Annotated in this window: 46 protein-coding genes, 1 rRNA gene and 2 pseudogenes; 28 read left to right on the forward strand and 21 right to left on the reverse strand. The window is 57.2% G+C overall.

Going from position 1 to position 57,311, the window contains the following annotated elements; translation table 11 throughout:
- From rrf to yfiB, 7 genes are all read left to right on the forward strand, one after another.
- Nucleotides 1–93 (forward strand): 5S ribosomal RNA (gene rrf / locus AC1DIS_RS18330); the annotation flags it as partial.
- Nucleotides 94–249: 156 nt separating this feature from the next.
- A complete protein-coding gene (recC, locus tag AC1DIS_RS18335) occupies nucleotides 250–3,702 on the forward strand; it encodes an exodeoxyribonuclease V subunit gamma (protein WP_477744069.1) in 3,453 nt (1,150 codons plus the stop codon).
- On the forward strand, nucleotides 3,699–7,388 hold the full coding sequence (gene recB / locus AC1DIS_RS18340; RefSeq protein ID WP_192351645.1) for an exodeoxyribonuclease V subunit beta: 3,690 nt from the start codon (nucleotides 3,699–3,701) through the stop codon (nucleotides 7,386–7,388). Before recC ends, recB begins: the two co-directional genes overlap by 4 nt.
- Nucleotides 7,385–9,493: an exodeoxyribonuclease V subunit alpha gene (recD, locus tag AC1DIS_RS18345; protein WP_477744068.1), complete on the forward strand. Its 2,109-nt coding sequence runs from the start codon at nucleotides 7,385–7,387 to the stop codon at nucleotides 9,491–9,493. The genes recB and recD overlap by 4 nt, the downstream gene beginning before the upstream one ends.
- 117 nt (nucleotides 9,494–9,610) lie before the next feature.
- Entirely contained in the window at nucleotides 9,611–10,186 is a 576-nt protein-coding gene (gene yfiR, locus AC1DIS_RS18350; RefSeq protein WP_018929415.1) for a regulatory sequestration protein YfiR, read from the forward strand.
- Nucleotides 10,183–11,451: a diguanylate cyclase DgcN/YfiN gene (gene dgcN / locus AC1DIS_RS18355; protein WP_477781011.1), complete on the forward strand. Its 1,269-nt coding sequence runs from the start codon at nucleotides 10,183–10,185 to the stop codon at nucleotides 11,449–11,451. The genes yfiR and dgcN overlap by 4 nt, the downstream gene beginning before the upstream one ends.
- 5 nt (nucleotides 11,452–11,456) lie before the next feature.
- On the forward strand, nucleotides 11,457–11,960 hold the full coding sequence (gene yfiB, locus AC1DIS_RS18360) for an outer membrane lipoprotein YfiB (protein ID WP_028939937.1): 504 nt from the start codon (nucleotides 11,457–11,459) through the stop codon (nucleotides 11,958–11,960).
- Here the strand turns inward: yfiB and AC1DIS_RS18365 are convergent.
- The gene (locus tag AC1DIS_RS18365) at nucleotides 11,957–12,904 is read right to left on the reverse strand and encodes a LysR family transcriptional regulator (protein WP_086946402.1); all 948 of its coding nucleotides are present in this window, start codon (nucleotides 12,902–12,904) and stop codon (nucleotides 11,957–11,959) included. The genes yfiB and AC1DIS_RS18365 overlap by 4 nt on opposite strands.
- Nucleotides 12,905–13,067: 163 nt before the next feature.
- On the opposite strand from AC1DIS_RS18365, the gene AC1DIS_RS18370 reads away from it, so the two are divergent.
- Nucleotides 13,068–14,585, forward strand: coding sequence for a CoA-acylating methylmalonate-semialdehyde dehydrogenase (locus AC1DIS_RS18370; protein ID WP_086946401.1), 1,518 nt, complete (start codon nucleotides 13,068–13,070; stop codon nucleotides 14,583–14,585).
- 10 nt (nucleotides 14,586–14,595) lie between these two features.
- Nucleotides 14,596–15,483 (forward strand): 3-hydroxyisobutyrate dehydrogenase, encoded by an 888-nt coding sequence (gene mmsB, locus AC1DIS_RS18375; RefSeq protein ID WP_477781012.1) that lies wholly within the window; start codon nucleotides 14,596–14,598, stop codon nucleotides 15,481–15,483.
- Nucleotides 15,484–15,578: 95 nt separating this feature from the next.
- On the opposite strand, the gene AC1DIS_RS18380 is transcribed toward mmsB, so the two are convergent.
- A complete protein-coding gene (locus AC1DIS_RS18380) occupies nucleotides 15,579–15,923 on the reverse strand; it encodes a cupin domain-containing protein (protein ID WP_007900627.1) in 345 nt (114 codons plus the stop codon).
- A 155-nt stretch (nucleotides 15,924–16,078) separates the two neighbouring features.
- Entirely contained in the window at nucleotides 16,079–16,963 is an 885-nt protein-coding gene (locus AC1DIS_RS18385; protein ID WP_086946400.1) for a LysR substrate-binding domain-containing protein, read from the reverse strand.
- Nucleotides 16,964–17,057: 94 nt separating this feature from the next.
- Between AC1DIS_RS18385 and AC1DIS_RS18390 the strand changes: the two genes are divergently transcribed.
- Nucleotides 17,058–17,822, forward strand: a complete 765-nt coding sequence (locus AC1DIS_RS18390; protein ID WP_019651020.1) for a sulfite exporter TauE/SafE family protein — start codon at nucleotides 17,058–17,060, stop codon at nucleotides 17,820–17,822.
- On the opposite strand, the gene AC1DIS_RS18395 is transcribed toward AC1DIS_RS18390, so the two are convergent.
- Entirely contained in the window at nucleotides 17,812–18,126 is a 315-nt protein-coding gene (locus AC1DIS_RS18395) for a putative quinol monooxygenase (RefSeq protein WP_018929423.1), read from the reverse strand. The genes AC1DIS_RS18390 and AC1DIS_RS18395 overlap by 11 nt on opposite strands.
- Before the next feature lie 159 nt (nucleotides 18,127–18,285).
- Between AC1DIS_RS18395 and mdaB the strand changes: the two genes are divergently transcribed.
- The 8 genes from mdaB to AC1DIS_RS18435 all read left to right on the forward strand — a co-directional run bounded on the left by mdaB (nucleotide 18,286) and on the right by AC1DIS_RS18435 (nucleotide 26,743).
- A complete protein-coding gene (gene mdaB, locus AC1DIS_RS18400; RefSeq protein WP_477744066.1) occupies nucleotides 18,286–18,876 on the forward strand; it encodes an NADPH:quinone oxidoreductase MdaB in 591 nt (196 codons plus the stop codon).
- A 55-nt stretch (nucleotides 18,877–18,931) separates the two neighbouring features.
- Nucleotides 18,932–19,843 carry a LysR family transcriptional regulator gene (locus AC1DIS_RS18405; protein WP_018929425.1) on the forward strand — a complete coding sequence of 304 codons (912 nt, stop codon included), beginning with the start codon at nucleotides 18,932–18,934 and terminating at the stop codon, nucleotides 19,841–19,843.
- A 114-nt stretch (nucleotides 19,844–19,957) separates the two neighbouring features.
- On the forward strand, nucleotides 19,958–21,403 hold the full coding sequence (locus tag AC1DIS_RS18410; protein WP_477748828.1) for a SulP family inorganic anion transporter: 1,446 nt from the start codon (nucleotides 19,958–19,960) through the stop codon (nucleotides 21,401–21,403).
- A 139-nt stretch (nucleotides 21,404–21,542) separates the two neighbouring features.
- Nucleotides 21,543–22,277 carry a hypothetical protein gene (locus AC1DIS_RS18415; RefSeq protein WP_018929427.1) on the forward strand — a complete coding sequence of 245 codons (735 nt, stop codon included), beginning with the start codon at nucleotides 21,543–21,545 and terminating at the stop codon, nucleotides 22,275–22,277.
- Between the two features lie 251 nt (nucleotides 22,278–22,528).
- Nucleotides 22,529–23,878, forward strand: coding sequence for a GntT/GntP/DsdX family permease (locus tag AC1DIS_RS18420; protein ID WP_064616102.1), 1,350 nt, complete (start codon nucleotides 22,529–22,531; stop codon nucleotides 23,876–23,878).
- 15 nt (nucleotides 23,879–23,893) lie between these two features.
- A complete protein-coding gene (locus AC1DIS_RS18425; protein ID WP_477744065.1) occupies nucleotides 23,894–24,754 on the forward strand; it encodes a MurR/RpiR family transcriptional regulator in 861 nt (286 codons plus the stop codon).
- 1 nt (nucleotide 24,755) lies between these two features.
- On the forward strand, nucleotides 24,756–26,213 hold the full coding sequence (locus AC1DIS_RS18430) for an N-acyl-D-amino-acid deacylase family protein (protein WP_477744064.1): 1,458 nt from the start codon (nucleotides 24,756–24,758) through the stop codon (nucleotides 26,211–26,213).
- 161 nt (nucleotides 26,214–26,374) lie between these two features.
- A complete protein-coding gene (locus tag AC1DIS_RS18435; RefSeq protein WP_018929431.1) occupies nucleotides 26,375–26,743 on the forward strand; it encodes a glyoxalase superfamily protein in 369 nt (122 codons plus the stop codon).
- Between the two features lie 112 nt (nucleotides 26,744–26,855).
- Here the strand turns inward: AC1DIS_RS18435 and AC1DIS_RS18440 are convergent, their stop codons facing one another.
- Complete coding sequence (locus tag AC1DIS_RS18440) at nucleotides 26,856–27,719, reverse strand: methyl-accepting chemotaxis protein (RefSeq protein ID WP_477781017.1); 864 nt, start codon at nucleotides 27,717–27,719, stop codon at nucleotides 26,856–26,858.
- A pseudogene (locus tag AC1DIS_RS18445) lies at nucleotides 27,714–28,775 on the reverse strand (methyl-accepting chemotaxis protein); the annotation flags it as partial. The gene AC1DIS_RS18440 and the pseudogene AC1DIS_RS18445, both read right to left, overlap by 6 nt.
- 260 nt (nucleotides 28,776–29,035) lie before the next feature.
- Between AC1DIS_RS18445 and pmrG the strand changes: the two are divergent.
- Both pmrG and AC1DIS_RS18455 read left to right on the forward strand, forming a co-directional pair.
- Nucleotides 29,036–29,707: a lipopolysaccharide core heptose(II)-phosphate phosphatase PmrG gene (gene pmrG / locus AC1DIS_RS18450; protein WP_026286668.1), complete on the forward strand. Its 672-nt coding sequence runs from the start codon at nucleotides 29,036–29,038 to the stop codon at nucleotides 29,705–29,707.
- Nucleotides 29,708–29,741: 34 nt separating this feature from the next.
- Entirely contained in the window at nucleotides 29,742–30,605 is an 864-nt protein-coding gene (locus AC1DIS_RS18455) for a phosphatase PAP2 family protein (RefSeq protein WP_064616104.1), read from the forward strand.
- Here AC1DIS_RS18455 and AC1DIS_RS18460 read toward each other — a convergent pair.
- A complete protein-coding gene (locus tag AC1DIS_RS18460; RefSeq protein WP_477781013.1) occupies nucleotides 30,556–31,995 on the reverse strand; it encodes an ArnT family glycosyltransferase in 1,440 nt (479 codons plus the stop codon). The two genes, AC1DIS_RS18455 and AC1DIS_RS18460, sit on opposite strands and share 50 nt — an antisense overlap.
- 193 nt (nucleotides 31,996–32,188) lie before the next feature.
- Between AC1DIS_RS18460 and AC1DIS_RS18465 the strand changes: the two genes are divergently transcribed.
- The gene (locus tag AC1DIS_RS18465; protein ID WP_477744063.1) at nucleotides 32,189–32,713 is read left to right on the forward strand and encodes a GNAT family N-acetyltransferase; all 525 of its coding nucleotides are present in this window, start codon (nucleotides 32,189–32,191) and stop codon (nucleotides 32,711–32,713) included.
- A 223-nt stretch (nucleotides 32,714–32,936) separates the two neighbouring features.
- Here AC1DIS_RS18465 and AC1DIS_RS18470 read toward each other — a convergent pair whose 3' ends face one another.
- From AC1DIS_RS18470 to AC1DIS_RS18495, 6 genes are all read right to left on the reverse strand, one after another.
- On the reverse strand, nucleotides 32,937–33,344 hold the full coding sequence (locus tag AC1DIS_RS18470) for a PIN-like domain-containing protein (protein ID WP_018929437.1): 408 nt from the start codon (nucleotides 33,342–33,344) through the stop codon (nucleotides 32,937–32,939).
- Nucleotides 33,341–34,033 carry a DUF433 domain-containing protein gene (locus AC1DIS_RS18475; protein WP_477744062.1) on the reverse strand — a complete coding sequence of 231 codons (693 nt, stop codon included), beginning with the start codon at nucleotides 34,031–34,033 and terminating at the stop codon, nucleotides 33,341–33,343. Before AC1DIS_RS18475 ends, AC1DIS_RS18470 begins: the two co-directional genes overlap by 4 nt.
- A gap of 430 nt (nucleotides 34,034–34,463) precedes the next feature.
- Nucleotides 34,464–34,832, reverse strand: a complete 369-nt coding sequence (locus AC1DIS_RS18480; protein WP_477748827.1) for a DUF6124 family protein — start codon at nucleotides 34,830–34,832, stop codon at nucleotides 34,464–34,466.
- A gap of 227 nt (nucleotides 34,833–35,059) precedes the next feature.
- Nucleotides 35,060–36,100 (reverse strand): DMT family transporter, encoded by a 1,041-nt coding sequence (locus AC1DIS_RS18485; RefSeq protein WP_477744061.1) that lies wholly within the window; start codon nucleotides 36,098–36,100, stop codon nucleotides 35,060–35,062.
- Nucleotides 36,101–36,244: 144 nt separating this feature from the next.
- A complete protein-coding gene (locus tag AC1DIS_RS18490; RefSeq protein WP_028939924.1) occupies nucleotides 36,245–36,502 on the reverse strand; it encodes a hypothetical protein in 258 nt (85 codons plus the stop codon).
- Between the two features lie 35 nt (nucleotides 36,503–36,537).
- On the reverse strand, nucleotides 36,538–36,912 hold the full coding sequence (locus tag AC1DIS_RS18495) for a DUF6124 family protein (protein WP_477781014.1): 375 nt from the start codon (nucleotides 36,910–36,912) through the stop codon (nucleotides 36,538–36,540).
- Between the two features lie 888 nt (nucleotides 36,913–37,800).
- Here AC1DIS_RS18495 and AC1DIS_RS18500 point away from each other — a divergent pair.
- The 6 genes from AC1DIS_RS18500 to AC1DIS_RS18525 all read left to right on the forward strand — a co-directional run bounded on the left by AC1DIS_RS18500 (nucleotide 37,801) and on the right by AC1DIS_RS18525 (nucleotide 49,890).
- On the forward strand, nucleotides 37,801–38,010 hold the full coding sequence (locus tag AC1DIS_RS18500) for a hypothetical protein (protein ID WP_477748826.1): 210 nt from the start codon (nucleotides 37,801–37,803) through the stop codon (nucleotides 38,008–38,010).
- Nucleotides 37,997–41,296, forward strand: a complete 3,300-nt coding sequence (locus AC1DIS_RS18505) for a helicase-related protein (RefSeq protein ID WP_477748825.1) — start codon at nucleotides 37,997–37,999, stop codon at nucleotides 41,294–41,296. Before AC1DIS_RS18500 ends, AC1DIS_RS18505 begins: the two co-directional genes overlap by 14 nt.
- Nucleotides 41,293–41,994, forward strand: a complete 702-nt coding sequence (locus tag AC1DIS_RS18510) for a DUF4391 domain-containing protein (RefSeq protein ID WP_477748824.1) — start codon at nucleotides 41,293–41,295, stop codon at nucleotides 41,992–41,994. Before AC1DIS_RS18505 ends, AC1DIS_RS18510 begins: the two co-directional genes overlap by 4 nt.
- Entirely contained in the window at nucleotides 41,991–44,684 is a 2,694-nt protein-coding gene (locus tag AC1DIS_RS18515) for an ATP-binding domain-containing protein (RefSeq protein WP_477781015.1), read from the forward strand. The genes AC1DIS_RS18510 and AC1DIS_RS18515 overlap by 4 nt, the downstream gene beginning before the upstream one ends.
- An 84-nt stretch (nucleotides 44,685–44,768) precedes the next feature.
- Nucleotides 44,769–46,766, forward strand: a complete 1,998-nt coding sequence (locus tag AC1DIS_RS18520) for a site-specific DNA-methyltransferase (protein ID WP_477748822.1) — start codon at nucleotides 44,769–44,771, stop codon at nucleotides 46,764–46,766.
- 10 nt (nucleotides 46,767–46,776) lie between these two features.
- On the forward strand, nucleotides 46,777–49,890 hold the full coding sequence (locus AC1DIS_RS18525) for a type III restriction-modification system endonuclease (RefSeq protein WP_477781016.1): 3,114 nt from the start codon (nucleotides 46,777–46,779) through the stop codon (nucleotides 49,888–49,890).
- 181 nt (nucleotides 49,891–50,071) lie between these two features.
- On the opposite strand, the pseudogene AC1DIS_RS18530 reads toward AC1DIS_RS18525, so the two are convergent.
- The 5 genes and pseudogenes from AC1DIS_RS18530 to AC1DIS_RS18550 all read right to left on the reverse strand — a co-directional run.
- Nucleotides 50,072–50,251, reverse strand: a pseudogene (locus AC1DIS_RS18530) (JAB domain-containing protein); the annotation flags it as partial.
- A 192-nt stretch (nucleotides 50,252–50,443) separates the two neighbouring features.
- Complete coding sequence (locus tag AC1DIS_RS18535) at nucleotides 50,444–50,719, reverse strand: hypothetical protein (RefSeq protein ID WP_477748820.1); 276 nt, start codon at nucleotides 50,717–50,719, stop codon at nucleotides 50,444–50,446.
- On the reverse strand, nucleotides 50,716–51,696 hold the full coding sequence (locus AC1DIS_RS18540; RefSeq protein ID WP_477748830.1) for an integrase domain-containing protein: 981 nt from the start codon (nucleotides 51,694–51,696) through the stop codon (nucleotides 50,716–50,718). Before AC1DIS_RS18540 ends, AC1DIS_RS18535 begins: the two co-directional genes overlap by 4 nt.
- On the reverse strand, nucleotides 51,674–52,033 hold the full coding sequence (locus AC1DIS_RS18545) for a hypothetical protein (protein WP_477748819.1): 360 nt from the start codon (nucleotides 52,031–52,033) through the stop codon (nucleotides 51,674–51,676). Before AC1DIS_RS18545 ends, AC1DIS_RS18540 begins: the two co-directional genes overlap by 23 nt.
- Nucleotides 52,017–53,417: a YfjI family protein gene (locus AC1DIS_RS18550; protein WP_477748818.1), complete on the reverse strand. Its 1,401-nt coding sequence runs from the start codon at nucleotides 53,415–53,417 to the stop codon at nucleotides 52,017–52,019. The genes AC1DIS_RS18545 and AC1DIS_RS18550 overlap by 17 nt, the downstream gene beginning before the upstream one ends.
- A gap of 1,070 nt (nucleotides 53,418–54,487) precedes the next feature.
- Here AC1DIS_RS18550 and AC1DIS_RS18555 point away from each other — a divergent pair.
- Nucleotides 54,488–55,288 (forward strand): hypothetical protein, encoded by an 801-nt coding sequence (locus AC1DIS_RS18555; protein WP_477748817.1) that lies wholly within the window; start codon nucleotides 54,488–54,490, stop codon nucleotides 55,286–55,288.
- A gap of 192 nt (nucleotides 55,289–55,480) precedes the next feature.
- On the opposite strand, the gene AC1DIS_RS18560 is transcribed toward AC1DIS_RS18555, so the two are convergent.
- The 3 genes from AC1DIS_RS18560 to AC1DIS_RS18570 form a co-directional block, all read right to left on the reverse strand.
- The gene (locus tag AC1DIS_RS18560; protein ID WP_122552627.1) at nucleotides 55,481–55,921 is read right to left on the reverse strand and encodes a hypothetical protein; all 441 of its coding nucleotides are present in this window, start codon (nucleotides 55,919–55,921) and stop codon (nucleotides 55,481–55,483) included.
- An 88-nt stretch (nucleotides 55,922–56,009) separates the two neighbouring features.
- Complete coding sequence (gene csx15 / locus AC1DIS_RS18565; RefSeq protein ID WP_299833885.1) at nucleotides 56,010–56,399, reverse strand: CRISPR-associated protein Csx15; 390 nt, start codon at nucleotides 56,397–56,399, stop codon at nucleotides 56,010–56,012.
- Nucleotides 56,396–57,091 (reverse strand): hypothetical protein, encoded by a 696-nt coding sequence (locus AC1DIS_RS18570; protein WP_477748816.1) that lies wholly within the window; start codon nucleotides 57,089–57,091, stop codon nucleotides 56,396–56,398. The genes csx15 and AC1DIS_RS18570 overlap by 4 nt, the downstream gene beginning before the upstream one ends.
- Between the last annotated feature and the right edge of the window lie 220 nt (nucleotides 57,092–57,311).

Below are 57,311 nucleotides of genomic sequence, written 5' to 3' on the forward strand. Positions count from 1 at the left end.
ACCACCTGATCCCATCCCGAACTCAGAAGTGAAACGATGCATCGCCGATGGTAGTGTGGGGTTTCCCCATGTGAGAGTAGGTCATCGTCAAGATTAAATTCCGAAACCCCTATCTGCGTATGCAGGTAGGGGTTTTGTTTTGYCCGCAGGAAAGTTCGTACAGCAACATCGGAACGGTCCCGGCTGTCACGGTCTGCCGACAGTGCTAAGGTTCGGCCCTAGCTTTTGTATTTTCCCAAGGAAGCCTTTATGCCGGACGCTACGTCCCTCAGTGCTGGTTTTATGGTGGTTCACGGCAACCGCCTGGACGAGCTGCGCAGCCTGGTGGTCAGTTGGATGCGGCGCTACCCGCTGGCTCCCTTGGAAAATGAAATTGCCCTGGTGCAGAGCAACGGCATCGCCCAATGGCTGAAGCTGGCACTGGCCGAGGACCCAGAAGATGACGACATGGGCGGCTGCGGAATCGCTGCCGCCATCGATGTGCAGTTGCCAGGCAGCTTCATGTGGCAGCTCTATCGCATGGTGCTGGGACGTGACGAAATCCCGGCCAAGTCCCTGCTCGATAAAGCCCCGCTGACTTGGCGCCTGATGCGTCTGCTGCCACAGTTGATCAACCAACCGCACTTCGAACCCCTGCAGCGCTTCCTTACGAATGACACCGACTTACGCAAACGCTATCAATTGGCGGAGCGGCTGGCCGATCTATTCGACCAATATCAGGTGTACAGGGCGGACTGGCTCGAAGACTGGGCAGAAGGCCGTCACCAATTACGAAATGGCAGAGGCGAAGCCAAAGCCCTGACTCCGGCCAACTGCTGGCAAGCAGAGCTGTGGCGTGCGCTGTTGCTGGATGTCGGTGCACAAGGCATGGCGCAAAGCCGTGCGGGTGTCCACCAACGCTTTATCGAGCGTATCAATAGTCTCGACAGCGCGCCCAGTGGATTGCCTTCCAGGGTGATTGTTTTCGGGATTTCTTCACTGCCAGCTCAAGCCTTGGAAGCACTTGCCGGGCTGGCTCGATTCAGTCAGGTCTTGCTGTGCGTACACAACCCATGTCGCCACCATTGGGCGGACATCGTCGCCGATAAAGACCTGTTGCGGCATCAATACAAACGCCAGGCTCGCAAGCGTGGCATGCCGGTTGTGCTTGATCCGCAAACGCTCCATCAACATGCCCACCCGCTATTGGCGGCGTGGGGCAAGCAGGGGCGGGACTACATCAATCTGCTCGACAGTTACGACGATCCCAACAGCTATCGCTCGGCATTTCGCGATGGGCGCATCGACCTTTTCAGCGATAACCAGCCTCAGAGCATGCTCAATCAGTTGCAGGACGACATCCTGGAATTGCGCCCCCTGAACGAAACTCGCGAGAGTTGGCCTGCAGTCGATCTGACAAAGGACGAATCGATCCGTTTTCACATCGCCCATAGCGCTCAACGCGAAGTGGAGATTCTCCACGATCAGCTGCTCGCACGATTCAGTGCTGATCCAGACTTAAGGCCTCGCGACGTGATCGTGATGGTTCCAGACATCGACAGTTACGCCCCCCACATCCGCGCTGTCTTTGGTCAGCTTGATCGGCACGACCCACGCTTCATTCCCTTCACGCTCGCGGACCAAGGCCAGCGCGGCAGGGACCCGCTACTGATCGCTGTCGAGCATCTGCTCAAGCTGCCCGACAGTCGTTTCCCCGTCAGCGAAATTCTCGATCTGCTGGACGTTCCGGCATTACGCGCTCGCTTTGGCGTAGAGGAACGTGACCTGCCGACTTTGCACCGCTGGATCGAAGGCGCAGGTATCCGTTGGGGGATGAATGCCGAGCAGCGTGCGGGTCTGGGCCTGCCAGAAGAACTGGAGCAAAACAGTTGGCGTTTCGGCTTGCGACGGATGTTGCTTGGTTATGCCGTGGGCAGTGCCAGTGCCTGCGAGGGTATTGAACCCTACGACGAGATCGGTGGCCTGGATGCTGCGCTCATAGGTCCTTTGGTCGCACTGCTGGATGCACTGGAGATTGCCCAGCAGGAGCTCACCCAACCTGCGTCGCCCAAACTCTGGGGCATCCGCTTGCAAGCACTGGTGCAGTTGTTCTTCCAGGCCAGTAACGAACATGACGACTATTTATTGGCTCAACTCGAAGAGTTGCGCGAGACCTGGCTTGAGACCTGCGAGTCAGTAGGCTTGCAGGACGAGTTACCACTGACCGTAGTCCGAGAAGCCTGGCTGGCTGGCCTCGACCAAGGTCGCTTGTCTCAGCGCTTTCTCGCCGGTGCCGTCAACTTCTGTACCCTGATGCCCATGCGAGCGATCCCGTTCAAACTGGTCTGCCTGCTGGGTATGAATGACGGCGATTACCCTCGCGCGCAGCCGCCACTGGACTTCGACCTGATGGGCAGCGACTACCGGCCCGGCGATCGTTCCCGGCGTGAAGATGACCGCTATCTGTTGCTGGAAGCCTTGTTGTCGGCGCGGGACCAACTCTATATCAGCTGGGTCGGCCGCAGTATTCGGGACAACAGTGAGCGCCCGGCTTCGGTATTGATAGGACAACTACGTGATCATCTCGCCAGCGGTTGGCGATTGCACGATGACAAGGCTGATCTGCTTGAGTCCATGACTCAGGAACATCCGCTGCAACCCTTCAGTGCACGCTACTTCCATGAAGGCGATGATTTGTTCAGCTACGCCAGCGAGTGGCAGGTACTTCATCAGTCCAGCGGTTTGACGCCTGCCATCGAGGTTCTTGAGCCCTATATTCAGGACGAGCCGCTGAGCCTGGGTCAGTTGCAGGATTTTCTGCGCAATCCGGTACGGCATTTCTTCAGTCAGCGACTCAAAGTGTTCTTCGAGGCTGCCGAAGCGCCTTTGGCGGATGAAGAGCCATTTGTACTCGACGCGCTGCAACGCTATAGCCTCAGCGACAGCTTGCTCGAAGCAGCGCTCGGGCAATTGGACCAAATCGATCAGGTACTGGAAGCACAGGCGAAACGTCTGCAGAACAGCGGGCTCTTGCCCATGGCCGGTTTCGGCGAATGTCTGCAGCGAGAGTTGATCGAGCCGTTGCCGGATCTGTTGCAGCGCTATCAACAGCTTCTGGCGTTATGGCCTTCCCCACTTGCCAGCGCGTTGCCCGTGAGTCTGGAACTGCATGGGCTGCGTCTGGAGGGCTGGCTCAGTGGCCTGCATCAACGTGCGGACGGTGGTTTGCTATCGGTCACCACGATTCCCAACAGCATCGGCTCGCTCAAGACACGCAAATGGCATCGTCTGACACGACCATGGATCAATCACCTGGTTGCCTGTGCCAGCGGGATGTCGATGACCACCGCGTTGGTGGCCAGCGACGACAGTCTGTTACTGGCTCCGTTGGCGAAGGATGCAGCACTTGATGCCTTGGGTAATCTGTTGCTGGCCTGGCAAACGGGCATGCGCCAGCCGTTGCCGATTGCCGTAAAAACAGCCTTCGCCTGGCTGGCTCAAACCGATCCGGTCAAGGCTGACGCCGCTGCCCGCAAGGCCTATGAAGGCGATGGCCAGACCACTGATGGTGAGCGCCGCGAAAGCCCGGCACTCGCTCGGCAATACGCCGACTACGATGTTTTGATTGCCGACGAGACCTTCCCCGATTGGTGCGACGCTTTGTATCGGCCGCTGCTTGAGGCTCCCTGGCGTTCATTGACCAGCGAGGAGGCGCGCTCATGACCACGAAAACACCGCTGGCCCTGGCATTCCCCCTGCGTGGAAGCCAACTGATCGAAGCCAGCGCCGGGACGGGCAAGACCTTCACCATTTCTGCGCTGTACTTGCGTCTGGTCCTTGGTCATGGCGACGAGTCGAGTGGTTTTGGTCGTGAATTGCTGCCGCCGCAAATCCTCGTGGTGACCTTCACCGATGCCGCGACCAAAGAACTGCGCGAACGTATTCGTACGCGACTGGCTGAAGCTGCGCGTTTTTTCCGCGATGAGACACCGGCACCGGATGGCCTGATTGCCGAGTTGCGCGAGCAATACCTCCCCGAACAGTGGCCAGGCTGTGCAAACCGTCTGGACATCGCCGCCCAGTGGATGGATGAAGCCGCGGTATCGACCATCCACAGTTGGTGCCAGCGCATGCTGCGCGAACATGCATTCGACAGTGGCAGCCTGTTCACCCAGACCCTGGAAACCGATCACAGTGATTTGCTTGGCGAAGTCCTGCGCGACTACTGGCGACTGTTCTGCTATCCGATGCAAGGCGATGCGCTGAATTGGGTTCGCGGCAACTGGGGGGGGCCGGCAGCGTTGTTGCCGCGAGTGCGTGGGTTGTTCGCCAGCGAGCGTGACAGCGTTGAAGGTAAAGAACCTGCCGAGTTGATCGCCGAGTGCCTGGAGGAACGACGGGCCGCGTTGCTCGAGCTCAAGATGCCCTGGCGCCAATGGGCCGATGAGCTGCTTGCCATCTGTCATCAGGGCGTCGCGAGCAAAAGCGTCGATGGTCGCAAGATGCAGGCGCGCTACTTCGAACCCTGGTTCGAAAAGCTCCGGGCCTGGGCCGAAGACGAATCTCTGGAGCAACTGGACATTGGCACCGGCTTCACTCGCCTGACTCCCGATGGCATGGCTGAAGCCTGGAAAGGTGAAGCTCCCCGTCATCCCGGTCTCGATGCGATGCCCGGCCTCAAGGCCAGTCTCGATGGCTTGCCGACCCCCGATGCCGCCGTGCTGCAACATGCCGCCCACTGGGTCGGTGCTAGGTTCGAGGAAGAAAAGCGTCGTCGCGCGGAAATGGGTTTCGATGACATGCTGCTGCGTCTCGATGCAGCGTTGCAGTCCGATGGCGGTGAGCGTCTGGCGACCTTGATCCGCGAACAGTTCCCGGTTGCGCTGATCGACGAGTTTCAGGACACCGACCCGGTGCAGTACCGAATCTTCGAGAGCATTTATCGCATCGAAGACAACAACCCTGAATCCGGCCTGTTCCTGATCGGCGACCCGAAGCAGGCGATTTATGCCTTTCGCGGTGCCGATATCTATACCTATCTGCGCGCCCGGCAAGCCACCACTGGCCGCCTGCATACCCTGGGCACAAATTTCCGTTCCAGTCATGGCATGGTCAACGCGGTGAACCATGTGTTCCAGCGCGCAGAATCTCGCGAGCAGGGGCGCGGCGCGTTCCTGTTCCGGGAGAAGAGTGGCGAGAACCCGGTACCGTTTCTGCCCGTGGAGTCCCAAGGGCGCAAAGAAGTCCTGCACATTGAGGGGCAGGTTGTGCCTGCCCTGAACATCTGGCATTTGTCCTCTGACCAGCCACTGTCTGGCGTGGTGTATCGACAACAATTGGCCGCCGCCTGCGCCAGTGAGATCACTGCGTTGCTCAATGGCGGTCAGCAGGGGCGTGCGGGCTTCATACAGGATGGTAAGGGTCTCAGAGGCCTGCTGCCGGCGGATATCGCGATTCTGGTGCGCGACGGCAAAGAGGCCCAGGCCGTGCGCGGCGAACTTTCCGCTCGCGGTGTGCGCAGTGTTTACCTGTCAGACAAGGACTCGGTATTCGCCGCGCAGGAGGCCCATGATCTGCTGACGTGGCTCAAGGCCTGTGCCGAGCCGGATGTCGAACGTCCCCTGCGTGCCGCGCTGGCCTGCATCACGCTGAACCTTTCACTGGCTGAACTGGAGCGACTGAATCAGGACGAACTGGCCTGGGAAGCACGGGTCATGCAGTTCCGCGGTTACCGCGAGCTCTGGCGCAAACAGGGCGTTCTGCCCATGTTGCGGCGATTGCTACATGATTTTCAGCTGCCCCAGGCGTTGATCGCGCGCAGCGATGGTGAGCGGATATTGACCAACCTGCTGCACTTGTCCGAGTTGCTGCAGCAGGCCGCCGCTGAACTCGATGGCGAGCAAGCTCTGATCCGTCATTTGTCCGAGCATCTGGCGTTGTCTGGTCAGGCTGGCGAAGAACAGATCCTGCGCCTGGAAAGCGACGAGCAACTGGTCAAGGTCGTGACCATCCACAAATCCAAAGGGCTTGAATATCCGTTGGTGTTTCTGCCGTTCATCTGCTCGGCAAAACCGGTGGATGGCAGTCGTCTGCCRTTGTATTACCACGATGCCACGGGTAAGGCACAGGTGAGCTTGAAGCCGACAGCCGAGTTGATCGCCCAAGCCGACGATGAACGTTTGGCTGAAGACCTTCGTTTGCTCTATGTGGCCCTGACCCGGGCACAACATGCGTGCTGGCTGGGTGTGACTGATCTCAAACGCGGTAATAACAATGGCTCGGTCCTGCACCTTTCGGCGTTGGGCTATCTGCTGGGCGGTGGTGCGCCATTGGCTGAGTCGGCAGGGCTGCGTCGTTGGCTGGAAGACCTGCAGCAAGACTGCGCGGCGCTGAGCTACGGTGAAATGCCTGACGCGACCGCCGAGCATTATCATCCGCCACGCAATGAAGCGACCTTGCTTGCCCCGCTGATACCCAGGCGCAAGGCCAGCGAAAACTGGTGGATCGCCTCTTACAGTGCCTTACGCATTGGTGACAGTTTGAGCGTGGGCAGTGACGAGGCACCGGAGAGCGCGCAAGCACAAAAGCTCTTTGATGACGAACGCCTTGATCCCGAAGCGCCACGAGAAGTCGCCGCCGGCGGCGCTGATATCCATCGATTCCCTCGTGGGCCGAACCCCGGCACTTTTCTTCATGGATTGCTCGAATGGGCCGGTGACGAAGGTTTTGCCGCTGCACCGCAAACCGTGGAAGACGCGATCGCCCGTCGCTGCAACCGCCGTGGCTGGGAAGGCTGGATCACCACATTGAGCGGCTGGCTGCAGCACTTGCTCAAATCCCCGTTGCACATCGGTGGCGGGCAGGCGCCGGTGGTGTTCGAGCAACTGTCTCAATACCGGGTCGAGATGGAGTTCTGGTTCGCCAGTCATAAAGTCGATGTGCTCAAGCTCGATGAGCTGGTGCGCCAATACACCCATCACGGCGTGGCCCGGGTGGCTGCCGAACCGGTGCTGCTCAATGGCATGTTCAAAGGCTTCATCGACCTGACGTTCGAGCATGAAGGCCGTTACTACGTCGCTGACTACAAATCCAACTGGCTGGGCGTCGATGACGCGGCCTATACCGAGCAGGCCATGGAGCAGTCGATTCTCGATAACCGTTACGACCTGCAATACGTACTGTACCTGCTCGCCCTGCATCGCCAGCTTAAGGCTCGGCTGGTCGATTACGATTACGACCGACATGTCGGTGGAGCGTTGTATCTGTTTCTTCGCGGTACTCGAGCGGCCAGCCAAGGTGTGTATTTTGCCCGTCCGCCACGGGAGCTGATCGAGCGCCTGGACCGGTTGTTCCAGGGCAAGCCAGAGCCCAAGGCCGAACCCGCCTGGGAACAGGGAGTATTGCTATGAGTCGCACTTTCGCCGATTTGCTGCCTACGCCGTTGGCGGCCGAAAGTCTGGCGGACCTGGCCCCGTTGAGCCGCGCAGATGACTTGTTGCTGCTGCTCACGCGCTGGGTCGAACGCGGCTGGCTGCGGGCGCTGGACAAGGCCTTCGTCGCGTTTCTCCACGAGCTCGCTCCCGACGATGATCCGCTGGTGCTGCTGGCCGCCGCGTTGATCAGTCACCAACTGGGTCACGGTCATGTCTGCCTGGATCTGTTCGAAACACTGAAAGAGCCGGATTTTGCCTTGTCGCTGCCGCCGGAAGGTGATGTGCAAAGCGGGGCGATGTTGCTGCCGTCGCAATTGCTTGAGGCGCTGGACGGTGCCCATTGGTGCAAGGTCCTGGCGTCCAGTCGTCTGGTGGCTCTGGCCGTCGATGGGCGTGAGGCTGCGCAACACCGGCCGTTGGTGCTGTCGGGCAAGCGCCTGTACCTGCGCCGCTACTGGGCTTACGAACGGCGCATCGACCTCGCGCTGCGCCAGCGCCTGGCGGCACACGAAGCAACGCCGGGTGATTTGCCCCAACGCCTGACCGCTCTGTTCGGTCCAGCCAGGTCTGATGAAGTGATCGACTGGCAGAGGCTCGCGTGTGCCCTGGCTACTCGAAGTGCATTCAGCATCGTCACCGGCGGCCCGGGAACCGGCAAGACCACCACGGTTGTGCGCTTGCTTGCGTTGCTCCAGGCACCCGCAGCGGAGGCCGGTAAGCCGCTGCGTATTCGTCTCGCGGCACCCACCGGCAAAGCTGCCGCACGATTGACCGAGTCCATCAGCCAGCAGGTTCAAACCCTGAAAGTGCCTGAAACGGTGCGCGAGAAGATCCCGTCGGATGTGACCACCGTGCACCGTTTGCTCGGCAGTCGTCCCGGTACCCGGCATTTCCGTCACCACGCGGGTAATCGCTTGCCGCTGGATGTATTGGTGGTGGACGAAGCCTCGATGATCGACCTGGAAATGATGGCCAACCTGCTCGATGCGTTGCCGCCCCATGCCCGTCTGGTGCTGCTCGGTGACAAGGACCAACTGGCGTCGGTAGAGGCCGGTGCCGTACTGGGCGATCTGTGTCGTGATGCCGAAGCCGGTTGGTACAGCCCGCAGACCCGCCAGTGGCTGGAGGCGGTCAGCGGTGAGCGCCTCGATGCCAGCGGTTTGCGGGAAGACACCCAGGGCGCGCATCCACTGGCCCAGCAAGTCGTGATGCTGCGCCACTCACGGCGCTTCGGCGAGGGTAGCGGCATTGGTCAGTTGGCCCGTTGGGTTAACCAACAGCATCCCGAGGACGCGCGCAAGTTATTGGCCGCTGCAAGTCATGACGACGTATTTTCCCTGCCTCTAAAGGGTGAGCAGGACCGGGCGCTGGAGCGCTTGTTGCTCGAAGGCCATGGCGGGGGACCGCAAGGTTATCGGCATTACCTGAGTCTTTTGCGCAGCCAGCGACCACCGCTCGACCGCCCGCTCGACGATCCATGCTGGGCTGATTGGGCTCGCGTGGTGCTACAAGCCTTCGACGCTTTCCAGCTGTTGTGTGCTGTACGCAAAGGGCCTTGGGGCGTGGAAGGTTTGAATCAGCGCGTGACCGACGCGCTGCTCAAGGCACGGCTGATCGACAGCGACCATCAGTGGTACGAAGGTCGGCCCGTGCTGATGACCCGCAACGACTATGGCCTGGGTTTGATGAACGGTGACATTGGCATTGCCCTCAAGCTGCCGGAGCGTGAAGGCCCGGAGGCCGGGCGGCACGTGCTGCGTGTGGCCTTCCCGCGTAATGACGGGCAGGGCGGTGTGCGCTTTGTCCTGCCAAGCCGACTCAACGATGTCGACACGGTGTATGCCATGACCGTGCACAAATCCCAAGGCTCGGAATTTGCCCATACGGCGTTGATTCTGCCGGATGCTTTGAATCCTGTGCTTACCAAGGAACTGATCTATACCGGGATAACCCGGGCCAAAGACTGGTTCACCCTGATTGAGCCTCGAGCCGGCGTATTCGAAGAGGCCGTGCGGCGCAAGGTCAAGCGCTTGAGCGGGTTAATGCTGGAGCTGGAAGAGGGTGCCTGGCCGAGCCATTGAGGGGCGGTGCCAGCCGCAGGAGTCTGTCCGATGTGCCATGGTGCGTCGCCTCGCTGGTGTTTCGGTGCTGTGCTATCGTTGCGGCATCATTTTGTTGCGATCGTAGAGAATTCCTGCATGAAGTTGGCTGTCTGGGCGACAGGGCGCGTCGTTGGCTGCAAACAAGTGCTGCTTGCCGGCCTCCTCTGTTTGTTGACGGGCGTTGCCTGTGCTGAGTCGGAAACTATCGTGAGCAAAGCCGACCAACGTGCCAGGTCGGTCACTCAGGTAGTACTCGGGATCCTCAGTTATGCCCGATGGCCTGTTGAGCCCCAACAACTGCGCCTGTGCGTGGTCGGCCCCACTGAATACACCGACGACCTGGTCAAAGGCACCACACAAGCCACGGGTCGACCGGTTACTGTACGACGGTTGCTGGCCGATAATCCGGTCATCGCCAGTGAATGCGATGCGGTGTACATCGGCAAGCTGACCGGCGATGAACGCAGTCGGCTATTCGCCTCGTTGACGGGACGCCCGGTGGTGAGCATCAGCGAAGGCGGCGATCAATGCACTGTCGGCAGTCTGTTCTGTCTGCGGGTCGGTGATGAGCAGGTGTCCTTCGAGGTCAACCTCGACTCGGTCGCCCGCAGCGGTGTACGCATTCACCCCAGTGTGCTGCAACTGTCGCGCCGCAAGCCGGCGGCGCCATGAGTCTATTCAAACCTCGCATACGCCCGACCCTGGGGTCGGTTATCGGCCGTGGACATTTGATCGTCGCCCTGGTGGGTGTGGCCATGGCCAGTGTTTCACTGACCCTGCTGGGTGTTCTGGCTTTGCGGGTCTATGCCGATCACAACCTGCATCTGATTGCCCGTTCGATCAACTACACCGTGGAAGCCGCGGTGGTGTTCAACGACAAGGCCGCCGCCACCGAAGCGCTGGCATTGATCGCCTCCACTGAAGAAGTGGCTGATGCACAAGTGATGGACGAGCAAGGCGAGTTGCTCGCACGTTGGCAACGACCGGAAACGGGGTGGCTCTCCGATCTTGAAATGCAGATCGCCCGAACGATTCTGGAAAAACCCATCAGCATGCCGATTACTCATCAAGGTCGGGRAATCGGCAGCATCTTGCTCATCGGTCACGGCGGCAGCCTGATGCGCTTTTTGCTCAGCGGTCTGGTGGGAATCGTCTTGTGTACCGCTGTCAGTGCCTGGGTAGCGCTTTATCTGGCGCGTCGGCAATTGCGAGGAATCACTGGCCCGTTGCGCAGCCTGGCTGCCGTGGCTCACGCCGCCCGTAGCGAGCGTGCTTTCGACCGGCGCGTACCGCCCGCCGACATTGCCGAACTCGACAACCTGGGCAACGACTTCAATGCTTTGCTCGACGAGCTCGAGTCCTGGCAGACCCATCTGCAAAGCGAAAACGAAACCCTGGCCCACCAGGCCAGCCATGACAGCCTTACCGGGTTGCCGAATCGGGCGTTTTTCGAAGGCCGCCTGATGCGCGCCTTGCGCAATGCGGGCAAGCTGGATGAGGGAGTGGCCGTACTGTTTCTCGACAGCGACCGGTTCAAGGAGATCAACGACAACTTCGGTCACGCTGCCGGTGATGCGGTGCTGATCGCCGTGGCGACCCGGGTTCGTGCGCAGTTGCGTGAAGAGGATCTGGTTGCGCGTCTGGGCGGCGATGAGTTTGCCGTGCTGTTGACGCCGCTGCACAAGATAGAAGACGCCGAACGGATTGCCGACAAAATCATTGCCAGTATGGACGCGCCAATCCTGTTGCCGGGCGGTACCCAGGTGTTGACTTCACTCAGCATCGGCATCGCCGTGTACCCGGATAATGGGCTTACGCCCGGTGCGCTGCTCGATGCTGCAGATACCGCGATGTATCAGGCCAAACGCCTTTCCCGAGGCGCTCACCACACGGCAGGGTCGGAGCACTCTGTCGTCCATCTTCAAACCAGGAGCTAATTTTTGTGTTCACATTCACTCAGCGTTCTCTGCGATTTTTTACGATTAGCTTATTCATGACCTTGCTGGCATTGACCGGTTGCCAGACGACACCGCAGAAAGGACTGACCCCGGCGCAGATCGCTGTACTCAAGCAACAAGGTTTCGAGATGACGGATGAGGGCTGGGCCTTCGGCCTGTCCGGCAAAGTGCTGTTCGGTAGCGATGTCGAACACCTCAACCCCGCCAGTACCCAGATCGTCGAACGCATTGGCAAGGCGTTGTTGGGCGTGGGAATCGAGCGGGTGAGGATTGACGGCCATACCGATGCCTCGGGCGAGGAATCCTATAACGAACAACTTTCCCTGCGTCGCGCGAAAAGCGTTGAAGCGGTATTGGCCGCTGTCGGCATAAAAGAACAAAACATCCAGCTACGCGGCCTGGGCAGCAGCAAGCCCGTCGCCTCCAACGCCACCGCGGCCGGGCGCACCGAGAACCGCCGGGTGTCGATCGTGGTGAGTGCCGATTAATCGGCGAACACCATCTCCCGACTTTCCCCCATCAACAGCGCCTGATTCTGCTCGGTGACGGTACGGATGTAATCCCACAACAAGGTAATCCGCTTGAGCTTGCGCAGGTCCTCCCGGCAGTACATCCAGAACTGCCGGGTGATGGTGATCTCTTGTGGTAACACCGGCAGCAATCGCGGATCCTGAGCCGCTAAAAAGCACGGCAGAATCGCCAGTGACCGTCCTTGCTGCGCCGCCACGAACTGCGCGATCACACTGGTGCTGCGCAGATTGGCACTGGCACCGGGCAGCACATTCGCCAGGTACAGCAGCTCCGAGCTGAACGCCAGATCGTCCACATAACTGATGAATTGATGCTTGCTCAAATCTGCCGGGCGGCGGATCGGTGAGTGCTTGTCCAGATAATCCTGGGTCGCGTACAGCTGCAATCGATAGTCACAGAGTTTGCAGCAGACATAAGGGCCGTGTTCCGGCCGCTCCAGCGCAATGACGATGTCTGCCTCGCGCTTGGACAGGCTGATGAAGTGCGGCAGCGGCAGGATGTCCACCGAGATCGCCGGGTAGGCGTCGACGAAATGGCTCAGCTGCGGGGTGATGAAAAAGCTGCCGAACCCTTCGGTACAGCCCATGCGCACATGCCCGGACAACGCGACGCCTGAGCCCGAGACCTGCTCGCAAGCCATGTGCAGAGTGCTTTCGATCGATTCGGCGTAACCCAGCAGGCGCTGGCCTTCAGCGGTCAGGACGAAGCCGTTGGTGCGGGACTTCTCGAACAACAGCGTACCCAACGAGGCCTCCAGCGAACTGATGCGTCGCGACACAGTGGTGTAGTCCACCGCCAGGCGCTTGGCCGCAGTGCTGGCCTTGCGAGTACGGGCAACTTCAAGGAAAAACTTGAGGTCATCCCAGTTCAACGAGCCTAAAGACGTGATGTTTTTTTGCATGATGGACCGGCTTTTATGTGCGTTCTTATTAGAAGTTTGCACATCTATACTCCAAAAACAGTCCGACAACCAAATCGCGACACACGCCTCATCTCAAGGCGACTTTCTCGCCTTGGCTCCCAAGATAGCTCTCTAAATAAGAACAACGTCCCGGAGACCCGACATGAACGCATCGCTAGAAACCACCGTACAAAAGATCAAGTTATTGATCGATGGCGAGTGGGTCGAATCCCAGACCACCGAATGGCACGACATCGTCAATCCGGCGACCCAGCAAGTGCTGGCCAAAGTCCCTTTCGCGACCGCTGCTGAAGTCGATGCCGCCATCAGCGCCGCTCATCGCGCCTTTCAGACCTGGAAGCTGACGCCAGTCGGCGCGCGGATGCGCATCATGCTCAAGCTTCAGGCGCTGATTCGCGAGCACTCCAAGCGTATTGCCGTGGTACTCAGCAATGAGCAGGGTAAAACCATCGCCGACGCTGAGGGCGATATCTTCCGTGGCCTGGAAGTGGTCGAACACGCCTGTTCCATTGGCAGCCTGCAAATGGGCGAGTTCGCCGAGAACGTCGCAGGCGGTGTCGACACCTACACCCTGCGTCAGCCGATCGGCGTCTGCGCCGGCATTACCCCGTTCAACTTCCCGGCGATGATTCCGCTGTGGATGTTCCCGATGGCCATCGCCTGCGGCAACACCTTCGTGCTCAAGCCTTCCGAGCAGGATCCGATGTCGACCATGCTGTTGGTGGAGCTGGCGATTGAAGCCGGCATTCCGCCGGGTGTGCTCAACGTCGTTCATGGTGGCAAGGATGTGGTCGATGCGCTTTGCACCCACAAGGACATCAAGGCTGTTTCGTTCGTCGGTTCGACCGCGGTCGGCACGCATGTCTACGAGTTGGCCGGTAAACACGGCAAGCGCGTGCAATCGATGATGGGGGCCAAGAACCACGCCGTTGTGCTGCCCGATGCCAACCGCGAGCAAGCGCTCAATGCACTGGTCGGCGCCGGTTTCGGTGCGGCCGGGCAACGCTGCATGGCCACCTCGGTGGTGGTGCTGGTGGGCGCGGCCAAACAATGGCTGCCGGATCTCAAGGCGCTGGCGCAGAAACTCAAGGTCAATGCCGGCAGCGAGCCAGGCACCGATGTTGGTCCGGTGATTTCCAAGCGGGCCAAGGCACGGATTCTCGAGCTGATCGAAAGCGGGATCAAGGAAGGCGCCAAGCTGGAGCTGGACGGTCGCGACATCACTGTTCCGGGCTACGAACAGGGCAACTTTGTCGGCCCGACCCTGTTCTCTGGCGTAACCCCTGAGATGCAGATCTACACCCAGGAAATCTTTGGCCCGGTGCTGGTGGTGCTGGAAGTCGATACCCTCGATGAGGCCATCGCCTTGGTCAACGCCAACCCGTTCGGCAACGGCACGGGTCTGTTCACCCAGAGCGGTGCGGCGGCGCGTAAATTCCAGTCGGAAATCGACGTTGGCCAGGTCGGCATCAACATCCCGATCCCGGTGCCGGTACCGTTCTTCAGCTTCACCGGTTCCCGTGGTTCGAAGCTCGGCGACCTCGGTCCGTATGGCAAGCAAGTGGTGCAGTTCTACACTCAAACCAAGACCGTCACTGCACGTTGGTTCGATGACGACAGCATCAACCACGGTGTGAACACCACCATCCACTTGCGCTAAGGAGCCGGACATGAAAATCGCTTTTATCGGTCTCGGCAACATGGGCGCGCCGATGGCGCGCAACCTGATCAAGGCCGGCCATTCGCTGAACCTGTTTGACCTCAATCAAACCGTGCTGGCCGAACTGGCTCAACTCGGCGGCACCATCAGCACTTCACCGAAGGAAGCGTCGAAAGACGCGCAACTGGTGATCACCATGTTGCCGGCAGCGGCCCATGTGCGCAGTGTCTGGCTGGGTGAAGACGGTGTGCTGGCGGGAATCGCCAAAGGCGTGCCAGCGGTGGATTGCAGCACCATCGATCCGCAGACGGCGCGAGATGTTGCCGCGGCGGCCGCAAAGCAGGACGTGGCCATGGCCGATGCCCCGGTTTCCGGTGGCACTGGCGGTGCAGCGGCCGGGACGCTGACCTTCATGGTCGGCGCCACGCCTGAACTGTTCGCCACTCTGCAACCGGTGCTGGCGCAGATGGGCCGCAACATCGTCCACTGCGGCGAAGTCGGCACCGGGCAAATCGCCAAGATCTGCAACAACCTGCTGCTGGGGATTTCCATGGTTGRTGTCAGCGAAGCCATGGCGCTGGGCAGCGCCCTGGGTATCGACACAACCGTGCTGGCGGGCGTCATCAACAGTTCAACTGGGCGTTGCTGGAGTTCGGAGATGTACAACCCGTGGCCGGGCATCGTCGAAACGGCGCCGGCCTCGCGCGGTTATACCGGCGGTTTCGGTGCTGAACTGATGCTCAAGGATCTGGGGCTGGCCACTGAGGCGGCACGTCAGGCGCACCAACCGGTCGTGCTCGGCGCGGTGGCCCAGCAGTTGTATCAGGCGATGAGCCTGCGTGGGGAAGGGGGCAAGGACTTCTCGGCGATCATCAACAGCTATCGCAAACCCCAATAAGGGGATTGTGGTGAGGGAGCAAGCTCCCTCGCCACAGGATTCATGCATGCCTTTTTACCGAGAGACCACGTCGGGTGGTCTCTCGGTTTTTTGCATCAGGCAAACACGAAATACTTGCGCACGGTTTCAACCACTTCCCATGTGCCTTTCATCCCCGGTTCGATGACGAAGATATCACCGGCGCGCAGGTGGATCGGCGCCATGCCTTCCGGGGTGATGATGCAGTAGCCTTCCTGGAAGTGGCAGTATTCCCACTTCACGTATTCCACATACCACTTGCCCGGCGTGCAGATCCAGGTGCCCATGATCTTGCTGCCATCTTCGCTGGTGTACGCGTTGAGGTTGACGGTGTGCGGATCGCCTTCGAGCTTTTCCCATTTGCAGGCGTCGAGTACGGGCAACGGGTGAGTGTCGCGAAGAACGGTAATCGGTGCGGTCATGTGGACTCCGGGCCTTGGAATATAGAAAGTGGTACTGAAGAACTGAAGTCGCACCCTATAGCGCCCATGCTCCGCTCAGTTGTCTGTATTCGACATCGAGCTGTCCAGAAACGCGCAAACGCTCAAAGATTTTCCGGCGGGCAAAAACCTGCCCCTCAGGGCAGAGTCAAGGCGCTCAGCAAGGCCTGGGCATAACGGGGCAGTACGGTGAAGTCCCGGGCGCACAGCAACAGTTTGCGGCGAGCCCACGGCTCTTCCAGTACGACGCTTTTGAACGGCGTTTCAGCCGGCCAGCGTTCGACCGCCGCCAAGGGCACGATCGCCAGCCCGGCTCCCCGGGCGACCATGCGCATCACGCCCTCGAAACCATCGGCGCGGATGCGGACCTGCATCCGCAAGCCGCTGTGCAGGGCCTGTTCTTCCAGGTAAATGGCCAAGGCGCTGTTGGCGTTCAGGCCGACGTAGTCGTGGTGCAAAGTGGCGCTGAAATTTAGCGGTCCGGTGTCGGCCAAGGGGTGATCACGCGGCAGGATCAGCACCAGCGGATCGTCGCGGAAATAGCGGGTTTGCAGGCCGTCGGTATCCACGGCGTCGGACACGATCCCCAGGTCTGCTGCGCCCTGGCGCAAGGCGTGGGTGATGCGTGTGCTGGGCAGCTCCTGCAGGTCGATGTCGAGGTTCGGATGGTCGCGCAGAAAGTCCGCCAGCAACTCCGGCAGGTACTCGGTGATCGCAGTGGTATTGCACAGCAACCGCACCTGGCCTTTGACGCCTTTGGCGTATTCGACCAGCTCCTGCTGCATGCGCTCGGCCTGTTGCAGCAGGACTCGAGCGTGCTGCGCCAGTGCCTTGCCGGCCGGAGTGGGGCTGACACCGCGACGACCTCGCTCAAGAAACTCGATGCCCAGTGACGCTTCCATCGCGCGGATTCGTGCACTCGCCGCCGCCAGCGACAAATGGCTGCGGGCGGCACCGGCGGTGATGTTGCCGGTGTCGAGGATATTCAAGTAGAGGCGCAGGTCGGTGAGGTCGAAGTGCATACAGTGTCCCGGATCATTTGCCTCTTGTAGAGCAAGAGGCAGCCTCAGTATATGGCAGATTTTCAAGGCACCCTTCAGGGCCCACGATAGCCCCATGAATACACTTGCCGCGTTCTATCAACATCTGGGCTTGGCCCTGTCCCTATTGATTGTCGCCACTTTCCTGCTGGCTGGGATGATCAAAGGTGTGATCGGCCTTGGTCTGCCGACCATTGCCATGGGCCTGCTCGGCCTGGCTATGGCACCGTCGCAGGCTGCGGCGTTGTTGATCATTCCCGCGACGCTGACCAACGTCTGGCAACTGGCCTTCGGCGGTCATTTGCGCGGGTTGCTCAACCGGTTATGGCCGATGCTGCTGGCGATTTTCATCGGCACTGGTGCTGGCACAGTGTGGATCGGCATGGCCGGTGGACATTGGGTGGTACGGGGGCTGGGGGCGGCGCTGTTGATCTACGCCTTGAGCGGGTTGTTCCTGCCGACCTTGCGCGTCGGCGGTCGCACCGAGCGTTGGCTCGGTCCGCTCTGCGGTGTGCTGACGGGCGTCATCACCTCGGCCACCGGTGTCTTCGTGATTCCGGCGGTGCCTTATTTGCAAGCGCTGGGCTTGAACAAGGATGAACTGGTGCAGGCGCTAGGCCTGTCGTTCACTGTCTCGACTCTCGCGTTGGCCGCCGGCCTGTCATGGCGCGGCGCCCTCGGCGGTGGCGAGTTGAGCGCGTCGCTGCTGGCGCTGATCCCGGCGGTGCTCGGCATGTTGCTGGGGCAATGGCTGCGCCAGCGGATCAGCGCCGTGTTGTTCAAGCGCGTGTTCTTCATCGGCCTCGGCGTGCTCGGCGGCCACTTGCTGATCAGCGGCTAGCGGACGATGTGCTGAGCATCTCGATCGGGCGGATATCGAAATCCTGCTCCAGATATTCCATGCGCATGTCGAGGAACTGCTTCATATGGGGCAGGTTCGAGTGCACGTCCAGATGGGCCTGGGATTGCCAGATCTCGTAGAAGATAAACAGCGTCGGGTCCTGCTTGTCGCGCAGCATGTGGTACTCGATGCAACCGGGTTCGGCGCGACTCGGTTCGACATAGGCACGGAAGAACGCTTCGAAGGCCTCGGCTTTTTCCGGGCGGGTCTTGGCGTGCAGGATGAAGCCTTGCAGTTCGCTCATCAGAATCTCCTAAACAGTCAGAATCGGCGCAAGTTTATGGCAACAATCGCTTGTTGATTCGTGCGTATAGGTCAAATGAATTTTGCGGATGGAGCGCTTATTCCGCGCGAGGCTGATCGTTAGGCTGCCGCCATCGATTCCAACCTTGCGAGATTTCTCATGAAAAAAGTCCTGTTGCTCAATGGCGGCAAAAAATTTGCCCACTCCGATGGTCGCTACAACACGACGCTGCATGAAGCAGCGTTGAGCGTGCTGGATCGCGGTGGTGTGGATGTGAAAACCACGTTCATCGACGAGGGCTACGACGTCGCCGAGGAAGTCGCCAAGTTCCTCTGGGCCGATGTGATCATTTATCAGATGCCCGGCTGGTGGATGGGCGCGCCCTGGACGGTCAAGAAGTACGTCGATGAAGTCTTCACTGCAGGCCACGGCAGCCTCTACGCCAACGACGGCCGCACGCGCTCCGACGCGTCGCAGAAGTACGGCAGCGGCGGCTTGTTGCACGGTAAAAAGTACATGCTTTCGGTGACCTGGAACGCCCCGCAGCAAGCCTTCGACGACTCGACCGACTTCTTCGAAGCCAAGGGCGTGGACGCGGTGTATCTGCCGTTCCACAAGGCCAATACCTTCCTCGGCATGACCGGTCTGCCGACCTTTTTGTGCGTCGATGTGATGAAGCGCCCGAATATCGAAGCGGATGTGGCGCGTTATGAGCAGCACTTGACCGAGGTGTTTGGCCTTAAGGCATGACGCTCGGCTACTATCGATATCTGAAGCAGTGCAGGACTATCGATAAGGGACACACGTGAAAGCCAGATCCGATGAGTTGCAGATTTTCGTCTGCGTGATTGAGTGCGGGTCGATTTCGGCTGCGGCTGAGCAAGTCGGGCAAACGCCGTCGGCGGTCAGCCGCACGCTGTCGCGGCTGGAGGCCAAGCTCGATACCACGCTGATCAATCGCACCACCCGGCGCATGGACCTGACCGAAGAGGGCAAATATTTCTTCGAGCACGCCAAGCTGATTCTCGATCAGATGGACGAGCTCGAAGAGCGTCTGTCCTCTCGCCAGCAAACCCCGTCCGGGCGACTGCGGATCAACGCCGCGTCGCCGTTCATGCTGCACGCCATCGTGCCGTACATCGATGAGTTCCGCCGTCTCTACCCGGACATCCAGCTCGAACTCAACAGCAACGATTTGATCATCGACCTGCTCGAACAAAGCACCGACATCGCCATTCGCATCGGCACGCTGGCCGACTCGACCCTGCACGCCCGCTCCCTGGGTTGCAGCCCGCTGCACATCGTCGCAAGCACAGCGTATCTGGAACAACACGGCGTACCGAGCGCTGTCGAGGATTTGAGCGAGCACACGCTGCTGGGTTTTACCCATAACGAAGGTCTCAACCAATGGCCACTGCGCTATGTCCATGGTGACCGCTGGCCGATTCAAGCGTCGATCAGTGCGTCGAGTGGCGAGACGATCAGGCACCTGGCGCTGGCCGGTCAAGGCATTGCCTGCCTGTCGCACTTCATGACCATCGACGACATCCGCGCCGGTCGCTTGCAGGTGTTGCTGGCGGAGTTCAACAGCGGATATCGCCAACCCATCAACGCGGTGTACTACCGCAACTCGCAACTGGCCCTACGGATCCAGTGCTTTCTGGACTTCATCCAGGGCAAATTGGCGGCTTATGCGATTGCCGATTTCAGGGGCTGATTCGCAGGTCGCGTGATCGTTCATTGCGAGCAGGCCACCCATTCACTGGCCCGCCCGCCGTCAATTCCGTAACATCCGCGTCCCTCTTTTCCCGCCTGTATTTTTAGGTAAGCCATGAAACCCAAACGTCTGCGCGCCGATGTCCTGGCCGGACTCACCACCTCTTTCGCCCTGCTCCCCGAATGTATCGCTTTCGCGCTGGTGGCCCACCTCAATCCATTGATGGGGCTTTACGGCGCTTTCATCATCTGCACCCTGACTGCGCTCTTCGGCGGACGGCCGGGGATGGTGTCTGGTGCCGCTGGCTCGATGGCGGTGGTGATCGTCGCGCTGGTGGTGCAGCACGGTGTCCAGTACTTGCTGGCGACGGTGTTGCTGGGCGGGCTGATCATGTTGGCGTTTGGTCTGTTGAGGCTGGGCAAGCTGGTGCGCATGGTGCCGCATCCGGTGATGCTCGGCTTCGTCAACGGCCTGGCGATTGTCATTGCGCTGGCCCAGTTGGAGCACTTCAAGAGCGGTGAGGCCTGGTTGAGTGGGGCGCCGCTGTACATGATGATCGGGCTGGTGGCGCTGACGATGGCCATCGTTTACCTGATGCCGCGCCTGACGCGTGCCGTGCCGCCGGCGCTGGTGGCGATTTTGGGCGTTGGGCTGGCGGTTTACCTGCTCGGCCTGCCGACCCGTACCCTGGGCGACATGGCGCACATTGCCGGTGGCTTGCCGGGTTTTGCGCTGCCAGACATCCCCTGGAGCCCGGAAACCCTGCGCATCATCGTCCCTTACGCGATATTGATGGCGGTGGTCGGCTTGCTGGAAACCCTGCTGACCCTGAACCTCACCGACGAGATCACCGAGAGCCGCGGCTATCCGGATCGCGAGTGCGTGGCCTTGGGCGCTGCCAACATGGTTTCTGGTGTGTTCGGCGGCATGGGTGGCTGCGCGATGATCGGGCAAACCGTGATCAACCTCAGCTCCGGCGGTCGCGGTCGGCTGTCCGGTGCGGTGGCCGGGGGGATGATCCTGCTGTTTGTGCTGTTCCTTTCGCCGCTGATCGAGCGCATTCCGCTGGCCGCATTGGTTGGGGTGATGTTTGTGGTGTCGCAGCAGACGTTCGCCTGGGCTTCATTGCGGGTACTGAACAAGGTGCCGCTGAACGATGTCTTGGTGATCATCGCGGTCACGGTGATTACCGTGTTCACCGATCTGGCCATCGCTGTGTTGTGCGGGATCATCATTGCGGCGCTCAACTTTGCCTGGCAACACGCTCGCGAGCTGTATGCCGACAGTCACGTAGAAGCCGACGGCAGCAAGCTCTACCTCCTGCACGGCATGTTGTTCTTCGCCTCGACGACGCCTTTTCTCAACCAGTTCGATCCCGCCAATGATCCGTCTGTGGTCACTGTCGACTGTCGCCACTTGAGCTTCGTTGATTACTCGGCCATCGCCGCGTTGAAGACATTGCGCGAGCGCTACACCAAGGCTGGCAAGCAGCTACGCGTGCTGCACTTGTCCGATCGCTGCAAGAAACTGCTCAAACGCGCCAGCGAGCATCACGACTGACATCGATGGGGGTCGTTCCTGTGCTCTGTGTCACGAGTGGTGGCGAATTATGGACAGTGTGATGGCTACTTAGTAGCATCCGCTGCATACGGATCTTTCTCCTGCGCGTCGATCGACGTGGGTCTATCAAGGAATCGAAATGCACAACTTTACCCATGGCGATAAAACCGTTTCTTTCACTGTCTTGAGCGGTGAAGTGGTGAGCAGCGAAAAAATCAGCGAGACCCGTGTGACATCCACGGGCGGCGTTCAGGTGAACGGTAACGACGGTGATGTGACGCCTGTGCGCATCAGTTCTGTTTCAATTATCAATCATGAGATCTGGGTCAAAACGCCGGACGGTATCGAGCACGATGTAAAGCTGCGCGGCATGGACATTCCTTTGCGCACAGGTCAGGAAATCTCTTTGATCAGTGCCTTGAAAAAGGATGGTTCGCCTCTGCACACCATTTTGCAGAACCACACAGCGTCCAAGCGCTGGGTGCTGCGTGACGCGAGTGCACTGAATACCGAACTGGAGCTGTCGCCCTTTAACTGGAAGACAGTGCTGATCGTGCTTGGATTGTGCATCGCCGGTCTTGCTACGGCCGGGCTAGGCTTCCTGGCGGCGGCGGGCTATTTTTTCTACGCGTGGTATCGGGGCGCCCAGCGCAAGAAACTGCTGATTAGAGATTTGAACGCCTACATCGAGACCCTGGACAATCGAGTCGCCAGTCGCGAACAGGCGCCAAGCCCTGTTCAAGTCGAAAGCTCGGACCAGGCTGAAATCTCTTTCCAGGCCGAAAGTCCTGCACCGACGCAATCCCCTGCCGAGACTGAAAGCCCTGCGCTGAACAGTGATAGCGTACGCAGGGCGCTATCGCGCAATCTCTGATGACTTGATCTCGATACAGCAGAGTCAAGCCTGCCTCGATAGTGGAACTATCATCCCTCTACGCTGATTGTTCTCACGCAGAGGGATGAAAATTCCGCTATCCGATTTTCATAACCCGCGATCTCCCATACCTCTGCACGACATCCCTTACCCCTCCACGAAAATTACTTTCACTTCGTTTGAAAGTAGCCCGTCGAAATGATTTATGAGTTTCACAACCCATTCGACGTGACCCTTTCGAGGAGTACCGCATGACGCTTTCCTTCGGCTATTGGCTGTTGGTTTACGCCGCCATCGCCATCATTGCGCTGATCGTTCTGATCGCCCGTTACCGGATCAATCCCTTCATTGTGATCACCCTGGTGTCCATCGGCCTGGCGCTGTTGGCAGGGATGCCGCCGTCGGGTGTGGTGGGGGCGTATGAGGCCGGGGTTGGCAAGACGTTGGGGCACATTGCGCTGGTGGTGGCGCTGGGCACGATGCTCGGCAAGATGATGGCCGAGTCCGGCGGTGCGGAGCAGGTGGCGCGCACCTTGATCGACCGTTTCGGCGAGAAAAATGCCCACTGGGCGATGGTGTGTATCGCCTTTCTTGTAGGGCTGCCGCTGTTCTTCGAGGTCGGTTTTGTCTTGCTGGTGCCCATCGCATTCACCGTGGCGCGGCGGGTGGGCGTGTCGATTCTGATGGTCGGTTTGCCGATGGTTGCGGGGCTTTCGGTGGTCCACGCGCTGGTACCGCCACACCCGGCGGCGATGCTGGCGGTGCAGGTCTATCAGGCGTCGGTGGGGCAGACCTTGCTCTATGCGATTCTGATCGGTATTCCGACCGCGATTATCGCCGGTCCCCTTTACGCCAAATTCATCGTGCCGCGCATTCAACTGCCGGCCGATAACCCCCTGGAACGCCAGTTCCTGGAGCGTGAGCCGCGCGATAGCCTGCCGGGTTTTGGTGTCACCATGGCCACGATTCTGTTGCCGGTGGTGCTGATGTTGATCGGCGGCTGGGCCAACCTGATCTCCACGCCGGGTAGCGGATTCAATCAGTTCCTGCTGTTYATCGGCAACTCGGTGATCGCCTTGCTGCTGGCGACCTTGCTGAGTTTCTGGACCCTCGGCCTGGCCCAGGGCTTCAATCGCGAGTCGATCCTCAAGTTCACCAATGAATGCCTGGCGCCGACCGCCAGCATCACCTTGCTGGTCGGTGCCGGTGGTGGCTTGAACCGAATTCTGGTGGACGCTGGCGTCACCAATCAGATCGTCAGCCTGGCCGATGAATTCCAGTTGTCGCCGCTGTTGATGGGTTGGCTGTTCGCCGCGTTGATGCGCATCGCCACTGGTTCTGCCACCGTGGCCATGACCACCGCGTCAGGGATTGTCGCGCCGGTGGCCGTTGGTCTGGGTTATCCCCACCCGGAGCTGTTGGTGCTGGCGACGGGGGCGGGGTCGGTTATCTTTTCCCACGTCAACGACGGCGGCTTCTGGTTGATCAAGGAATACTTCAACATGACCGTCACCCAGACCTTCAAGACCTGGACAGTGCTCGAGACGCTGATCTCGGTGGTCGCCTTCGGCCTGACCGTTGGCCTTTCTCACCTGCTTTAGTCGGAGCCATCCGCCATGGACATCCTCTATCAGATCCGCGCTCGTCAGGAATCCTTCAGCGCCGGCGAAGGACGTATCGCTCGGCTGATGCTCGACGATGTAGGATTTGCCTCATCCGCCAGCCTCGATGAGCTGGCGCAGCGGGCGGAAGTCAGCACTGCCACGCTGTCGCGATTCGCCCGTACAGTCGGTTGCCGCGACCTGCGGGATTTGCGCCTGCAACTGGCCCAGGCCAGTGGCGTCGGTAGCCGCTTTTTGGACCCGGCGGGCACGCCCGAACAGTCGGCGTTCTACGGGCAGATTGTCGGCGATATCGAGTCGACCTTGCGCCAGCACCTGGCAGCGTTCGATGAGTCGCGCTTCGCCGATGCGGTGAAACTGTTGGGCAAGGCACGGATGATTCACGCCTTCGGCATGGGCGGCTGCTCGACCCTGTGCAGCGATGAACTGCAAGTGCGGCTGGTGCGCCTCGGCTACCCGATTGCGGTGTGTCACGACCCGGTGATGATGCGCGTCACCGCCGCCAGCCTTGGCGCCGAACACGCGGTCATCGCCTGCTCGCTGACCGGCATCACGCCCGAACTGCTCGAAGCGGTGGAGCTGGCGCGCAGCTACGGCGCACGAATTCTCGCCATCACCCGCGCCGACTCGCCGCTGGCGCAATTGGCCGATGTGCTGTTGCCGCTGCAAAGCGCCGAGACTTCCTTCATCTACAAACCCACGGCGGCGCGCTACGGCATGTTGTTGGCCATCGATGTGCTCGCCACCGAGCTGGCGCTGGCCAGTCCTGAAGACAATCAAGAACGTCTGCGGCGGATCAAACTGGCCCTGGACGACTACCGCGGCGGCGACGATCACTTGCCGCTGGGAGACTGACATGATGTACGACACGCTGATCCGCAATGCGCTGATTATCGACGGCAGCAACACCCCCGGTTACCCCGCTGACGTGGCGATTCTGAATGGCCGCATCGAGCGAATCGGCGATTTGCACAACGCTCGCGCCATCGAAGAAATCGAGGCCGCTGGCCGAGTGTTGGCGCCGGGTTTCATCGATGTRCATACCCACGACGATACGGTGGTGATTCGCCAGCCGCAGATGCTGCCCAAACTCAGCCAGGGTGTGACCACGGTGATTGTCGGCAACTGCGGGATCAGCGCGTCGCCGGTGAGTTTGCGCGGTGATCCGCCGGACCCGATGAACCTGCTCGGTACCGCCGCGGCGTTCGTGTATCCGCGCTTCAGCGACTATCGCGCCGCCGTCGAAGCGGCCAATACCACGCTGAACGTAGCTGCGCTGGTGGGGCACACCGCGTTGCGCAGCAATCACCTGGACGATCTGTATCGCACCGCGACCGACGCTGAAATCAGCGCGATGCGCGAGCAACTGCGCGATAGCCTTGAGGCCGGTGCCTTGGGTTTATCCACAGGCTTGGCCTACGCCAGCGCCTTCTCGGCATCCACTGATGAGGTGATGCAGTTGACCGAAGAGTTGACGGCATTCGGCGCGGTCTACACCACCCATTTACGCAGTGAGTTCGAACCGGTGCTGGAGGCCATGGACGAGGCGTTCCGCATCGGACGCCACGCACAGTCGCCGGTGATCATTTCCCACCTCAAATGCGCCGGCGCCGGTAACTGGGGCCGTAGTCCGCAATTGCTGGCGTCCCTCGAACACGCCGCGAAAACCCACCCGGTGGCTTGCGATTGTTATCCCTACGCGGCGAGTTCTTCGACGCTGGACCTCAAGCAAGTCACCGACGCCCATCGCATCACCATCACCTGGTCCACGCCGCACCCGGAAATGGGGGGGCGGGATCTGATGGACATTGCTGCCGAGTGGGGCACTGCGCTGCTCGAAGCCGCCCGCCGACTGCAACCGGCGGGGGCGGTGTATTACGGCATGGACGAGGCTGATGTACGAAGCATCCTCGCGCATCCGCTGTCGATGATCGGCTCCGACGGTTTGCCGGAAGACCCGTTTCCGCATCCACGCTTGTGGGGCGCATTCCCACGAGTGCTCGGACATTTCAGTCGCGACGTCGGCCTGTTTCCGCTGCATACCGCCGTGTACAAGATGACCGGGTTGTCGGCGGCACGCTTTGGCTTGAAGGAACGTGGCGAGATTCGTGAAGGGTATTGGGCGGATCTGGTGTTGTTCGATCCGGCGACGATTCGCGATGTGGCCGACTTCAACGATCCGCAACGGGCGGCGCAAGGGATTGATGGAGTGTGGATCAACGGAGTCTTGAGTTACCGCGATGGGCAGGCGAACGGCAGAAGGGAAGGGCGATTTCTGGCGCGGGAGGGGGATTTGCGTAGAGGGTTTCATTGATCGCGCCTTCGTAGAAGCTGCCGAAGGTTCGGGCCGCGTTCGGAGGATCTTTTGATCCAGGTCTCATGGTGGCACATTGCAGTTAAAGAAAGCCGTCACCAAGCCGAAGCGCTGACATCCAGCCCAGTCACACTGGGCTCATTCAGTCAGGGAGTTACCCCATGAGTTTCGGCAAAACCACCCCGATCCTGCGGATTTTCGATGAAACCAAGGCTTTGGAGTTCTACGTCGAGTTTCTGGGGTTCAAGATTGATTGGCAGCACCGCTTCGAGGCGAACCTCCCGCTGTACCTGCAAATCTCCCGTGGCGAGTGCGTGCTGCACCTCTCCGAACATCATGGCGACGCGACACCGGGCTCGGCCCTGCGCATCGAGACCGATGAGCTGGAGGCGTTCCAGCAGCAATTGCTGGCCAAGGAATATAAGTTTGCGCACCCACAAATCCAGGCGATGCCGTGGGGCAGTCAGGACATGACCGTGGCCGATCCGTTTGGCAATCGGTTGGTGTTTACCAATGCGATTAGTGTTTAAGCGTTAGATAGCCTTCGCGGGCAAGCCTCGCTCCTTGTACAGGTTACTCACTGAACCTGTAGAAGCGAGGCTTGCCCGAGAAGGCGATTTATCATTCACCGCAAAGTGAATATCAAACCCGGAAGTGACTCACCATCATCTGCAACTGATTGCCCAACCGCGCCAGTTCAACACTGGACGCAGCGGTWTCGTCGCTGGCGGTGGCGGTCTGTTCGGACACGTCGCGTACGTTGATGATGCTGCGGCTGATCTCTTCGGCCACGGCGCTTTGTTGCTCGGCGGCGGCAGCGATCTGCTGGTTCATTGACTGAATGTTGGACACCGTGCGGGTGATGTTTTCCAGTGATACGCCGGCCTTGCGAGTCAGCGCCACGCTGCTGTCGGTCAGGGTACGACTGTTGTTCATCACCGCCGCCACTTGTTGAGTGCCGTTCTGCAAGCCGGCCACCAGGCCTTCGATTTCCTCGGTGGATTTTTGCGTGCGCTGGGCCAGGCCACGAACTTCGTCAGCCACCACCGCAAAACCACGACCAGCCTCACCGGCACGGGCCGCTTCGATGGCAGCGTTGAGGGCCAGCAGGTTGGTCTGCTCTGCCACGGCCTTGATCACATCCATGACGCTGCCGATCTTGTCGCTTTCCTGCTGCAGTACGCTCATCGCTTCAGTGGAACGCACCACTTCGCTGGCCAGCCGCTCGATCTGGGCGATGGCTTCGTTGACCACTTTGTCACCTTCGCGAGCTTCACCGTCAGCGGCGGCTGCGGCCTGAGAAGCTTCTTCGGCGTTGCGCGCGACTTCCTGCACGGTGGCCGTCATTTCGTGCATGGCGGTGGCGACCTGATCGGTTTCCACTTTCTGGCTGTTCACACCGGCGCTGGTCTGTTCGGTCACGGCCGACAGCTCTTCGGCGGCGCTGGCGATCTGGGTGACGCCATCGCGGATGCCGCTGATCAAGTCCCGCAGGGTCACGCCCATGCGCGCAATGCCTTGCTGCAACACGCCGAGTTCGTCGCGGCGGGTGACCTTGATGTCCTGAGACAAGTCACCACCGGCGATGCGCTCGACCACTTTAAGGGTATCGCGCAACGGACCGGTGATCTGACGGGTGATGACCACCGCGGCGATGATGCCCACCAGCAACGCCAGCAAGGTGCTGATCAATTGAAGTGTGCGGGCCTGGGCGCTTTCGGCATCACGGCGGTCGAGCTGGAATTGATACAGCTGATCGCTCAGGGTCACGATGGCGGCGCCCTGATCGGTCATTTCCTTACGCGCCTGCACCGCATCGGTGTTGGCGGCTTTATAGGCTTGCAAGGCACTGCGGTAGTTGCTCAGGGCGGTTTCCAACTGACGCAGCGCATCTTGTTGGGTCTCGGCGAAATGCGCGTTCAGCGACTTCAGGCTGGCGATGGCCGCATCCAGTTGGGAAACGGCTTTCTGCTCGGTCTCGGCATTGGTGTTAGCGGTGTAGCCGCGCACTTCATAGCGGGCAAGAATGAACGCTTCCTTGGCGGCAGTGATGGCCAGGAACTGTTCGAAGCGCTGATCGCTCAAGGGCATTTGCTGTACGCGGATGTTGATTGCGTCGATCAGCTTGCTGGCGGTTTCGGCGTTGGCGCCCATGGCGTCGCGGGCGCTGTTGCCGGTGCGGTAGGCGCTGCGCATTTTGTTCAGCGACGTCTGATAAGCGGCGATGGTCGCGGCCTGCTCTTTGAGCATTTTGACGTTTTCAGGGTTTTTGAAGCTGCCCAGCAGGGCGGTTTGCTGAGCAACAAAACTGTCCAGGGTGGTTTGCACATTCTGTGCGGCGGTTTCGTCGCCGTTGGTCAGCATGTATTGCAGGCGAACCACGCGCAGCTTGGTCAGGCCGGCATTGAGCTGAGTGATGTCGCTCATCCAGTTGCTGCGGTCAATCAACCCGCCCAGGCTGGTCCAGCCGGTCAGGGCGAGGATGCAGGTCAGTGCCAGGACCAGGCCGAATCCCAGGCCCAGTTTCAGGTTCACGCTGATGTTGCCGAACCAGCTATTCATCAAATTCCTCCAGGAACGTTGCGCTTTTAATCGTCTGTTGGCTGGAAGATTTTTGTTTTTGGGAGCCAGCAAGGTGTGTAGCAGGTATGTATCGGCCRCAATCCCGGGAGCTGAAAGGATTTTGTCGGATGGATTCTGTAACAAGATTTTTACGCAGTTCTTAAGCTTTTTTTCACATGGGTTTCACCAGCAGCCAACGCGAGACTCGCTACCCTTGCGGTTTTGTATGATTGTGATGCATGCCGGCGAGGCGGCTGAACGTGGAATTGAGACTGAGTCTGTTCGGGATAAAACGCTCGATCGATCTGAGCCGTTTGGCCCGTTATCGAAACGCAATGGTCATCGTGGCCTCACTGCTGCTGGTGATTCCGCTGACCGTGTGGCTGTTGCGACCTGCGGCTGTGCCCGATCTGTCCCATGGCAATGTGGCGGGTGCCCGTGCGCTGGCTGCGGGGTGGGCCAAGGGCGACATGATCGTGCTGGTGCGTCACGTTGAGCGTTGCGATCACTCCACCGCCCCCTGTCTGATTGGCAATGATGGCATTACAGATCGCTCGCGCAGTGTGGCAGTGGGGGTCGGTGCGCAGTTTGAACGTCTGGGCCTGAACAAGACCGATATCTATAACAGTCCGATCATCCGTGCGGCACAGACCTCCAGTTATATGTTCAACAAGGTTGGCGTCGGCGAAGACTGGTTGATCAACTGCCGGGGCAGTATGTTACGTGATGCTCTGGCGCACAAAGTGGCGGGGCGCAACCTGATTCTGGTGACCCACAGCGAGTGCATGGCGGAACTCGAAAAAGAGCTCAAGCTGCCGACTGCTACTCTAGGCTACGGCGCTTCTCTGTTTATCTCCGCTGAAAAACCTCAGGAACCTCGTATGCTTGGTTCCATCGAGGCCTCTGACTGGCACTCGGTGACCACCGAATGAGCTTCTTCTTCATCACTCTGGATCTGGACGTACGATGCTGACTTCTTCCCGTTACCGCTTTTACTGGGTGAACTTTGGTATTCCGCTGGCCTGCGCGGTCGCGGTGTTCCTGATGTTTGACATGACCAAAATCGACATCGCTTTCAGCGATCTTTTTTATGACCCGGTTACCCAGGTGTTTCCGTTGGAGCATGTCCGTCTGTTCGAGCAGATCACCCATAAATGGGCGCGGATCATCCCGAACTGGACGGGTGAGATTGCGATCATCGGCGCCTTGCTGTCATTTCTCTGGCCGCGACTGAAGGCTGAAAAACATTCGAAGATCATCGCCTTCCTGGAAAAAATCAAAGTCGCGCCTGTGCTTCGGTTCGCCAGTAAACACCGCCGGGACTTCCTGTATGTGGTGTTCGCGTTTTCCATCAGCACCGGCGTTATCCACTACCTCAAGAGCCACACCAGTGTGTATTGCCCGGTTGAAACCACTCAGTACGCCGGGAAAATCGAGCACAAGGAGTGGTACCAGAATTTTGACCTGCTGAAAGAAGCCGGTGACGGTCGCTGCTGGCCGGGTGGGCATGCGTCGGGCGGCTTCACCATGCTCGCGCTGTACTTCGTGGCTCGCCGCTACCGCTGGCGGTACGCTAAAGCGATGATGTACGGCTCGCTGCTGCTCGGTTTCGTCTACGGCACGACACGGGTCCTGCAAGGCTGGCACTACATGTCCCACACCTTTTGGGCCGGGATCTTCGTGTGGCTGACGTGTTTACTGACGGCATTGGCGTTCTATGGGCGGGCGCGACTGGAGCTGCCGGTGCTGCAAAAGGCTGAGCTACCCGTCGCTGAGCCGTTTACAGGGTTACAAAGTAGTAAGCCTGACGCCCCACCATCATTGTCTTGATCACCTTTAAGGGCGCGGCGGGTTCATTTACACCAGACATGAGTGCCACATTAGCCGGTGAGGCGCTCAGAAACTCATGCAATTGCGCCTCGGTATCCAGGCCTTTGAGTACGCGTCGGGTGTAGAACACGCTGGCGCCGCCCACCCGCTCGTTGGCTTGAAACAACGCGACCTGCTGCCCGCTGGCCTGGAATGCCTGAATCTGTTCAGTCAGCGGCAGGAAGGACAGCGTGCGATCAGCGTGAGGCAATACCCATTGTGCGGCAGCGAGGTAGCTGCCAATCACCACGGCCAGTACGCCAACCCCTATACCGCGACGATGCCGGACAATCAGCCCCGGCAAGGTCGATGCACCGGAGTAGGCTTGAAGCCGCTCGAACAGCACGCTCGCATATTCCGCGGCAATCACCGCCGCTGCAGGCGTCATGGACATCAGGTACACCGTGCGTTTGCTCGACGCCAGGGTCAGCATGACGAACTGCGCCAGCAGCCACACCGTGAAGAACAACAGGTAACGATTGGCCATCAGGCTTTTGCGAAAGTGCCACAGCCCCAGGTACACCAGAATGTTCCAGGGCGCGAAGGTCTCCGGCAGTTTGGCCAGGTAGTAGTAGAACGGCTCGTAATGGCCGGCCTCGACGAAGGAGCCGCTGAAGCGCCCGACACTATTGGTCAGCAACACTTCCCCCACGGCATGCGCACCATCGCGTTGATACAGCACCGCGAGCCAGATCATCAGCGGCACCAATCCCAACAGTGTCAACAGGCCGGGGCGCAGCCAGTCCGAGGGCTTCAGGCGCTTGTCCATCAAGGTTTCGGTCAGCAGATACGYGAAGATCACCACCCCCGGCATCGCCAGCCCCAGTACGCCTTTGCTCAAGGTCGCGATGGCGATCCCTGATGCAAAAAGCAGGGCGTTGCCGACAGTCGAATACCGTGTCCCCTGAAAAAATGCCAGCAGCGCCATGCTCACGCCGAAGGCCAGCAACGCGTCTTCGCCGACGCTGCGCGTGTTGCTCCAGTAACTGGCCATGGTCGCCAGCAAAATCCCCGCCGTCCAGGCAATGACCTTGGGCCGGTCGAACCGCCGCAGCATCGCATACAGCAACATCACGCTGAATAACCCGGCAAACGCCGACGCGAGCCGCACCGCCCACGGCGTACCGCCGAATGCGCGAATCGCCCCGGCGTCGAGCCACAAGCTCAAGGGCGGTTTCTCAAGAAATGGCTCGCCGAACAAATGCGGGGTCACCCAGTCGTTATCCAGGTGCATCTCCATGGCAATTCCGGCGACCCGGGCCTCCGTGGAACCTTGTAATTGGTGATTGCTTAGCGCGAAGAAAAACAGCAGAGCGGCGAGTAGAAACAGTGAAGAGACGGGGCGTGACATGAGTTTCTGGCTAACCGAGCAGGGGACCGGGAACCCCAAGCATACGAGTTGAATGCTTAACGAAACATGAACGACCAGCGAGAGGTGACGGGTGACGTTGGGGCAGCACTAACGGGGGGCGATCTGAGTAGCAGCGTCCTTCCAGGCGCTGTTATTGTCTGACGTCATGGAGTTGGTAGTTAAGGATGATGCAATGGAGCTTGCGCTGACCGTTGGTACTCACACATTGAGATTGAGCGCCCCCGACCCCGGATGGTGTAAAGCGTTGCAGCATGCGCTGAACGCCAGTTTTACAGTCCACTGCGAATTTCTGCCCTGGGCCAAACCCTACACCACCGAGGACGAGGCCCGATCGTTCCTCGCGCGGGCAGTCGATGAATTCAAAAGCGAAACCGGTGAGCGGCGGCTGTTTATCGTCGACGATACCGCGCACGCGATCATCGGCTGTATTGGCTTGAAGCCCCGGCGCCGTAACCGGTATTTGGTCGGCTACTGGGTCAATACCGAGTATACGGGCAAAGGCTATATGCGCACGGCGCTTGAAGCGTTGATCAAAAGCATGCCCGGTTTCACGTTTTACCTGACCATCGCCTCGGCCAATGTGGCGAGCCAGCGGCTGGCCGAAGCGGCCGGGTTTGGTTTGATCAGACGGTGTTATCAGAGGGCTTGTTTGCAGCCGCATGAGGCGCAGGATACGTATCTGTATCGGTTGAAATGATGGTGGGAGCAGTCACTGGAACCGACCGCTAACCAAATCGCAGGCAAAAAAAAAAGCCCGCGGGAGGGCGGGCAAACCGTAGTTTCTTGAATGAGCGAGGGGGAATGTACAGGTTGGAGGGGGGGCGGTGGGGTGAAGAAAAATTCATGTGGATGGATGGCTTCAGTCGCTCGTAGCTTCACCAAAGGTATGAATGAAAAGAAGCCCTGTCACGGTTCGGGGTTTATATTTTTATTTGATCAAATTTTCCGTGCGCCGGACATTTCCACGGTACGCGGAACGCAGCGCCACCTCCATTCAGATGTGCCTGACTCATGATCGACGGCCACCATCGCACCAGGTTATGCGCTTTGTTCCAATAAGACTCGTTTCCCCAATGCTTGGCCAAACAGAAGACCGGCAGTCCGCACTCGCGGAACGCTCTCTTTTCAATATCACCTTTTGTGAATTTGTCTTGAGAGATGACAGCCCATCCACCTTCTTCTCTCAGCACTGATATCCATGCCACATCAGCGGTGCTTTGCGGAAATTTATCCCTTAAAGACAGTACCGAATGGCCCTCAGCTTTAGTCAGTTCGTTCAAGGCTCGGGCCAACGCAGGGGGAAGATTGTTATCCAATAGGAACTTCAAGCCGCATTCCTTTGCTCAAAACTGACCGCTGCCTCAACTGCAGCAATAGGTATTTCATAGAGGCGGGCTACACGTTTGACGTCTCTGCCTTCAGCTCTGTAGGCGCTAAAAATGGCTGCTGTGTCAATTCCCGTACCTGACAGGACAGGTTTTCCAAAGTTTCGAGAGGGGTCGAGAACGATGGCTTTGCTGCGTTTGACCGGATACCAGCGCTGCGCCGAGCCTGATCCTGTGTAGTCGATACCTTCATAGAGCGAAGGTTTGATGACTTGTTCGAATGCATACTGTCGCTTGATCAAGTCCAGAAGTGCCTCATCCCCTGTTTCACCCATCACCGTGGCGAAGATGCTTCGTCCGTCGGTTTGAAAGCGTTTGCAGGTGAATGGGTACGGTTGGTTAAACAACTCTTTTGCTTGCTGCGAGGCACTACGGATGGCTTGMAGGCTTACGCCGTGTTGGCGAAAAGCATGAACGAAACGAATTTCCAGTAAGTCATGAAAACCTAGAACGCACTCGTTCACATCAGACAGCTCTGAGTCCCAAAGCCCCGGATGCTGAACACCGTGGGCGGTGTATCCGAATAACCAGCGGCGTATATCGGTAGCTGAAATCCCGGTGTAAAGCGAAGCTTCTGCTGGGGTGTACAAGCCAATGCCGACAAGGCGGCTAGGTAGCTTAATGTTTTGCATGTTGGCCTCCTTGTCAGCAGGTGATCCGATGGATGGATTCTGGTCGTAAGGGTGAACTCAAGCAACTGGTCGGGGACGAACCGCTGTTTTGTTTGGGCAGAGTAGGTTTGAAGCGTGAGCTACACAATCAGCTCGGAGTCGTCACGGCTTGCAGGAAATTTCTGAAAACCCTGTCCTGTAAGTCGCTTGGGCGAAAACGTGGCTACTCTGTCGTCTATTGAGTCGACAGTAAGTTGCAGATTATGAAACCTAGTGTTGAGTCGTCTGACACTGCATTGTCTCGTATAAGTAACATTCAGCTTCAATTGTCACGCATACAGAACATCTCTACCCATTCAAAGCCCAAAAAGGCACCTGCGATATTCTCGTCAGGTGCCTTTTTGTGTTGGGGGAGCGGTAAAGACTCCATTCGATCAACGAGCGCGATCACTCAGTGAAGAACGGGAGGCTCTCCCGCGGCCACCGACGCCTTCGGATCAAGGTTATCCTTCGCTCGGTTGACCAAAAGCTCAGTCAGCATCGTCAACTGCTGAAGCGCCAGTGCCACATTGCGCTGCGGGCCTTCGAGTCGGTCGGCAAAGTCCAGCGTCATGACGTTGAGGGACGCCAGGGTTTCGCTGGCGTGAGCGAGCAGGGTGGGCATGTCGACGTCGGGGCGGACGCTGAAGATGTTCCTGTTCAGGTTGCGCCGGCGGGCACTGACGGAGCGTTCGGTGGTTTTGGGCTGTTGGGTCGGGTCGAGGGTTTCAGGTTGTGAAGTGGCCGGATTTTTCAGTGGGATTCGGGTGATCTTTTTCATAAGGGCGTTCCATTGGTTTAGGGATCCTTACGTAATTTCGGCTTGTTAAAACCATCCGCAGGGTCGCAGCGAAGGGTGAAGACTATCTTTCAGAAATGTTGTTCACCAGTTCATGGCAGTCGCTACGGGTTGCAGGAAAATTCCCAGGATGACGTGGTTCTAATCTGTCAGAGAAATCCTTTTCCACTACTGTTGACCCTGAGCAACTGCCGCGCCGTCTCAGTCGCTCAGTGTTGGTGCCTGTGATGGATATCGGGAAAGTGCGGATGACTGTGCTTAATGGGAGCGTGGTCGTGTAAATGGCTATGAGGTTCAGTGCCGTCCCACTCAAAGGCATGTTCATGTTGATGGTGCTCATCATGAATATGCGGATGGTCATGTGTTTGCGGATCGTGTTGGTGCTCGTGAGAGTGGCTTTCGGTCAGGTGTATCCAGACGCCAATTCCCATCAGGCCGGCAGCCACCCAAAACACCCACGTCACCGCTTCGCCTAACAACAGGATCGAAATAGCGGCCCCCAGGAACGGTGCAGTAGAGAAGTACGCACCTGTGCGCGCGGTGCCAAGCCCCCGCAAAGCCAAAACGAACAGCACCAGGCTAACGCCGTAGCCCAAAAAGCCTACCAGTAGCGTTGGCCCCAATAGAGATAACTCGGGGAGATGCATGCCAAGAGCAATCCCCAAAGCGCAGTTGACGACCCCGGCGACCAATCCTTTGATGCCAGCGATAAACAATGCATCCGATGCGGAAACCTTCCGGGTAAGGTTGTTATCGATGGCCCAACAAAAACAGGCAATCACCACGGCGACCGGGCCAACCCAGCCATGGATCCCTGCGGAAGTTTGAGGCCAACCCAAGAGCACGCCACCGGCAACGATTGCGATCATTCCAGCGACGATCCGCCGATCGGCGTTCTCCTTGAACACCATCCAGGCAAGCAGGGCGGTCAATACCGCCTCAAGGTTTAGCAACAGCGAAGCAGTGGTAGCTGATGTGAGGGTAAGGCCAAACATTAAAGACACCGGCCCCAACACGCCGCCGAACGCGATAGCACCAATGAGCCATGGCCATTCTGAAATGGTTAAACCGACAGGCTGCCAGCCGCGATCACGGATCAGCCGGGTAACCGTGAGACCCAAGCCACTTCCCAGGTAAAGCAAACCGGCGAGCAAGACGGGTGAAACGTTCAGCCCCAGGACCTTGGCAAGCGGCGTGCTGGCACCAAACAGCGCTGCAGCACCCAAGGCGTATAAAACGCTTTTGTTCATCATCTGTTCCGTAGCAAAAGGCATTGTTGAGAGACACGATACTCGTCATGCATCGATAGCGCATTGAATCGAACCCACAAAAAAGGCACCTGCGATAGGCTAGTCAGGTGCCTTTTTACGTTGGGGGCGCGGCTGCCGGAATTGTTAAGACGCTGAAACCTGCCTCTGCAACCGCCGCCCCACCACATCCAGCAAATCGCAACCATCGCGCAACGAAGTCACCAATACCCGCGCCAGCTCACTGTGAACGCCTTCGTTCACAGCGAAACTCTCCAGCAATTGAGTCGCCGTGCGGATGCGGTAAGCCGCCGTTTCATGCAGCACATCCAGCGGCGCTTCAGTGTCGATCAGCAGCGACGCGATAGTGCAGTCGATGCCGGTGATCGGCATGTATCGATCCATGACAAAACCTCCATTCGATCAACGAGCGCGATCACTCAGTGGCAGACGGGCTCGATCRCCGGCATGGGCGAATCAAGGTTATCCAGCGCTCGATTGATCAACATCTCGGCCAGCACGGCCAGTTGTTGCATCGCCAACGCCACATTGCGATGCGAGCCTTCAAGCTGGTCGGCCAGGTCGGTGGTCATGACGTTCAGGGAGGCCAGGGTTTCGCTGGCGTGAGCGAGCAGGGTGGGGGTGTCGACGTCGGGGAGGATGGTGAACACTTGGCTCACGGGGTCGGGCTGTTTCGGGTTGCGCAAGCGGGCGCTGACGGCGCGTTGGGTGGCTTGGGAGAGTTGGGTCAGGTCGAGGGTTTCGGGTTCTGAAGGGGTATCGGTTTCTGGAGGGTTGGGGGTGATCTTCTTCATGTTGATGCTCCTACACTAGTTTTGGAGGCGACCACCCTTCTGCTGTCAAACAGAATTGGGTGGCAGCTGTACGCGGGTTGACAGACCGGTAGTGTAGGAACCCGGTGCACCCGAAGATGCCCCACGCACAGCCGCCATAAACGAGACTGCATGCGCGTGAGCATGCTGCCTGATCAGGAGGAGTGAAAGGTTACACTTTTCGGCCTGTCAAAGCCCAATCGCTGAATTGCAGCGACACCTGGAGGCTATCCTCGATGAGCGGCGCCCGCTAGTTCATGGAAGGCGATACGTTTTGAGGGAAATTTCCTAGGACGGAGTGGGGGTGTTGATGAGCGTTTGAATGCCAAACCCCAGATGCAAAAAAGCCCGCACTTGGCGGGCTTTGCCAGCTTGGATTGGTGGGCCGGGGTAATCTGAACTTAAATCATAACTTTTTGATTTTTAATGATATTTACGGTTTGAGTTTTGTTGTGGAATACCATTTGGAATACCGTTTTCCTAAGCGTTACTTCGCTTGGGATTCGAACCTGCGACCGTCTCGGATGCTGGGTCTGAGCGCGAACTTGACTCACGCACTTCGGGGAGGCACCAGCAACGCTGCCGTTACCAAAATGGCAATTAGCTGACTATGCAGGCTATCTGGAGCAAGTGCTGCAGCGCTTTGATGTATTCGTCAGCAGTGCCGAGCTAAACGTGTGGTGGACCAGTTGGCGACCTGTCTTGTCTGAATTTGTTGAGAACCTGCAAGCTGCGACTGCTGTGTCGATCACGACCCTGATCTTAGCTTTAGTGGGTGGGAATAGCAGTTCGCCTGGTTCTAGATTTTTTGAGTCGCTATTGATGGCACGACGCAGTACATTTGCAGCACAAAAACTGCAGGACTGATTCATGAAGCGCCCCAAGGACGAAACCCTGTCCATTCGTACATCGAGTGACATCAAACAACTGCTGCGAATTGCAGCGGAAAGAGAGCGGCGCTCCATTTCCTCGATGGTTGAGGTATTAGTCCTGAAATATGCTCAGGAACAGGGGCTGCAGGCAGAAGAACCGTCAGCGGAAGAGACGAAAAAAGGTAAGGGAAACGATGGAGCTCATTGACAATATTACAAGGCTGCTGGGTGATGACCTCAAAGCGACGTTAAAACCTGGTTCCCGCCTGAGTATCGCAGCGTCTTGTTTTTCGATGTATGCATTCGAAGCGCTGAAAGCTGAGTTGGAAAAGATCGATGAACTGAACTTCATCTTCACCTCACCGACGTTCGTTGCCAGCGAGGTTGCCGACAAGGTCCGCAAAGAGCGAAAGGAATTCCACATCCCAAAGCTGGATCGTGAGCGTAGCCTGTACGGTAGCGAGTTCGAGATTCAGTTGCGCAACAAGCTCACCCAGCGAGCGGTTGCCAAAGAATGCGCAGAATGGATGCGGCGCAAGGCGACCTTCAAGTCGAATCGCAGCAAGGCCCCGATGCAGCAGTTCGCCTGCGTGCAATCTGCTGAAACGGACACCTCATACATGCCATTGCACGGCTTTACCGCCGTCGATCTTGGTTACCAGCAAGGCAATGCTGTGTCCAATCTCGTCAACAAAATGGACGAGCCAACCTTCACGGCAACTTACCTAAGCCTGTTCAATCAGATCTGGAGCGACCCGGAAAAACTGGAAGACGTCACCCTGCAGATCTGCGATCACATTGCGGCTGTCTACCAGGAAAACTCACCTGAGAGCGTCTATTTCCTGATGCTTTACAACATCTTCAACGAGTTCCTGGACGACATCGATGAGGACGTTTTACCCAACGACCGTACCGGTTACCAGGACACGCTCATCTGGAACAAGCTCTTCAACTACCAGAAGGATGCGGCCACTGGGATCATCAACAAGCTAGAAACCTATAGTGGCTGCATCCTGGCGGACAGCGTTGGCTTGGGTAAAACCTTCACCGCCTTAGCTGTTGTCAAGTATTACGAACTTCGCAACAAGTCGGTGCTGGTGCTCTGCCCCAAAAAACTGGCGGACAACTGGCTCAACTACAACCGTAACCTCAAGACCAACATCTTTGCCCGTGACCGATTCAGCTACGACGTGCTGTGCCATACCGACCTCACTCGCACGAGTGGTGAGTCGTTTGGCACTCCGCTCAACCGCATCAACTGGGGTAACTACGACCTCGTTGTCATCGATGAATCGCACAACTTCCGCAATAACGATGCCTTCAAGGACAAGGAAACCCGATACCAGAAGCTGATGAACAAAGTCATCAAGGAGGGTGTGAAAACCAAGGTACTGATGCTTTCAGCGACTCCAGTGAACAACCGCTTCAATGACCTGCGCAACCAACTCGCTCTAGCCTACGAAGGCAACTCCGAAAACCTAAGCAAGAAGCTGAGAACTGGCAAAACTGTCGAGGAAATTTTCCGTGGTGCGCAGGCCAGTTTTAACGCTTGGTCAAAACTTCCGCCCGAGGAACGCACGGCGCGCGCCATTTTGGACTCGCTCGACTTCGATTTCTTCGAGTTGCTAGACAGCGTCACGATTGCACGCTCGCGTAAACACATTCAGACCTTCTACGACACCACGGATATCGGGCAATTCCCTGAACGGCGCAAGCCCTTGTCGTTCCGTAGCCCACTGGTTGTGGATGCTGAGCAGCGAACGGATGTAATGAGTTTCAACGAGATTTTTGAGCAGTTGTCTCTGCTCAAGCTCGCCGTATATGCCCCCATCAGCTACATCTTGCCTAGCCGCTTGGCGAAGTATGAAGAGATGTACGACACGCAGGTTGAAGGCGGTCGAGGCAAGCTGCGTCAGGTAGACCGGGAAAAAAGCCTGGTAGCACTGATGACAACGAATTTGCTGAAGCGCCTTGAAAGCTCTGTTTATGCATTCCGCAGCACACTTAATGCTTTGAAAGAAAACCACCAGCGCGTTCTCGGCCTGATTAAGGAGTTCGAGAGCCGGGGCGGTGTAACAGAAGTCGCCAGCCTTACAGAAGCCATGGGCTCAATTGAGGCTGAAGAAGACGGTATTCCGTCGTTTCATGACTTAGAAATCGGCAACACAATTCGGATAAAGCTGGCAGATATGGATCTGCCTTCTTGGGAGCATGAACTCCAGGTTGACCTGGAAATCATCTCCGCCTTACTGGCCTCGATGAGTAAAATCACGCCAGCCGAAGACGCCAAGCTGCAGCACCTGAAATCGCTAGTGCTCGCCAAGATTGCCAATCCCATTAATCCCGGCAATAAAAAAGTACTGATTTTCACGGCTTTCGCTGACACGGCCGATTACCTCTATGACAATCTGGCCACTGAGCTGCTCGCCAATCAGTACCTGCATACAGCGAAGGTCACTGGTAGTAGCGCGCCTCAGTCGACGCTAAAAAACACAACTCAAAAGAAAAGCTACGACTTCCAGGAGCTGCTCACCCTCTTCTCGCCGCGCTCCAAAGAAAAGGCCATTGTCCTGCCCAACGAACCGGCTGAGGTCGACTTGTTGATTGGTACCGACTGCATCTCCGAGGGCCAGAACCTGCAGGACTGCGACTACCTCATCAACTACGACATCCACTGGAACCCCGTGCGCATCATCCAGCGCTTCGGTCGAGTGGATCGCATCGGATCGCCCAACAGCAGCATCCAACTGGTCAATTACTGGCCCGACATCTCGCTCGACGAGTACATCAACCTCAAGGAACGCGTCGAGAGCCGGATGATGATTGCCGACGTCACCGCCACGGGCGACGACAATGTGCTGAGCGCCCAAGCCAACGATGTGTCCTACCGCAAGGAGCAGCTGCGCCGCCTGCAAGAAGAAGTCATCGAGCTGGAAGACCTGAAAACGGGCGTTTCGATCACAGATCTGGGGCTCAACGACTTCCGCATGGACTTGCTCAACTACGTCAAAGCCAATGGCGAGTTGAGCAACGTACCGAGCGGCATGCACGCCGCTGTGTCAGCCAAACCTGAGCTTGGCCTGCGTCCAGGCGTGATATTTACACTGCGGAACCACAACTCGAGCGTCAGCGTTAGCCAACATAACCGTCTGCACCCGTATTACCTCGTCTACATCAGTCGTGAGGGTGAGGTCATTCATGATCACACCGAGGTCAAACGCCTGCTCGACCTGGTGCGCAGTTGCTGCAAGGGCCAAGCGCAGCCCATTCCGGAGGCTTGCAGTCTGTTTAACAAGGAAACTGCTGACGGGCGGCAGATGCAGGTGTATTCCGACCTGCTTGGCAAGACCATTCGATCGATGATCGAGGTGAAGGAAGAGAAGGATCTGGACAGCCTGTTCAGCGGCGGCAAAACCACTGCGCTGGTCAACACTATTGCCGGACTGGATGACTTCGAGCTCATCACCTTCTTGATAATTCAGGAGGCCGGATGAGTCATATCTCTCCATGGGAGTCGAACGCCGCGTTCATCAGCTACCCGAAGCAGGCCGCTTTTTGCCGCAACCTGCCAAAGAACAAGATCTACGAACACAGTGGAGCCAACACACGGCTGAAAGACTTGTTCGTTGAGCAAGTGGAACAGATCGTCTGGCAATACAAGCTGGCTCCGGAAACGATCAACCTGCCCGCTAGACCCAATGTGCCGGAGCTTCAGATCTTCGCCATCCAGCTCAAGACGTCGGAGCTGAATTTGGATGTGTTGCGCTGCATAGATGGTGCGGTGCAGTTCCCCATCATCTTCGAGCTGAGTTTTGACGGCCGAACGCAGGTAGTCGCCGCGTTCAAGCGCCCGAACGAATCAGGCGCGAGCCGTTGGGTGTTGAGCGACTACTTTGCGACGGCGTGGTTACCGAGCGATGTGGAGCGCGCCGTCATGCCATTGGCGCTCGACTTGGGTGGCTTGTACGAACAGTTGCTTCACCGCCTGATTCCAACACCTGCGCGCCAGCAAGAAGGCCTTGGTGACTTGGTCGCTCGTGTCGTACAGGTTGCGGCGAAGCAGCGTGAGGTCGAGAAGGCCGCGAGCAAGCTTGCCAAAGAAAAGCAATTCAACCGCAAGGTAGAGATCAACGCGCTCTTGCGACAGCTAAGAAGCGAACTTGAACAGTTGACCGGTAGGGATAGCGCATGACGCAGAGCCTGAATGACGAATCGAAGAGACACATCGAGCAGGTCGCGGGCGAGGCGTTAGCGCAACTCGAAAGCATCGCCGAAGCCTCCAAGAGCAAGCTTCTTGATGGACGAACACTGGGATCCGATGCCCTGGCAAGCATCAATACGATGACGTCCAGTTCGGCTATCCAAAGACTGGATCAGATCAGCCAGGCGAACCGTGAAAGCTACCGGGTATTGGTAGCAGAGCCCGCCATTGCTCGCGTTGTGGTGGTTGATGAAGAGGGCGAAGAGAAAACCTACTACATCTGCCGCACTACGCCGGTATCGGGCTTTCCCAACTTGGCCAGCTACCGGGCTCCTGTTGGACGATTGGCCTCATTGGCTATTGGTGCAGAGTTCACGCTTCCCAATGGAACCGTTGTTGAGGTTCTTGAGCGAGCTCAGCTCCGGCCAAGTGCACTCGCCGATGGGTGGGACTCTCGTGACACCGTGGTTGAAGCCGAGCATTTCGGGCCTCTCACCATCGAGTCGCTGCGAGCGCTGCTGACTGAGGTTGCCGGGGAAGAAGTCACAGAAGATATCCTGGGCCAATTACTGGCTGAGGAGACCGTCAAGGCCAACATCATCGACGGCGTTCGCCGCAGCGTTATCACCAAGATGGGGTTGCGGGATCAGCCCGTACTCGATCAATACCAGGACGAGATTTTCCGTCTTCCTCTCGACAAGCGCCTGCTAATCTTGGGTCCACCCGGTACCGGCAAAACGACGACCCTGATCCGGCGCCTCGGCCAAAAGCTCGATACCGCTTTTTTAGAAGAAGGCGAGCAACGCCTGGTTGAGACGGTTGCTGCAGCGCAAGGCGTTGCGCATTCCAATAGCTGGCTGATGTTCACGCCTACCGAACTGCTCAAGCAGTACCTCAAAGAAGCTTTTGCCCGAGAAGGCGTTCCTGCCTCAGATCTGCGCATCAGAACTTGGCAGGACTATCGGCGCGAGCTGGCCAGAAACGCTTTTGGCGTTCTCAGAACTGCTTCTGGCGGCGGCACCTTCGTCCTGAAAGAGAGCTTGCCAAACCTTAGCGAAGCTGCGCTCGACCGGCCCATTCAATGGTTTGACGATTTCGATGCATGGCAACGTAGCGCCTACGTACAGGAGCTGCATGAAGCTGCGGCTCTACTCCATGATGCCAAGACTCCCGACGTCAAGAGCTTGGGCGCACGCTTGCAAGACATCTTAGCGCGGGCAGGTGATGGCGCTCTGGCAACCACATTCGGATCATTTGCCGCAGAACTCCCCAAGGTGCAGGCGCTCGTCACCAGCCTGAAGGAAGCCTCCGACGGCAAGATCAAAGCTGCGCTCAACCTGCAGCTCAACCGCAACCGGGCGTTCTTGGATGAGTTAGCTCGTGTCATCGACAGCTTGCAGCAGGCGCAGGCAACGGAGGCTGACGAGCAAGACGATTTCGATGCAGACGAGGAAGAAGACACCACAACATCGCGCACGGGGCGCGCGGCAGCTCTCAACGCCTACATGCAAGCCGTGCGTGCCCAGGCTCGGTCAGCAGTCTCCAAGCGTATGCTGAACAAGGTCTCTCGCAACGGCAAAATCATTGAGTGGCTGGCCGATCGTGGCCTGGCGGAGGCCGACCGCGCAGATGTGGGAGCGAGTCTTCTGGTGCAGACCAACGCCCGGCGCTTCGTGAACCCGGTCAAACGCTATCTCGACGGCATTCCCAAACACTACCGAGCATTCCGGCGAGAACGCCAACAAACTGGGAACTGGTATCGCAGCGAGGGTTTCGAGGTCCGCGACCTCCATCCGCTCGAACTCGATATTGTGCTGCTGGCCATCTTGCGCGCCGCAGGCGACCTGATTAGCCGACCCAGCGTCCTGCGCGATATTGACAGTCCTGCTTGGTCATCGCTTCAGCCTATTCTGGGGCATTACCGCAATCAAGTATTGGTGGATGAGGCGACCGATTTTTCGCCCATTCAGCTCGCCTGCATGGCAGCGCTGGCTCACCCACAACTGCGCTCGTTCTTTGCCTGCGGCGACTTCAACCAGCGTCTTACTACTTGGGGGGCGCGCTCCGCTGACGACTTGACGTGGGTCTTTGCCGACTTCGACATCAAGGAGATCACCGTCTCCTATCGTCAGAGCAAGCAACTGAACGACTTGGCCCGTGCCATGATCCGCGCTGTCGCTGGTACCAAGCAAAACGTCAGCTTACCCGCGAATATGGATAGCTCGGGTGTGGCCCCTGCCTTGTTGGAGCATGCTGGCGAGACAGCGGTCGTTGTCAGCTGGCTCGCAGATCGCATTCGTGAGATTGAGCGCTTTGTAGGCCAATTGCCGTCCACGGCTATCTTTGTGAATACCGAAAACGACGTGGCCCCGGTGRCGGATGCACTGAATGCCGCCCTGGCCGAGCACAACATTCAGGTCATTGCTTGCCGCGAGGGTCAAGCCGTCGGGCAAGAAAGCAATGTGCGTGTGTTCGATATCCAGCACATCAAGGGCTTGGAGTTTGAGGCTGTTTTCTTTATTGGCATCGACCAGCTTGCCGAGCTACATCCTGCGCTCTTCGACAAATATTTGTACGTGGGCACCACTCGTGCGGCCACTTATCTGGGCGTGACCTGTGGAGGTACCCTGCCATCGGCTATCGAGAGTCTGCGTGTGCACTTCTGCCAGGACTGGCAATAACACGACTGAATCTATCAAAACGAACTTGAACAATTGAGCCGCTGAGCTTCTTTAACAGAAGCACGGCTGCTAAAGGAAAAGAACATGGAAAAACTGAAAATGCACTCACCCAGTCTCACGCAGGACAACGTCGCCCGTATTCGCGAGTTGTTCCCGAACTGCGTCACCGAAGCTAAGGGTGAGGACGGTGCCGTGAAGTTGGCGGTGGACTTTGATCAGCTGCGCCAGGAGCTTGCTGAGTCGATTGTCGAAGGGCCGCAGGAGCGCTATCACCTGAACTGGCCGGGTAAGCGTGAGGCTTTGTTAACGTCCAATTCACCGATTGCCAAAACGCTTCGGCCTTGCCGCGAGGAAAGCGTGAATTTTGACACCACGAAGAATCTGTTTATCGAGGGCGACAACCTTGACGCGCTCAAGCTATTGCAGGAGACCTATCTCGGCAAGGTCAAGATGATCTATCTCGACCCTCCCTACAACCGAAAAAAGGGTAACAACCTTGTCTATCGAGACGATTTCGTAGGAAATACCTACGATTATCTGATGCAAAGCAATCAGTCCGATGAACAGGGAAATCGCCTTGTTGCCAATACAGAGGCGAACGGAAGATTTCATTCCGACTGGCTTGGCATGATGTACCAGCGGCTACGAGTTGCACGAAACTTGTTGGCTCCGGCCGGTGTAATTGCCATCTCCATCGATGACGCCGAGACGGCAAACGTTCTTCACCTGTGCTACGAGGTGTTTGGCGAATCAAATTTTCTTGGCACCCTGATTTGGAAGAACGCGACTGACAACAACCCGACCAACATTGCTGTCGAGCACGAGAGCATTCACGTTTTCGCAAGAAGCAAGACTGACCTTGAGGGTATTTGGAAAAGCTCCGTATCAGACATTAAGGATATTGTTGTCAAGATTGGCTCTGAGCTGACTGAGAAATATTCGGTTCAGTCCGAGCTACAGTCCGCCTATACCACCTGGTACCGTGAGAACAAGGCGCAACTTGGGCCGTTAGCCGACTACAAGTTTATCGACAAGGAGGGGGTGTACGCCGGAAGTCGTAGCGTTCATAACCCTGGCAAGGAGGGGTACCGCTACGACGTCATTCATCAGGAGACTGGCAAACCTTGCACCCAGCCTCTTATGGGGTACCGGTTCCCAGAAGAAAGCATGAAGCGCTTGCTTGAGCAAAAGCGGGTTCTATTTGGAGAGGATGAGACTAAGCTCATCGAACTGAAAGTCTATGCGTGGGAATTTGAAGACAAGCTTTCAAGTGTTTTTGATTTGGATGGCAGGTCGGGACCATATGACTTGAAGGCGCTATTCCCTGAAGGGAAGAAGGTGTTCTCCAATCCTAAGCCCGTACTCTTAATGGAGCGACTCATTTCCTTCATGACTGGCCCCGAAGACATCTGCCTTGACTTGTTTGCCGGCTCCTCAACTCTTTCGCACGCGACCATGGAAATAAACCGTCGCGAAGGAGGTAATCGCCGTTTTATTAGTGTGCAGTTCCCAGAGCCGATTGGTCAGGATAACAAGGACGCCAAGGAGGCTTATCAATTTTGCATGCGGGTCGGCCTCAAGCCATTCATTTCGGAAGTCTCGAAAGAGCGCACTCGCCGCGCAGGAGCGTCTGTGCACCAGAAGGATGGTGCTGCAGGGTGGGGGCGGGACACCGGTTTCCGCGTTCTTAAGATCGACACGTCCAATATGGCCGACATCTATTACGCTCCGGATGCTCTCGACAAAGGCCAAATTGATATGCTCGTCGACAACATTAAGCCCGACCGTACGGCAGAGGACTTGTTGTTCCAGGTAATGCTGGACTGTGGCGTTGATCTGGCCTTGCCGCTCGCCAAACAGCCTATACAAGGCAAGGACGTGTTCTTTGTTGATGGCGATGTGCTTGCGGCCTGCTTCGATGCCAGCGGCAGCATCGATGAATCCTTCGTGAAGGAACTGGCCAAATACCAACCGTTACGCGTGGTGTTCCGTGATGCCGGGTTCAAGAACAGCGCCGTCAAGATCAACGTCGAGCAGATTTTCAAGCTCTTGTCACCCGCCACCGAAGTCAAATGCATCTGAGGGGGGAGTGATGAAACTCAAATTCAAGACGCAGGCCTATCAGACAGTGGCGGTGCAAGCCGTGGTCGACTGTTTCAAAGGGCAACCTCCAGCCTCGGCGGAGTCCATCAGCTACCGCATCGATCCGGGCAAGGCCAAGAAAGGGGTCGAAGACCTGTTTGTGGAGAGCGGGTTCAAGAACGCCGACCTGAAGCTGACGGATGTTGCACTGTTGGAGAGTATCACGCAGGTGCAGCACCAACAGAACCTGCCGCTATCGAGTTCATTGATTGATTTTTATACGATCAATGGCAGTCGTGAGCGTATTCCGGCAACGACTCAATACAAGGAAACTGCTAAAACAGTTTCTCGCCTACACCTCGACATCGAGATGGAGACTGGCACCGGTAAAACCTATTGCTACATCAAGACCATCTTCGAGCTAAACAAGCAGTACGGGTGGAGCAAGTTCATCATCGTTGTGCCCAGCATTGCCATCCGCGAGGGTGTGGCCAAGTCGCTGGAAATCACGGCCGAGCACTTTCTGGAGACGTACCACAAGAAGGCACGCTTCTTCATCTACAACTCCAAGCAACTGCACCACCTGGAGAGCTTTTCGTCGGACGCCGGGATCAACGTGATGGTGATCAATGTGCAGGCGTTTGCCGCCCGTGGCGCAGACAATCGGCGCATTTACGACGAGCTCGACGATTTTCAGTCTCGCCGCCCCATTGATGTAATCAGCGCCAACCGCCCGATCCTGATCCTGGACGAGCCGCAGAAAATGGAAGGCGCAGCAACCCTGAAGTCCTTGGAGGAATTCAAGGCGCTGATGGTGCTGCGCTATTCGGCCACCCACAAGACGACGCACAACAAAATCCACCGACTGGACGCGCTGGACGCCTACAACCAGAAGCTGGTGAAAAAAATTGCCGTGCGTGGCATCTCGGTGAAAGGCTTGGCTGGTACCAATGCCTACCTTTACCTGCAGTCCATCGATATTTCGACCAAGAAGCCGCCCGAGGCCCGCGTTGAGTTTGAGCAGAAGCTGAAGAGCGGCGAGATCAAGCGGGTGGTGCGCAAGCTCTCCAAGGGCGACAACCTCTTCTCTGGTGGCTTTTCAAACGAGCTGGATCAGTACCGAGGCTATGTGGTCGCGGACATAAATGCCAATACCGATACGTTGAGTTTCACCAACGGAGTTGAGCTGTTTGTTGGAGAGGCCGATGGCGACGTGAACGAAGCGGCACTGCGCCGAATCCAGATTCGGGAAGCCATCAAGGCGCACTTCGATAAAGAGCTGGCCCTATTCCAGCAAGGCATCAAGGTGTTGACCTTGTTCTTCATCGATGAAGTGGCCAAGTACCGCGATTACTCGGTAGCGGACGAGAAAGGCGACTACGCACGTATCTTCGAAGAGGAATACCGCCAGTACCTGAACGAGGTGCTGGACCTGGATGAAACGCCGTACATCAAGTACCTGAAGGGTATCGATGCAGGCAGGACGCACAGCGGCTACTTCTCCATCGACAAGAAGACCAAGCGGCTGGCCGATCCCGATGTGGAGAAACGCGGAGAAAACGCAGGGCTGTCCAATGATGTGGACGCCTACGATCTGATCCTGAAGGACAAGGAGCGCTTGCTGTCATTTGCCGAGCCAGTGCGTTTTATCTTCTCGCACTCTGCTTTGCGTGAAGGTTGGGACAACCCAAACGTGTTTGTCATTTGTGCGCTCAAGCACAGCGACAACACCATTTCGCGGCGGCAGGAAGTTGGTCGTGGTCTGCGCTTGTCCGTTAACCAGACTGGTGACCGAATGGATCACCCCGCCATCGTCCATGACGTAAACGTGCTAACCGTGGTGGCGAGCGAGAGCTATAAGGAGTTCGTAGCAGCGCTGCAGAAAGACATCAGCGAGTCCTTGTCGGCACGCCCTAAGGTCGCCGACGAAGCCTATTTCACCGGCAAGGTGCTCAAGACCCCGACTGGCAATATTGAAGTCACGCCGCAGCTGGCCAAGCAGATCTACAAGTACCTGCTCAAGAACGATTACAGCGACGATGCGGACCGCATTACAGGCGCGTACCACGACGCCAAGAAGGAAGGCACCCTGGTTCCGCTGCCCCCGGAACTGCAGGCTCATGCCGAGCAGGTGTACCAGCTGATCGACAGCGTCTTCAGCGACAGTCAGATGTTTGAGATCAGCGACGACCGTCGGCCAAAGAAGAATCCGCTCAACAGTAACTTCGACAAACAGGAATTCAAGGAGCTGTGGAATCGGATCAATCGCAAGGCAGCCTACAGTGTTGACTTTGATTCGGCGGAACTGGTCAAGAAAGCGGTCGAGGAGCTGAACAAGAGCCYACGAGTGACGCCCTTGCAGTACACGATCCAGAAAGGTGAGCAGATCGATCAGGTGACTGCCGATGCGCTGAAGAGCGGTGATGGTTTCAAGGTTTCTGAAACGACTGTTGAGTACGACAAGCAGTCAATTCATTCAACGGTGAAGTACGACCTCATTGGTAAGGTTGCCGAGGGTACGCAACTGACGCGACGCACGACGGCGGACATCCTTAAAGGCATCAGTGTTGCGATATTTGCGCAGTTTCGTACCAATCCTGAAAGCTTCATCGCCGAAGCAATTCGACTGATCAATGAGCAGAAGGCGACGATGATCATTGAGCACTTGGCCTACGACCCCGTTGAGGACAAGTTTGATTTGGACATCTTCACCTCTGGTCAGACCAAGCAGGACTTCAGTAAGGCCGGTGACAAGCTCAACCGTCACATCTACGACTACGTAATCACCGACTCCGGCACCGAACGCGAGTTTGTGAAAGAGCTGGACACGTGTACCGACGTGGTCGTGTACGCCAAATTACCGCGTGGCTTCCTGATCCCCACGCCGGTTGGCGATTACAACCCCGACTGGGCGATTTCGTTCAAGGAAGGAGCGATCAAGCATGTGTACTTTGTGGCTGAAACCAAGGGCTCAATGTCATCAATGGATTTTCGCCCGATTGAGGCTACAAAAATCGAATGTGCACGGAAGTTCTTCGATGAGATCAATAGGAAGTACGCACCCGAAAACGTCAAGTACGATGTGGTGAACAGCTTCGGTAAGCTGATGGAGCTGGTGAAGTAAGCAGGATCAACGTCCAGTCGGGTCTAACTCAAAAATGATCTGTCGCTTATCAGGGGATTCCTGACAAAAAAAAAGAAAGTCCTGTTTTGAGCCGCTAAAGGGTTGCTCAAACAGGACTTTTCTTTTATCCCAGCCAAGGCCACGAGATGTTGTTTGATGCCCATAAGCGAAAAATTAGGAATTACAAATAACCTCGTTCGGCCAGCGATACGCAGCCTTCACAGCCCACCACCACATGATCCAATATCCGGGTGCCGATCATGTCGAGGGCATTCTTGAGGGTGGTGGTCAGCGTGCGATCGGCTTGGCTGGGCTCCGGATCGCCAGAGGGATGGTTGTGCACCAACCTCAGCTGCGTGGCTATCGAGCCCACACCAAGATTGTGGAATGAATTGCCCTCATTTTTGTCGGCGCCACAACTGGCCGTTGTGGGTCGTTTTTTGCCATTGCGGCGGTGTTCTTCGAGCAGGTTCATGAGCAAGAGAATATCCACGCTGAGATAGATGAAGGCGGGCAAGCGAGCCTGGGGTTTTTTCTATCTATGGCTAAAGCGTTAGATCAGCATTTCTCGGTCATTCCCTAATCGCTTCCAGACCAATAGGGCGGTGAGTCGATAGTAATACCGGCTGGCGTCGGAATGGTCTTTCAGGTGCTGAGTGAGAAACCAGCGCACATGTTTGAGCTGCCAGGTCCAGGGATTATCTCGCTGCCATCGCTGTTGGATAGCCGCCTGCATGATTCGGGCTTGCCGTAGGTGTCGTTGCTGGGTGGCCGTCGAGCCAGTCAGTACGCCGCTCAGGAACAAAGCCATATCAAACGGTTTGCTCATGATCGGCCACCAATGTAGGCCGACACCACATCAATCCGGTTGTGTCCGAGTTCATGGCTGATCTGCTGACGCGCCTGTCGATTCAGTTCACGGTCAATGCGATGGCACTGTCCACCATTGACCGGTGCAGCGTGCCCGGTGAGTTGCTCGTAACGCTCGCAGGCGTAGGCCGCTCGCAGTTCATGAAAACCCTTCAGCCCTTGTTCATGCAGCGTTTCTCGGGCAGGGAGCACGGTCTGTTGCAGGAACGCGGCGTAGCTTTCGTCGCGGGCCAGCAAGTTTCGGCTATGGGGTGGCGACGCATGGCGAGCCAACTGCAGCGCCGCCTTCACCGCCTCATTGGCCACAACCCACCGCTGCGCTGAAGCCCCTGAGCGACCGCCTTTGGTGCCGTCCTGGATATTGATGCGGCCTAAGTGTTCGGCTTCGCGGTGCAAGCGTGGTAGGTCAGCCAGGATCGCTTCGCGCAGGCGCATGCCGGTTGTTCGGGCCAACAGGACAATCGCAGCCACCCGCTCGTGGTGCTGTTCGCCCAGTGCCTCGAGTACTCGCCGCACCTGTTGGCGGTCTTGGCCATCCGGCGCGCGGGTGCGTACGCTCGAGCGCCGCAGTCCTAACGCCTGGCTCGGACTGGCGATCCTGACGTCCTGATCACCGCGCAGCGCGGCGAGGGTGCGGTTGACGCTGCTCAGGCGGTTCTGCGCGGTAGCGATGCAGAGTTCGCCTTGCTGGATCTGCTGGCGCAGGGAAGCGGCATAGTCCTGCAGCGTTAGTCGATCGATCTGGCGCGCATCGTTGTAACCAGGGCCGTCCTCTGACCGACACCAACGCACAAACGTTTGCCAGCGATCGCTATGCGCTTTGACCGTGGCGAAGTGGCCGCCGGCAAACAAATCCTTGAGCGCTTGTGGGCCGGCGTAGCTCAGCTGGCGGCCATAGCCAAAGTTGCGACCCTCACGCCGACCGACCAGTGCCATCGTCATCACCGTTTTCGTTTGTTTGCAGAAAGCGCAGCAGGGCTTTCCAGTGTGGGCTGAGCCTGTCCACCTGCTGCCAGTGTGTCGGGCGGATCAGGAGGGCGTTCTCCTGGTGTTGCAGCAGTGCCCCTTCTTCGCGCAGTTGCTCGATCAGCAGGGCGAGGTTGGCAGGCTCAAATGGTGGTGTGGCGACAGCGGCGACAGTGGCGACAATCCGTATCGTTGCTGGCCTGGCGCGTGGCGACAGGGTGGCGACAGAAGCGGCGACACGTCGCGATTCTGGCGGCGATTGATGTTGCGCCTGGTAGCGGCGCACCGCGTCATTGAGGCGAAACATGGCGGACCTCGAAAGTTTTTCCGTCGCGGCTGCTCAGCCAGCGATGCGTGATCAGCGCGACCAATAAAGAGGCGGTATGGTCAGCGCTCTTGCGGGCAAAACGAGGACCGTTGCGATTGACGTCGCGGACGGTGAACTGGCTCCAGCCTTTCTGCACCAACCAACGCAGCAGCCGATCCGCTTCTTCGCGTCGGCTATTGACCGGCTCCTGTTCGGTCAGGCGCTGAATCTCGGCCAGGTAGTAATCCATCAGCGTGGAGGCGCGCTGGATGTGTGCTTCCTCCAACGCACTGGCCTCTTCAACCATGGCTAGCACGCCCGCGATACGCAGTACATTCGCCGCCGCCTTGCCCGCAACAGGCTGGATGCCGGCCAGCTCGCCGAACTCGCCAGACTGGCACTCGATGGTGTCGTGAATATCGATCCAGGTACGACGGGCGCGGGGAGTCAGCTCCAGCGTGACAGGATTGAGTGAGCCATCCTTGTGAAGCGACCAGGGCTGTTGCAGCAGGGCGGTGATCCGCTGTTGGTAGCGCTGGAGTTTGGCATCTCGGGTCAGGTCGATCGCCTTGTAGAGTCGCTGGCCGGCCAGGCGCTCGGGCCAACTGATCAGGCATCGGCCGAGGATGCCTTGGCCATTGATCACCGGGTCTTTGAACAGCTGGTTGGCTAGGTAGGGCTGCAGCATCAGATGCAGGCTGAGGCGGCGGTCATAGGCGCGCAGGCTTTCTCCGGCCATAGAGCGGGTCCGGTCGATCGGGCTGCCATCCCACAGTGTCGACAAGGTGGTGATCGCCTTGAGCAGATTCTCTTTGCTCATGGTGCTGCTGCCCAAGAACTGTCCACCTTCATCATTGAACAAGCCCATGCTGGGCAAGCCATGGCACAGACTTTTGACTAGGGCCTCAATGGTCGGCTCGGCAATGATCAGTCTTGGCGGTACCGGCTCGGATAGTTCACCGCCTTCCGCCTCCGCGTGCTTCTTTGCGGTTTTGGGTTTGGTCATGATGCTGGTAGCGGCGCGATAGGCTTTGAGCTTTTCCGCATACAGGGTCCACTGTTGCCGCTCCCAGTCGCGCGCTGCCCTTAATGCCAGGTAATCCACCGCGCTTTTGCGATCCCCCGAGGACGCCACCGTCAGTAGGTAGAGGGACAGCGGATAGGTTCGACCGTCGAGTTGGGCATTGGCGTGGCCCTGGCTCACCAAGGCAGTGGTAGCCAGCACCGACTGTGCAGCCATGGCGCAGGGTACGCCGATCACCTCGGCCAGTCGTTCGACCGCAGGGCCCAACAGATTCCCGAGTGCTTCGACCGGGTACGGCAGTGGCGTCTGCTGGTATTCCAGCAATGGTTGTGGTGGCTCGAACGCTTCGCACAGTTGCATCGCAATTCTCCTGAGATTATCGACTTCGCCCTCGCTCATCCCGCCACGGTTGTTGAGTGTTATCAGGGATCAAGGCCCCTGCGACCTGTGAGGGTTGTCCACTAACGCGGGACTGACGGCTCTTTACGACCGGGAGCTTGGGCATCTCATGATCTGGCCTCCTGAACACCGATAGCGGTGGGCGGGTGGAGGCTGCACTGGCTGACGAGACCAGCGCCGCGAGATTCTGAGTCGGGTGAAGGCAGTGATGCGATGACCGGGGCATGCCTGACTGTCAGTCAGGTGCAGTCCATTCCCTGGGCTGCGGCACCATCATCTGCATCGCTATTGCTGGTGACTTCGGTATTTGTCACGCCGATTGTCATGAGGGGAAATGCCGCAAAGCCTTGTACGAGTTGGGCTGCAGCAGCGGTAGGAGCGCCCGTCTCTTTAGGGGGCAAAGAGACGGGCAAAAGGTTGGCGCAAGAAATGGCCACGCGGATAAGTTGCTGCAGAGCAGCCAAAAGGGGGCATGAGTTGCCGCAGTGGGCATTCTGGAAGAAGTGGCATCCATCACATCGCTGTGACCGTGCGAGCCGCCGGACGCTAATCGCACTTAGGGGGAACCACCACGATGTGGCGTAGCCTCAAAGGTTCTGGCTACCTGGGTGCTGTTGAGGACAGCGCTTGTACGGTTCTGGTTTAGCGCTCGTTCTGCTCGCGGTCAACAGTATTTTGGTGGCGACTCTTGCGCCAATCGGTAGCGCTGGAAGACCTTGGAACCCGGTGGTTTTCCATAGGCGGGTGGTCGTTCGTCGGTTCTTAATGTGAGCCTGCGTAATTGCATGGACTTGACCATTTGCATTGTCACTGACCAGTCGAATCGCATTCGACCTGACCAGCACACGCTGTAGTGACGACCGGCGGAGAACGGCCAAAAGAAGCCTCTCACATAGGATAATTTTTAATCGAGACCACTTAAGGCACCTACAAAATCGCTGGCCGTTGGGTCATTATCGATAATACATCAGAAGTGGTTAAACCCTACAGGTTCGACTCTGACGCACGGATCAAACGAATAGGAGTTCTAAATGAAAGTCTGGCGACTCGTAGCCCATCACGAAGATGCTCTTAGTGCAGTCGAGGAAATGAAAGAGCGCAACCGTATTGCCATTGGCTGGAGCAAAATAGGTGATTTGCAGCGACTCGATATTATTAATGCATCAAAAATCACCTCTTTGATCACTCAAACATACCCAGATTTAAATAATGCAAATCTGGGCGGCCCAAGCTTATGGAATCTCTATAAGGAAATGAGTGTAGGTGATTTAGTGATAATCCAATCAAACGGTAAACGGAACTGTGTTTTTGAAATATTAGGCCCATATTTATTTGAAGATGGAAAACTACAGATTAAAGGGTATGGTCACCAAAGAGCAGCCTGCCTTACCTCGATTGACGCAGAGATGCTTTGGAAGGAGTCCGGGGGTAAATTAAAGCTAGGGCAAAATACTCGCTGGACGCTTTTCGAATGCAATACACCTTCAGTGCTACGGAATGACATTTTTGAAGAGGGTGAGAGATACGAAATCACAGCTACTGCCATTGAGCGAAACCCTCACGCACGAGAGAAATGCTTAGAGCATCACGGTTATAATTGTTTTGTTTGCAAGTTTAATTTCAAGGAGGCATATGGCGACATTGGAAAAGACTATATTCATGTTCATCATCGAACTGACATTAGTACGAAATGCGGCAAATACGAAATAGATCCGATTATAGATCTAATACCTTTATGTCCAAATTGCCACGCGATGGTTCACACCAGACGTCCTATTTCTATGCCAGTGGAAGAGCTGATCAAGATATATGAGCGTCGTAACAAAGAGTAGATCTACCATTGGTAGATTCCGAATAAATGTTTTTGGTCGATCGAAGCAGCTCGTCAGCGGAGGCTCAGCGCCGATTACTGCCCGTCACGACAGGAAATAATCGGCCGATAGCGGACACTAACGCCCCAATGACTGGCAGCTGGAACGTAGCGCAATATGTCCGACACCGCAAGTGCGAAGTTGATTGGTTTGTTATACGTTTTTCTCTAAGAACTTACCCATTTGAGCGGAAATTGGTGGCGTAACTTCAAAATTACCAAACTTGTTTTTTAGCTCGGGCCAGTGCTTTCTAAGATTACCTCTGTTTCTAGAAAATGGATGCAGCCATACCCAATCTAGAACATGCCCGTCAGCCTTATTCCAAAACCCAGCACCGCCTATCACTCTATTCGGGTAGTGATCAATGTCCTTTACCAAGTCCATCGCTCTTTCGAAAAATAAAACACCAGTAAAGTCGTTGGCATGCTCGGCGCTTTCGTACTGAAGGTAATCATACTTAAACTCTCTCTTAAAGTAGATTGCCATGAGTTCTAATGAATCCCGACACGAGCGAAGATCTTTTGATTCAAGGTACAAAATACTTTTAAAGCCTCCTAAGTCTTCATGTATCGGCAAAGTTATTTCGTAGTCCATATCTTTTCTCAGAATGCATAACTTTCAGGTTAAATGGCAGGTTTTAGCTCGCCCCCAAGAGAGCAGGCGAACGGACTTGAACCGTTTATCATACTACATACTGCGAATATCTGAATTTCCGCCCTGCAGATCTAATTTCCTGTGGCTGAACTTGATATTCGGTTTTTGGGATATATATACCGCTATTCGTTCTTTCTAAATAGCAAAGATTTGGAAAATGTCCAATTAGCCCATGGAGATAACTAACCAGCAAAATCGCGAACGTGGCCTGTCCTGGCGGAATAATTGTTATCGAAAACGCCCCGTCAATCTTGACCGAGAGACTTTCTACTAAGCCTTTAATTTGTTTCTCGACATCATCATTGAAGGTTATTTCAATTGGCCTAGCATCAATCAGCTCGCCATAAATAGACTTTAATTCGTCTATGACTTCTTGGTTGAGTGAGTGACCGGAAAAGTTAATCAATACGGAATTCATGATAGTTCGCCTTGGGATGTATTAAATCCACGCTCGATTAAGAAGTGAACAATTGAGCCCTGCAAGCTCTCGATATGATATGAGTGGCCACCTTGAAGTCTGCGATTGTAGAGGACAGCTCCGCTATCAAATAAATACATTGATGATGCGTTTGATGTGGGCTGGTTTTTAATAAGTTTTATTTTATCTAATGCTTTTTTATTTACTGTTATTTCTGAACTTAACCAGTCAAGCCCTGACTTGTCTGATAATGAAGTGTGGTATGCAATGATTCGTATATCTGCACCAGCCTCAAGCCTCTCAGCTAACGACCTCATAAATGATAGTAAAGACTCACGATGTTCAGATTTAAACTGGTCGGGATGGGCAAAATCTCGTAGATAGATACGCGCAAAATTACAATCTTTTATTTGCTGGTCTATTTCAGAAAACCATTGTTTGCTCGTTAGATCTGCTAATCCCGGGCTGCCACTCTTGCGGACAAGTAAAATCGGTATAATTATTATCGCAGTTATGGCTAATACTATTATCCAGACGGAAAGTCTCACTTCATATTTAACTAAAGATATAAACTTTGCTTCCCAGTCAGAAATCAACGCTGTAGCCAACAACCCAAGAACCACCAAAATCGCAGCAGAAATAACTTTACTCCAAACTGGATCATTCCATATTTTCCGCCAATTTAATGCCATTGATGATTCCTTATTTTGGATGACTATAAGTAGACGACGCATATTGGATAATATTTACGCCACTTTTGTCGTATAACGTCCCTAGTTCGCCTGTAACCCCATGTCGAGTATTGAGTCGATGACTCAATACTCGACATGGGGTTGAGGGAAAAGGCGACAATCGTAGATTGGAGGTTACGAAGTCTTTTGCAACGTGTCTATGGCTGTGGTGGTACAAGGG

Source organism: Pseudomonas sp. 05N433, assembly GCF_056396925.1.

What these genes read in the sequence shown, in the direction of transcription:
- recC (WP_477744069.1), top strand. Translation starts at nt 250, where the DNA reads ATGCCGGACGCTACGTCCCTCAGTGCTGGTTTTATGGTGGTTCACGGC.
- recD (WP_477744068.1), top strand. Translation starts at nt 7,385, where the DNA reads ATGAGTCGCACTTTCGCCGATTTGCTGCCTACGCCGTTGGCGGCCGAA.
- yfiR (WP_018929415.1), top strand. Translation starts at nt 9,611, where the DNA reads ATGAAGTTGGCTGTCTGGGCGACAGGGCGCGTCGTTGGCTGCAAACAA.
- AC1DIS_RS18365 (WP_086946402.1), bottom strand. Translation starts at nt 12,904, where the DNA reads ATGCAAAAAAACATCACGTCTTTAGGCTCGTTGAACTGGGATGACCTC.
- AC1DIS_RS18370 (WP_086946401.1), top strand. Translation starts at nt 13,068, where the DNA reads ATGAACGCATCGCTAGAAACCACCGTACAAAAGATCAAGTTATTGATC.
- AC1DIS_RS18380 (WP_007900627.1), bottom strand. Translation starts at nt 15,923, where the DNA reads ATGACCGCACCGATTACCGTTCTTCGCGACACTCACCCGTTGCCCGTA.
- AC1DIS_RS18385 (WP_086946400.1), bottom strand. Translation starts at nt 16,963, where the DNA reads ATGCACTTCGACCTCACCGACCTGCGCCTCTACTTGAATATCCTCGAC.
- AC1DIS_RS18390 (WP_019651020.1), top strand. Translation starts at nt 17,058, where the DNA reads ATGAATACACTTGCCGCGTTCTATCAACATCTGGGCTTGGCCCTGTCC.
- AC1DIS_RS18395 (WP_018929423.1), bottom strand. Translation starts at nt 18,126, where the DNA reads ATGAGCGAACTGCAAGGCTTCATCCTGCACGCCAAGACCCGCCCGGAA.
- mdaB (WP_477744066.1), top strand. Translation starts at nt 18,286, where the DNA reads ATGAAAAAAGTCCTGTTGCTCAATGGCGGCAAAAAATTTGCCCACTCC.
- AC1DIS_RS18410 (WP_477748828.1), top strand. Translation starts at nt 19,958, where the DNA reads ATGAAACCCAAACGTCTGCGCGCCGATGTCCTGGCCGGACTCACCACC.
- AC1DIS_RS18415 (WP_018929427.1), top strand. Translation starts at nt 21,543, where the DNA reads ATGCACAACTTTACCCATGGCGATAAAACCGTTTCTTTCACTGTCTTG.
- AC1DIS_RS18425 (WP_477744065.1), top strand. Translation starts at nt 23,894, where the DNA reads ATGGACATCCTCTATCAGATCCGCGCTCGTCAGGAATCCTTCAGCGCC.
- AC1DIS_RS18435 (WP_018929431.1), top strand. Translation starts at nt 26,375, where the DNA reads ATGAGTTTCGGCAAAACCACCCCGATCCTGCGGATTTTCGATGAAACC.
- AC1DIS_RS18455 (WP_064616104.1), top strand. Translation starts at nt 29,742, where the DNA reads ATGCTGACTTCTTCCCGTTACCGCTTTTACTGGGTGAACTTTGGTATT.
- AC1DIS_RS18465 (WP_477744063.1), top strand. Translation starts at nt 32,189, where the DNA reads ATGGAGCTTGCGCTGACCGTTGGTACTCACACATTGAGATTGAGCGCC.
- AC1DIS_RS18480 (WP_477748827.1), bottom strand. Translation starts at nt 34,832, where the DNA reads ATGAAAAAGATCACCCGAATCCCACTGAAAAATCCGGCCACTTCACAA.
- AC1DIS_RS18485 (WP_477744061.1), bottom strand. Translation starts at nt 36,100, where the DNA reads ATGAACAAAAGCGTTTTATACGCCTTGGGTGCTGCAGCGCTGTTTGGT.
- AC1DIS_RS18490 (WP_028939924.1), bottom strand. Translation starts at nt 36,502, where the DNA reads ATGGATCGATACATGCCGATCACCGGCATCGACTGCACTATCGCGTCG.
- AC1DIS_RS18500 (WP_477748826.1), top strand. Translation starts at nt 37,801, where the DNA reads ATGAAGCGCCCCAAGGACGAAACCCTGTCCATTCGTACATCGAGTGAC.
- AC1DIS_RS18505 (WP_477748825.1), top strand. Translation starts at nt 37,997, where the DNA reads ATGGAGCTCATTGACAATATTACAAGGCTGCTGGGTGATGACCTCAAA.
- AC1DIS_RS18510 (WP_477748824.1), top strand. Translation starts at nt 41,293, where the DNA reads ATGAGTCATATCTCTCCATGGGAGTCGAACGCCGCGTTCATCAGCTAC.
- AC1DIS_RS18520 (WP_477748822.1), top strand. Translation starts at nt 44,769, where the DNA reads ATGGAAAAACTGAAAATGCACTCACCCAGTCTCACGCAGGACAACGTC.
- AC1DIS_RS18535 (WP_477748820.1), bottom strand. Translation starts at nt 50,719, where the DNA reads ATGAGCAAACCGTTTGATATGGCTTTGTTCCTGAGCGGCGTACTGACT.
- AC1DIS_RS18540 (WP_477748830.1), bottom strand. Translation starts at nt 51,696, where the DNA reads ATGGCACTGGTCGGTCGGCGTGAGGGTCGCAACTTTGGCTATGGCCGC.
- AC1DIS_RS18545 (WP_477748819.1), bottom strand. Translation starts at nt 52,033, where the DNA reads ATGTTTCGCCTCAATGACGCGGTGCGCCGCTACCAGGCGCAACATCAA.
- AC1DIS_RS18550 (WP_477748818.1), bottom strand. Translation starts at nt 53,417, where the DNA reads ATGCAACTGTGCGAAGCGTTCGAGCCACCACAACCATTGCTGGAATAC.
- AC1DIS_RS18555 (WP_477748817.1), top strand. Translation starts at nt 54,488, where the DNA reads ATGAAAGTCTGGCGACTCGTAGCCCATCACGAAGATGCTCTTAGTGCA.
- AC1DIS_RS18560 (WP_122552627.1), bottom strand. Translation starts at nt 55,921, where the DNA reads ATGGACTACGAAATAACTTTGCCGATACATGAAGACTTAGGAGGCTTT.
- csx15 (WP_299833885.1), bottom strand. Translation starts at nt 56,399, where the DNA reads ATGAATTCCGTATTGATTAACTTTTCCGGTCACTCACTCAACCAAGAA.
- AC1DIS_RS18570 (WP_477748816.1), bottom strand. Translation starts at nt 57,091, where the DNA reads ATGGCATTAAATTGGCGGAAAATATGGAATGATCCAGTTTGGAGTAAA.